We start from the raw sequence: 52,944 nt of genomic DNA, 5'->3' as shown, positions 1-52,944 counted from the left end.
GTCGTACACGGGAACAAGGTTTTTCGGGTTATGTAAAGCTTAAAGGTATTCGTTTGGCTGTCGAGGCGGCCCGACGGATTCCCGTGATTGGCAATGGTGACATTACGACTCCCGAGGCAGCGAAAAGAATGATTGATGAGACCGGATGTGCAGCCGTTTCCATCGGCCGTGGTGCATTCTACAATCCCTGGATATTTAATCATACTGATCATTTCTTGAAAACGGGTGAATTATTACCGGAGCCACTCTTTGCAGAAAGAATCATCGTCATGTCGAGGCATTTACAGAGGATGATTGAAGTATTTGGAGAGGTGCATGGCTGCCGTATGTTCCGAAAGGTAGGGCCGTGGTATTCCAAACGTTTTGGTCCGGCAAATTTTTTTAATAAGAGGGTAGTGACCCTTTCGACAAAGCTTGAATATGACCAATTGATCATAGATTACTCGAAATGGCGTGAACAATTCCTTGATGGATCAGGTCATTTACTCGCACAATACAGGTCTCAAGATCCTCAAGCCCTTTATCATGAGGATGTCGGGGATCAACCATCCGTCGCTAACCGCCAATCCATCCCTGTCCCCGGTGGTCCTGTAGATTTATGGTGACAGAAGAGATTGCTCTTGTCATTCCATTCAAAATACAAGTAGTATTGGTATCTCGTTTCCGTAGAAAGGGAACGTGGATTGGATATTGATCCTTCGAGAGTATACGAGGGGGTAAAAGAATTCCACTATTTGCAAATCATGGATGTCGGATTTCCTGAAAAATTAGGGTTTTTATGGCTGACCAGCTCAAACTTGATGAATTACTAAATTTAGAAATCCTCCCGGATTGGACAAAGTCCGAATCGGGTGGTACCACCCCCACATATAATGAGGATGAAATAGTCGCGCCTTCTCGTCGTGAAGGACAAGGTGGTCGACCCCGCCGTGATAGTTTTACTCCTGGGAACCGCCAAGGTGTTGCTGCCCGTGGAGGGCGTGATTCTTCTCCAAGGGGCCGTTCAGAAGGTCGCCCTGGGGATCGCCCCCGCAATGACCGTGACCGTGGCCCCCAAAGGGATTCGCGCGGACCCCGTTTTAGCCGTGAAGAACGTGAACCGGTAGTAGCACCCCAACCCGTTATTTTGCCGAATGTTGAAATAGGATATCTTCCGATTGAAGGAGGATTATCCACAGTGGCTAAACAGATTAAAGGTTCATTTAAAGCTTTCCCAGTTTTTGATATTGCCCGCCTCTTCCTTGATAAGCCTGAAAGACAAGATGTGAAGTTCCAATCTAAAGAAGAAGGTTTGGAGCTTTTCCAAGATTTGCCTACAGGCCTCCTTTTTACCAAACAGAGTGAATTAGTGACTTTTGTCCTAAAAAATCGTATGGAAGAATATTTCACTGTCCACAAGAACCAAACCGAAGCTCCAAAAGGTAATTTTAGCGGTGTGGCTAAATGTAAACTCGGTGGGGAATTACTCGGACCACCAAATCACCATGCTTATCTGGCACGGCAAAAAGAGCTTTTTCTTGGCAAATACTCTAAGAAGATGTCTTTCGACCAATTCCGCACAAAAATTGAAATTATCAAAGACGAAGAGAATTTAAATAAATGGAAAGAGCTCGAAAGCTGGAAGATCGAGTACCAGCCAAAAGACCAAGCGGATGATGTGCCGAAGCTCGGTAGTCTGGATGAGGTCGAAAAATATTTTAAGGAAAATATCCTTCCTAAAATTTGCAAAAAAGACCGCCAATTCACGGTGAGTGGTACAACCGCACGAAAGCTCCTTGATACAGGCCTGCGCCAGGCGGCGTTTCAGGCTTGGGAAGCTGAAGTGAAATTCCCGATTAAATTCGTCAATGAAATCCGCCCGGGCCTTGTGCATGTGGGATTACACATTTTCAAAAACCGGAAAAATGTCACGGTGGTGAATTCTGCAAAACCAAAATTCTTTGATATCGATTTGGCGACGGTTTCATCAAATATCTCCCATATTATCGCGACTGTCCGCGAGCAGTCCGGCATCAAACTCAAAAACCTTGTTCAACACATTCCATTCACTCCGCCCGATAAAAATAAGGCTTTGGCAGAATCAGCAACGGTTTATTTTGATCCTTTTGAGGGTCTCCGGAGTAATCCTGCATTACAGGAATCGGCGACAGTCTATTTTTTACCTGAGAAACGTAATGCCCGCCAATCCCGTGCTACTCAGGCTTATCATGAGAACTCGGTACTGGCTGATTTATTATGGCTGGTGCATGAGGGATATGTGATTGAGTTTTTTGATGGGAGCCTCGAAATCGGAAAGAAAAATCCGCCGCAGCTTCAGGAAAAGAAAGAAGCTCTCCCCGTTAAAGCGGAAGCCGATGTTATATCTATTCCTACTGCCGCTCCAATCGAAGAGGTTATTGAACCAACTCAGGCTACTGTGCCCGAGCCTCAAGCCTCTCCGTCTACGCCGGTGGGATAATTTATCTTCAATTGCCTTAATCTATCCTGTTTCTCTGAGAATAGCAGATTTTCTATTAGTTATCTATACGTTGGCGAGGTAATAAAAGTGATACTTTGTGGACAATATTCAAAAGGCGATTAATTTACAGATAAGGTTAATCGAAGGGGGGAAAGAGACTATGAATATTTTTAATGATGAGGAGCTCTCGGTCGGACTACTCGAACATAGTGGTTACGGAATTGTCGTGACGGATACTCAAGGAAAGGTCGAGTGGGTTAACGACCTTTTTGTCTCCATGTGTGGATATTCCATTGATGAAATCATCGGGAAAAAGCCGGGGGCACTCTTGCAGGGACCATTGACTGACAGTGCAGTGGTTAAGCGGATGAGGAAAGCGATTCAAGAAAAAAACTCGTGTTCGGTCGAGATCCTGAATTATCATAAGGATGGTGATGCCTACTGGGTGGCTATCGATTTGATTCCGCTCCGGGATAAGGCAGGAAAATTCAAAAACTTTGTCGCCCTTGAAAAAGAGATTACGAGCAGAAAGATTGCCGAGCTTGAAAAAGAGAAGACGATTGTTGAGCTTTATTCTGCCCTTTTACACCATGCAAATTTCGAGGATGAGGTTAGCGTGAAATAGGGATCTTCGGACTTTCGACGGCAAATGACTCAAAGATTTTTTCAGGCTCGTAAGTTTCGTTTAGAGGCAATGTAATCACTTGCTTTTTCCAGGCGGAGATATAGGCGGCATTAATGGCCTCCACAGATTTTAATCCATCATTTCCGGTGCAGAGGGCTGGTTGTTTTTCGGAAATCATCGCTTCACAGAAATGGCGTAGGGAACCCAAATACATCCAGGTGGATTTCACGTATTCATCCAGATCCCAGCTCCAAGGAATGTCAATCGCGATGGGTTGTTCTTGGTTCTGGACATATTTCCTGATCACAAAGGGTTCAGGGGAAATAAAGCTCCATTTACCCACGCACTCGATTGTCACCGTAGCCTTGCTGCCTTCGATCAGGTAGGCCTCACGGAGGGGGCGATGGGTCATGCGTGAATTATAATGGGTGCTGATAGCCCCACTTTGATGTTTGTAAATGGCCTGGGTGAAATCCTCGACTTCCCGGCCTTCGAGCAAAATGCGCACATCGGCATAAGCGGTTTCTATCTCACCGAGCCACCAACGGCAAAGGTCGATTGTATGGCTGCCGTGATCAAAAAAGAGTCCACCGAGGTTTTCACGTTTATCGCGCCAACCGCTGAGGGCATATTGTGGCCAGCTCCAGTCGACAGAGACATGAAAGACTTCACCCAGCTCCCCAGAGTCGATCATGGTTTTGATTTTCAGGAACCATGGGCTGAAACGTTTCATGAATCCGATCATCAGGATCTTCCCTCGCCCCTCGACAGCTTCGATCATCTGCCGGCATTCATCGACAGTTCGTCCCATGGGTTTTTCACAAAGGACATGTTTTCCTGCCTTGGCCGCTGCATCTGCTTGGGTGAGGTGTAGCCAAGGGGGGGAAACAATGACCACGGCATCCAGTCCGGGACATTTGAGGAACTCATCATAATCGGTAAAAGCCTTCCCCCCGTACCGTGTGGAGGCATCTTGGGCTTTTTGCAGCTCGACATCCACCCAAGCGACGGCTTGGCCTTCATCCAGGTATCGCAGAGCAGGTCCATACATGGATTGACTGGCCCCACAACCGACAAATCCGATTCCGATTTTTTTCATCATATTTTTCAGGAGTGATTTTGAGTGTATTGCCCATCGACGAGCCTGAAAATCTTCCGGGGATTTAAATCACGGAGGGTTTCGGGCAATAGGGTGTCGGGGAGATTTTGGTAACACACCGGGCGTGCGAAACGGCGGATAGCACCGGTACCGACAGAGGTGAATCCGGAGTGACTAGTCGCGGGATACGGCCCACCATGGACCATGGCATGGCAGACTTCTACCCCGGTCGGATAACCATTACTGATTACGCGCCCTGCAATTTGCGCCGCTTGAGAAAAGGCTGCGGCCACTTCCACGGTATCGTCAGCTGCGTCATGGTGGATGGTCGCTGTGAGGGTGCCTTTCACCAAGGTAAAGAGGGAGGAGAGATCATGAATAGAATCAAACCTTACGATCAGTCCTGACGGGCCAAAGGCCTCTTCCTGCAAGGCAGGGGAGGTAAGAAAAGTTTTTACATCGGTTTCTAAGAGGAAAGCTCCTGTGCCCGCAGCACCTGACTTTTCAGGGGCGACATGGACTTTGACACTATTGATTGTAGCAAATTGCTCCACAATGGAATTAAAATGGTCACGGATCCCAGGGGTGAGCATGCAGAATTTCTGGCCGGCTAGCTTTTGGGCAATTTGCGTGATGAGCGAATCTGTGGCGGCGCAATTTGCTGCGAAAATCAGGCCGGGGCGTGTGCAGAATTGGCCTGCTCCCAGGGTGAGTGCCCCGGCAAGACCTTCCGCAATTTGTGTGGTTTTATTTTCAATAGCCTTAGGGAGGATGACAAGAGGATTGAGACTGCCCATTTCGGCATAAACAGGAATCGGGTCTGGACGTTTGGCAGCAAGGTCAAAGAGTGCGCGGCCTCCGGAGAGTGAACCGGTGAATCCGACAGCTTTTATCCGGGGATCAATCACGAGGGCTGAGCCGACGGTTGATCCGCTCCCTTGCAGGAGTTGGAAAAAGCTTGCGGGCAAATTGCATTTTTCTAGGGCTTTTTGTACGGCCTGGGTAACGAGCTCATTAGTACCCGGATGGGCGGTGTGTCCTTTGATAATAACAGGATTTCCTGCTGCGAGTGCGGATGCGGTATCACCACCACATGCTCCGAAAGCCAAGGGGAAATTACTCGCATCGAATACGACGACAGGGCCGATGGCTTCGAGGGCGCTGCGGACATCGGGCTTTGGAAGTGGGGTGCGCGCGGGATCAGGGCGGTCGATGCGGGCATCGACCCAGTCACCCTCTTTGACGAGGGCAGCAAAAAGGCGAAGCTGTCCACAGGTGCGGGCACGCTCTCCCATCAAGCGTGGTTGCACGGGTAATCCACTTTCATGGGATGCCATTTGGAGGAGCTCATCCCCGGCGGCTTCGATCTCGGTGGCGATTTGCTCTAGGAGCTGCGCAATTTGCGTGGGAGGGAGCTGGCGGGTTTTTGAAAAAGCAATTTGCGCGGATTCACAGGCCTGCGCAATTTGCTCGGGATTAGCCCCATGAAAAACCGTGGGGAGTTTTTCCCCAGTTTGGGGGTTGATGGACTGGAAGGGTTTTCCCTCGGAGGTCATCCATTGACCGTTGATAAAATGTCCGCCGCAGAGTGTGGTGCTCATAAATAAGTGATCCAAATCATTTAATCAGACCGTGGGGTCCCTCTCACGGCCATTGGCAATAATCATGCGGGAGGAGACCCCGCGTTCCTGATTTTGGAATATTCCGGTTTTTTTAGAATTCAAAATCCATGGCCATCACTTCGGCATCCTTACGGAGCTCTGTAGCCACAGCCATGTGCTCGGGGTGATCGGCGTAAATGGGTAAAGCAGCTTTATTCTCGAGGGTGACGACGAGGCCATGGGTAAAGCCTTTGGCACGATCAGTAAAGTTTTTACCGAGTCGCAAGGAAATAATCCCGGGGACTGTATTCACGAGGGCGCTCAGGCCATTGAGATGATGTTGAATGCGATCTTCCGAGACGCCTTCATTCCATTTAAACCAAACAATATGTTCTACTTTCATGATATTTATCTTTCTTGAATCAGGTTAATTATTTTTCCGGAACGAATGCCACAGCGCGAACCCACGAACCGTCACCCTCACGGACATTAAGAGGCAGACACATCAGATACACCTCTTTCCCGACGACTTTATCGAGGTTAGTCATGAGTTCGAGTAGAATCGGGAAATGTTCCTGGCGCTCGAAAATCTTTGGATGATCCACGAGGGAAGGGTCTGTCGAAGGTGTGTCCATCCCGACGAGCTCGATTTTATTATCCAAGAGCCAGTAGATGCCGTCCTCAGAAAAATGGGGGTGGTCGAGGTTAAAATATGTTTCATCGAAGGGGTTCAAGTAACGATCCCATCCTGTGCAGAGCAAAATGCGTTCGCCTGTTTTCACCCCATGTTTGACCATGTCTTCAGCGGTAAAATGATCCCCCAGTTTTTTATCACGAAAATCCAGTACGCGTGTCCAGCCCTTGTACCGGGAGAGGGGAATCTGGTCGAGCTTGACCCCCTCATTATTCATATGGTAAGGAGCGTCTGTGTGAGTGCCCTGATGTCCAGCCATGCAGAAGTATTTCATATTCAGGGGCTCAGGACGACCGTAACAACGGCCTTTCCGGATCCAGTCATGGACGATACATTGGGGCTCAGCACTCCAGATAGGTGCGTCATGATAGATTGGTAGAGAGAGGTCTACCATGGTCATTCCTTCAAATAAATCGGGTCTCATCGTATTTTCTCCATTTTTATTCGTGCAATAATATTGTATATAGCGCAATGTGAGTCAATAATGCAAATCTAAAATGCAGATGATTGATTAAAAATCCACTGGAGAAAAACGGACTCGAACCCTTAATTGTTTTTATCATGCCTAAAACCGATTTCACAGTCATCCAAGCCCTCGACCGGGGATTGAAACTCTTGCAAAAAATGGCAGACACTCCCCAAAGGAAATATAACTTGGCGGAGCTTGCGGCATTCATGCAAGTCGACCGGAGTTCCGTTCACCGGATGCTTTCAACCCTGATAAAGCACCGTCTTGTATCCCAAGAGAAAGATGAAAGGGTTTATTCACTGGGACTGGGCATTTATAAGCTGGCGACGGCTTTGGAGAAACAATTAAAGCTGACAGAATTGATCAATCCTTTCCTTCGTGAATTAGTGAGATTCAGCGGGGAGACAGCACACACGGTCGTCAGGAGTGGAGTGCAATCGGTTTTTGTTGATTCCGAGACGGCGACGGAAATGGTGTCGATCTACCATCAATTAGGGCATGTGGATGAACTCCACTCCACGGCTGTGGGGAAAAGTTTATTATGTCAAATGTCCTTCAAAGATTTAGAAATGCTTTTTGAGGGAGTGAGGTTAGTATCTCATACACCCACGACGATTATTGATATCGGGAAATTAGCCCTCCACCTGCAGGATGTGCGGAAAATGGGATATTCTACTGATAAGGAAGAGCGTTCCCAAGGGGTCTTATGTATGGCTGTCCCTATTTATGATTTTCGGGATCGCATTGTTTGTGCAGTAGGAATCTCTGGCCCAAAAGAGCGAATGAAGGGGAAATTTGAAAAACTGATCCCCCCAGTCAAGGAGATCGGGCAAAAAATCACCCAGACCATTCAAGGCTTTGAGCTTTAGAGACTAATGACTTATGGATAAATGACAGGATATTATCCCCTCTCATGAGCAGACCATGTGATGGCCGTAGAATGATGTCTGAGTTCGAAGTTTGATGTCTATTCTCCCCCTATTTTCGGGTATAGGACTTCGTAGTATTCAATTAATTATTAGCAATTAAAAAGCAATAATTACCATAATAAAAATTTTATGTAAAAATCCTTTTAAGTATTACAATGCCAAATGAATAGGAAATTTAAAATTTCAATAAAAATGTTTACTACCGCTTGACGATTTGTTACTACCGCTTGTCGAAGATATGTCGCTATTTATCCGGAGGGGATGCAAATTAGGCTTGTAGTTTTGATGTGCCTTTTCCTAAGCCCAAAACATTACCCAATATCAAGATCAAGATCATGTTTCATTATTGTACACCGACTAAAACTTTTCTCATGGGACTATGCCTTTTTGGCCTAGTGACGATGATGGGGGCGCGTGCACAGACATTAGTCGTGAGTGAATCATTCACCAGTAATACAGTGACAGGATGGACTTTGGGTGGGGTGGGTTACACACCTAATTTGACAGCGACCAATGGGGATGCTAACGGGAGTGGTTGGTTAAGGCTTACGGACACAGGCAATAACATCGCATCATACGCGGTTTATAATGATACGATTTTCTCTGCGAATACGGAAATCAAAATCAACTTTGATTTTGCGATTTGGAATACAAATGCTTCCGGTATTGGTGCTGATGGGATTGGTTTTTTCCTCTACGATGGTTCAGTACCCTTTGCGATTGGAGCTAGTGGGGGTTCTCTGGGATATGCCCAAAAAACCGGAATTGATGGACTCGCTGGGGGATATTTAGGGATCGGTATCGATACATGGGGAAATTTTTCCAGTCCAACCGAAGGCAGAATTGGAGGCCCTGGGCCTACTGGGCCTAATACCATTTATACAAACTCCGTGGCTGTCCGCGGCCCAGGCAGTGGTACCAGCGGGTATGAATATTTAGCCGGGACCACAAACCTTTATACGAATGCGACCACTCAATTGAATTTTGAAACTTACCGGCCCACCAATGCAGTGGATAACCGGAACCTTCAAATTTATCTGACCCGCGATAATATCCTGACAGTTTCCATGAAATATGGGACAAATACTTATGTTGACCTTTTCACGACGGATTTGTCAGCTTATACGCGCCCGGACACTTTAGGTTTTGGTTTTTTCGGAGGAACGGGTGGTTCAGTGGATTATCATGATCTGCGTAATGTCACGATTACAAATGTAACGGCTTTCCAGTGGGATAATGACGCAGCCAATGGCCTGTGGACAGTGAGTAATAACTGGGTAGGCCCACGGGTCACCCCTACATTGTGCAGTATCACAAATACGGTTAATACGAATACAACCGGCACGACACCGACTGCCGGAGCGGATATTTTATTTGGTGATACCTATATCGCGAGTAACCAACTCGTAAATCTGGGGGGAGGGACAGTCACTAACCGGGCCATTCAATTTGATGGGGCTTATTCTTATACAATCACGAATGGGACACTTTATATGGATGGCAGGGGGATGCCCGGAGATTTGCAGATCCGCACCAGTAATAATTCAGGTGATGCCGCCCACAATATCTCTGCGAATATCGTGATGTCCACAAATATGGTTTTGGACGCTGATGCTGAAAACTTTTTGACCGTACTCAGTGGCACACTGGATAACGGGGGGTTCTCCCTCCAGAGTACGGGCGTGGGGAATGCCCAAATCAGCGGGAATATTACTAACAATGGATCAGTCTCCCAGACCGGCCCGGGATTACTTGTTTTGAGCGGGAGTAATACTTATAGCGGGGGCACGAGGTTATCCGCAGGGACTTTAGGGATAGGCAGTAGTAATGCACTCGGGACGAGTACCCTGACAGTTCAGGGGAGTGGCGGAAATATTCTCGCTTATAGTGGCTCCCGGGCGATCTCGAATAATATTAATCTCCTTGCCGATTTAAGGATCGGGGGCACAAATGCCCTGACTTTAAACGGAGCCATGACCAATAACGGGGCTAACCGGATTCTTTATGTGACCAATACGGCAAGCACGGTCATGAATGGAGCCATGTTCCTGAGTGAAGGGGCCACGGACAGAACCCAGACCCTCGATGTGGTCGCGACAGCTTCCCCCTTCATTATTAATGGAGTCTTACAAAATGGTACTGGTGGAGGAGTAGGCAGTATCACTAAAGAAGGGGATGGAATTGTTGTATTAGGAGGCTCGAATACTTTTACGGGCACTACAACCATTAATGATGGGATATTACGCATTTCTTCGAGTGACCGGTTATCCGATAATAGTTCGATGAATCTTATCGGAGGAAAATTTGACCTGGCTGGGACAAATTCTGAACGTATCTTGACCTTATCCTTTAATGAAGGGCTCTTGGATTTCGGAACGGCAGGCACCTCAAATTCTTTTATGTTTAGTAATGCCGGAACAGCCGGTGGACCTTTAGTTGTGCGTAATCAATCGGCAGGAGATCGTTTGGCTTTTCTGAGTAGTGCCTCGAATTCCGTTTCGAATGCTGTTATGAACCTGATGTATTTTTCAGGAGAAGGCAGTGGAGCCATTACGTCCGCACCGAACCAAACGATTACCGGTTACGGTTCTACTTGGACTTTCCTTACCGGTCCGACGAATACTTGGAATGTCTGGGACGGGGGCGGGGGTGACAATAATTTAAATACGGCCAATAACTGGGTTTCAAATGTGGCTCCGCCTTCTGCAACTACAACAAGGATATCTTTTGAAGGCACAGTACGGACAAATGGCCCGGTAGTGAATGCAAATAGAAATGTAAATGTGATTCGTTTTAATACGAATGCAGGAACCTTTGTTGTGGGAAGTGGCAGTCAATTACGATTCGGTGGTACATTGCCCAGCATTATCCAGATGTCCACGAATAATCAAACGATCTCGGGGACAATCCGTTTGGATTCTGCGAGTACTATTATGGATGTTTCAGGGACTGGAGATCTCACCCTCTCGGGGGTGATTAGTGAAAATGTGACAGCGGGTTTCTATAAATATGGGGACGGCAGATTGATTTTGAGCGGGGCTAATACATTTAACGGGGCAGTATCTATCCAAGAGGGCGTAGTCAATGTCCGTAGTGCTCAGGCCCTTGGTGATAATGTGAATGCCGTCACGGTTCATACCGGTGCCGGTTTAGAAATACAGGGGGGTATTACACTCGCCAATTATAATCTCTCGATTGAAGGAACCGGTCAAAACGAGAATGGGGCACTCCGGAATATCTCCGGTAATAACACGATTGCTAACAATATAACGTTAACGCGGGACGCCCGTATCCAATCCGATACCAATACCCTGACCCTTTCCGGTAATATTAACGGGACAAATACTACGGTAACGGCGGGTGGGAATGGAAATATCACCTTTTCAGGTATCATCCAAACGGGGTTAGGTAATTTTACGAAGAATGGAACAGGGACAGTGACGTTCAGTGGTACTTCAGCAAATACTTACACCGGCGAAACTGAAGTGGTAGCAGGAAATTTAAATCTGAATAAAACGGCTGGAGTTAATGCCACTGCTGGGCTTCTCCGGATAGGCGGGACAGGAACCGTTAATCTTTTGGCGAATAACCAAATTTCTGATTCATCCGTCGTCCATATTGAAAATTCCGGAACATTAAATCTCTCAAATAGTAGTGAGACATTGGGTTATATTTTGGCCGATGCGGGCACAACGGTTAATTTGAGCTCTGTCACAAGTGTCTTAACGATCAGTAATGCCCTAGGTTCATTAATGAACGGGAATGTGACGGGTACTGGTGCTTTGACAAAACTGGGGAACGGAAAACTGACATTAGGCGCATCAAACTCCTATACGGGTGTTACGACTTTATCGGATGGGGTCCTCCGTGTGAGTGATTCCTATTCACTGGGAGCGACTAACGGGGCGACGACAGTGGCTTCAGGTTCAAGCTTGGAAATCGCCCGTGGAAATACGGATATCAATATCCGTGAAAACCTCACGATTATAGGAACGGGTGTGGCGGTCGAAGGGGCTTTGCGCAATTTGCAAGGGTCAAATACTTGGAGTGGGAATATTACGGTGGGTACCGGCGGAGCTTCCATCAATTCTGACCGGGATGTATTTACGATTGCAGGGACAGTGACCAGTGCCGATCAAAGCCTGACCAATGGCGGTTTCGGGAATACGATTTTTGCCAGTAATATGAACCTCGGCACGGGAAATTTTGTAAAAACCGGTCCCGGTCACACCATCCTCAGTAATATGAATGTGACAGCGACCCAGACCCGTTTGACGGGAGGCAGTATGATCATCAAAGGCATGGTGACCAATAGCGGGGCGATGACGGTAAATTTCGGCACGTCACTGTGTATCGACACGACTGATGTGACCAATGGGAATATCTTCCGGGTGAATGGGAACTTTACTAATGCTGGAACCATAAACCTCAAAAAAGAAAACGGGGGGTCAATGAGTGCGAATACCAATGGTTTCCAAGGGATCGAATTTGCCGGAACGACTTTTACCAATACAGGGACGATTTTATGGAGCTTTGATGCGCCCCCCAGTGGGATTACCAGTACGAATATTTATTACGGTGGCTTTCGTTCATCCAATAATATTTTCGCTGCTTACCAGAACGGTTCGGGATTCTTTACTTCCGGATTCCAAGCCGTGGGCTTAAATGCAGACCAATATTTGAAGACGACCTTTGTGGCCGGTTATTATTATCTGGCGGTCATTCCGGAACCAAGTACGTATGGCTTAATGATTATCGGGATGGCCATGAGTGCATACGGGATTTTCATCGCCCGCCGGAAAAAGGCAGCACTTCGTAATCGGTAGTCCTCCCCCTGATGATGAGGGGATGATCGGGATACCCGCCATACCTGTACTCAAGGCAAATTGTTTTGAGACTTTTACGGATTAGGGAGCATCGCCATTACGGTCATTTGTAGCGGCATTAGCCCCTTTGAGCTTTTCCATCGTGCTGGCTACAGGTGCCACATAAGATGAGGCGGTTTTATCCGAGGGAGGCAGGTTTTCAATGGCCCTCTTCCCTTGACCCTGTTCTTTTACCTCGCGGTCAAATTCTTGTGCCTGTTTTGCCGTACTTCCGTCGATATCGATTTTATTCAGATATTTCCAACCGAAATAAACCCCTGCCGCGATGACGACGAGAATAAAGAATGTTTTCATCATCATTCTATAACATGTTTTTCCGAAAAGGTCGCGCAGAATGTAAAGTTTTTTATTGGCACGCGTTTACCCTGTGGACAATCTTCAGGGTATATCTTAGCCTCATTCTTGGGTGGATTTGATTAATTCTTCAGCAGCTTCTACCGTAGGCATTTGCTCACAGATATGAAGGTAGAAGCTGTTGAATTTTGGGCCGAACTCCATTTTCATTGCGGCCAATTGTTTGGCATCCATCACGTGGATATAGACCCTTTTACCTGCATCAATGATTTTGTGGTAGTAAGGCCACCACTGTTTATCGGTAGTGGGCCCGACACTGCCTTCGCCCGGGGTCCACTGCACCATTTTTAAGGATTTAATGGATAAAATATGGTCTGCATGCGGCAGGGCTTGGGGGCCGTCCCAGTGGTACATGCAGTAACTCACCCGTTCACACATTTCATTGAGGATGGGAAGCATAAATTCCTTAAACATCCGTGGCGAGATCATCGCGGAGAAGTCGCATTGGAATTTAGCCATCCGCCCAGGAGCCCAAGCCCAGAAAATGCTTCCTCCGACCTCGTCTTTGGTCTTTTCATAGAGCACGTCATAATACCGGAAATAAAGGTCAGTGATTTTCCGGAGACATTCATGGACCCAATCAGGATTTTCAATCATGTCCATGAGGAGGGGCTGGGCGCCGCGCATGGCCGCCAGAGTGTCTAATCCTTCGATGAGGTCTGGAAAAGCCTGGAGGAATTTTCCTTTGCCGACCAGATCGAGGCGGCGATTGAGTGCAAGGCAGAATTTCCAATAAAAATTATCGGCATTGTATTCGAATTTTGCCTCATCGGGTGAACTCATACAGGGTTCACACCAGACCGTGCCATCACCTTCCACACCATGGCAACCGAGGAAGAGAGCCAGGCAATTTGGGGCGAGATCGGGTGCAGTATTCGGGACGGCTTCCGCATGGTGATTTGCACGGGCAGCATCAGTGAATCCTTGGTATACCCGGTATTCCATGTCTTTGGTGGAGTACCATGTCGGCCAATCGTCAGGTTTCTCCATAAAAGCAATTTGCTCCCATGGTTCTTTCCGTGCGGAACAAAGGGCGATGGCAGGGCGTCCGAGGTCGCCTCCATTCCAGAACGTGGTGAGGCGATGGCGGACTTCGTCCATATCAGGGCGGAAAACGAGTGATGACATAAAAACAGAATTTCCTTTCGGATTGAGTTCATCAAAAATCAGAGGTGGAGCAAATTGCTCTGACGGGGGAGGAGAGATAAAAGAGGACTAATTTTTTCCGGAATCGATGGACTTGGTGAGATAATCCCGACCGTGACTCAAAAAGCCGGCCTTGTGATAGGTGGCTAGGGCGCGGTGATTGGCGTGGTGGACTTCGAGTCGCAAGTGGGAACAGCCCGTTTTTTCACAGAGACTTTCTGTAAATTGCACCACCTTTTTGCCGACTCCTTTTCCTCGGAATTCTTCCAAAAGGAAGAGTTCATCCAGTAAAAGAAAGCGGCCCCCAAACTCCATACTAAAGCATGATGTCACCAAAAGGTATCCGGCTGTTTTCCCGTCCTGCTCGATAAAATAAAGGAAGCCCGGGGGATGAGGAGCGGCTAATTCCTCTAATACCGAGAAAATGATTTTCTCATCAAAAACAACTTGCTCGTGAGCATAAAACATTTTCACTAACGGCAGCAGGCGATCCCGTGCCGAGGAAGTGTAAGCAGTGAAAACCGGTTCGCTCATGCTTTATTTGGATACATTAAAGCGGAACTCCATGACATCACCGTCTTTAACGGTGTATTCCTTGCCTTCGAGGCGGAGTTTGCCGGCTTCCTTGGCCTTGGTGAATGAGCCCAGTGAGAGCAAATCACTACATGCCGTGCATTCGGCAGCGATGTAGCCACGTTCAAAATCGGTATGGATGACGCCAGCGGCTTCCGGTGCTTTAGCCCCGACGCGGATGGTCCAGGCATGTGTTTCTTTTGGCCCGAGAGTGAAGTATGTCTGGAGGCCGAGTAATTTGTATGCAGCACGGATCAAGGCGCCGACGCCGGACTCTTCCACCCCGAGGTCTTTGAGGTAAGCGGCGGCTTCTTCAGGGCTGAGGTCGATGAGTTCGCTTTCGATCTGGGCGCTGATGACGACGGCTTCCGTGTCGAGATGGGTTTTGACGTATTCACGGACTTTCTGGACGTAAGGATTCTCGTCTCCCTTTGCGAGGTCTCCTTCGGCCACGTTACAGGCAAAGATGGTCGGTTTACCGCTGAGGAGGAAAAATGATTTCATGATGATTTTCTCATCATCGGAGAGCTGGATGGTATGGGCGGGTTTACCCGAGTCGAGGTAAGGCTCAAGTTTTTCCAGGACAGCGAGCTCTGCAATTGCTTCCTTATTATTTCCACGGGCGAGCTTGATTGTTTTTTCCCTCCGCTTTTGGATACCGGCAAGGTCGGAGAGGATGAGCTCGGTATTAATCACCTCGATATCGCGGACCGGGTCGACAGAACCGTTGACATGGTGGATATTTTCATCATCGAAACAGCGCACGACCTGGGTAATGGCATGGACTTCTCGGATGGCGGCGAGGAATTGGTTGCCCAGCCCTTCGCCTTGGGCCGCCCCTTTGACCAAACCGGCGATATCGACAAATTCAATGGCCGCGGGGACAATCTTTTGAGAGTTCTCGATTTTAGCAAGTTGCTCCAGACGGGGATCGGGCACTGTGACGACCCCGACATTCGGGTCGATCGTGCAAAAAGGGTAATTGGCCGACTCAGCTTTACGCGAGCGGGTGAGGGCATTAAATAATGTGGATTTTCCCACATTCGGCAAACCAACGATTCCAGCTGATAACATAGGCCGATTATTCACACGCAAATTGCCCCATTCGCCAAGCCTGAATTTTAAATATTAATGACCGAAGCGGATGCCCTCATTAGATGGGGCCTTAATATCCAGGTGAGTCGGGTGGGGAAATTACTCTTCGATGACGATATATCTGGTTGTGCCATCGTTCCACAAGACAACCACGGAGGATTTATCTTTGACATTTTGTTTAGCTTGATAAGCGGATGTGGCGTCACTGATTTTAACCCGATTGATCTCTTGGATGATATCCCCGGGATGGAGCCCGGCTTCTGCTGCGGCACTTTCCGGATCGACATTGGTGACGAAGGCCCCGGATAAATTACCCGGGAGATTGAACTGGGTACGGAGTGGGGCGTCAATATTTCCGATTTCCACTCCTTCAAAAAGGTTTTTCTTGGGGATTTCAGCCGGATTGATCCCGGATCCGTCGGTTTTTTTGTCGGGTAAAATCTTGAGTGATACCGAAAAGATACGGGGTTTGCCGTCGCGAATGGCTTTGATCGAGACTTTTTTCCCGGGGGCATTTTGGGAAACAAGGAGCTGTAACTCTTTGGAATCTTTTATTTTCCGGCCATCGAGCTCGATAATGACGTCACCGCGTTTAATCCCGGCAGCTTCTGCCCCGCTGCCACTCGTGACATCCCCCACCAGTGCTCCGGTGCTATCAGGGAGTTTAAAGAACTCGGCGATTTTCGGTGTCACCGGTTGAATGACGACTCCTAAGTATCCCCGGGTGACTTTACCGTCTTTGATCAGCAGCTCCATGATGTTTTTGGCCATATTCACAGGGACGGCAAATCCGATCCCGATATTTCCGCCGCTCTGGCTGAAAATGGCATTATTGATCCCGATGAGTTCGCCAGAGGTATTTACGAGGGCTCCGCCGCTATTACCTTGATTGATGGAGGCATCCGTCTGGATGAAATTCTCGAGGTCGGATACCCCGATGCCGCTGCGCCCGGTAGCACTAATAATACCCATGGTGACTGTCTGCCCCAAACCAAAGGGATTTCCGATCGCCAGGACGATATCACCGACTCGGAGGAGGTCGCTATTACCGAACTCAATGGAAGGAAGGTCTTTGGCATCGATTTTCAAGAGGGCAATATCAGTCTTTGGATCGGTCCCAATGAGTTTTGCCTTGTACTCAGTCTTATCATCTTTGAGGGTGATTTTGATTTCGTCGGCCCCGTCAATGACATGATTATTCGTCAGGATATAACCTTCCGGCGAAACAATAATACCCGATCCGAGGCTGTGGATCCGTCGCCCTTCCGGTTTGTCCAGTGGGCTATTTGGCTTGTTAAAAAAGCGTTTCATAAACTCGTCATCCAACGAGGGATGTTTTTTGACCGGGGATTTTTTTTTGCCGGTTGAGAGCGTCTGGATATTGACCACACTTTTACCCGCTAAATCCACGACACCGGAGAAGCTTGTTCCTAACTGTTGTTTTCCACCTTCGGGTGTGGAGGATAGTGGTGTCATCGACTCTGTAATAGCCGGGGGCGCTTGTTTTTTGGGAGGGTTCGCCTTTTCAGAAGAATCCGGGAAGGGCCAAATGGCCTGGGCAGGAAGGCTCAAGAGCAGGGTAATCGAAAAAATCAGGAACAATTTGTTTTGAAAAGATGGGGGGATAAAAGAAATCATAAAAGGGGGTTTTGTCTATAACTACAGTACAAACAGCCTGGGGGCAAAAAGTTTTTGGGAAAACTGTCTCGATGGAGCGGGTCTTTTTGTGATCGTCAGAAAAAAAGCCGGTGCAATTTGCACTAGCTGAAGTTTTTATTCTGTTTCAAGAGCCTTGAATCAACTGACTTTGACTTCCTTCTCCCCAGGGATGGAAAGGATACCGTTTTCAATGGGTGACCTACACGTCGTCTTCGGCAATGTCTGCCAGAGGCGAGCTAATGCGTATTATTATTTTCCCCGCTATTGCTTCTGCAAGAAACGGTCGACTTCGGAGTTGAGTCTCTCGACCGAAGAAGCCGTCGAGTTAAGTCTGTAATGCGACGATGAAATTAATCATTTTTTGTTGCATGTCAGTATTGTTCTCGGAGGCGTAGATATTGACGAGGTTATGGATCATCCGCATGAGAATGGCCTTTGAAGGGGTGACGGAAAGAAAACCTTCCTGGAATGAAATACCCATGTCTTCGAGCATCCGGATACAATCATCCTTGGAGAGGATTTGTCCTTTATTGAATGGGTCGAAAAGGACATTATCCCAAGCGCAGATAAAGCGTCCGGGCAGGCCGATCCCGTGAATAGGCAGGTCCAGCCGTTTTCCAAGGAAAAGATAGATCAGGGAAAGGGTAATGGGGATGCCTGTCCTCGTCTCAATAACACGGTTGATAAAACTATTTTCCGTGTCGTAATAGGTCGAGTCGTTTGGATGGAATCCAAGTTCATAAGTAACAAAAGCGGCAATATCATTAATGCCTTTAATCGCATTGTCCGGGTTCGTCAGGCGCAAGCGTAACTTCTCGGCCCACTCATCCAATGTCCTTTTCCCGGCTTCATAATTTACCCTCGGATAACAGACTGCGGCCAAGCGCCAAGCGGCCTCCTCCATGTCGCCGTCTTCGCTGAATGAATGACAATACAGGAGGAAATCCTGTTCGTTTTGCTCGATTAATACCTCGTCGAGCACCTCTTGGATATGACGGGATACCACAGCATCATCACAGTGGAGGAGTTTCTCCAGAGACTCAATGTCGTTTGTCCCTAGTTCATAGAGCTGCTGGCGCATTAAGGTGACGATTGCCGGGTCTTCGTCCCTCAATAATGTCGAGAGATTGGATTTTGTCAGTTGTCCCATGATTGTAGTATAAAGCAGTTTTGATGCCTGCGCTAACCCGAAAATAATATTTTTTCTACGGAATTCAAAAACCACCGCCAGCAAAGAAGGCGGGATTAAAAACCGAAAATGAGACATAAATCACAGGTAAGTGTATCGTGAAAATGTTGCCGCTTGGCCGAGGAATTCTCCATCATCGGGGCACACAAGATTCCACACTGTGGCCTCTTCAATCCTGAACCGGCGTTTGTTTTTTGAAATGCGGATGCCTTGGTAGTCGCTGATATAACCTTCGACTCGAACTTTTTCTAAAAATCGGGCCCTTTCATCTCGATGGAGGGGTTCAGCCGTCAGTCGGGAGGGGGTACGGGTAATCTCCGTCCATTCCATTTCCCAAAGCTGCAAGGCTTTGAGATTCGCGTAATTAAGTATTTGATCTGATTCATTACCCCCGGACAGGATCGCAAATGGAGCGAAAAAAACAGCCTGGGCAATTTGTGTAGGACTCGCAGTTTCTTCAATCTCGATCAAGTGATGCCCCGTGAGCTTTTTGTAGCAGTCTAAAAGAAAGCGACTCTGGGATTCGATCAAACATTTCTGGGCGTCGTATTTGACAACGTATTCACTGATATCGGGCATAGGTATCCTGTGTCAAAAAGAAAATAATTCCCGTTACCGGGAGTGCCGGTCAAAATGGAATAACCATCGAGGGGGGGGATTAACCCCGTTCTTCTATTGGCAGGAAATGGTTCAGCTCCTTGCCGATGTAAATCTGTCTCGGCCGTGCGATCCGGTTGCTCAGGTCGTCAGAGATTTCCTTGTATTGGGCGATCCAACCAGGCATGCGCCCGATGGAGAACATAACCGTAAACATTTGGGTGGGAATCCCGAGGGCTCGGAGGATAATCCCGCTGTAGAAATCGACATTAGGATAAAGTTTCCGCTCAACAAAGTAGGGATCATGAATGGCGACTTCTTCAAGCTTGCGGGCAATGTCCAAAAGGGGATCAGAGATTCCCATCTTTTTGAGTAAATTATCGCAAGCTCTTTTAATGATTTTGGCGCGGGGATCGTAATTCCGGTAAACCCGGTGGCCAAAACCCATTAAACGGCGGCCGCTATTTTTATCTTTTGCGGCATTAATAAACTTCGAGCCGTCATCACCTTCCTTGTGGATTTGCTCGAGCATTTCCAAGACAGCTTGGTTAGCTCCGCCATGACGGGAACCCCAGAGGGCGCAAACCCCGGCGGCTGTACTGGCATAGATATTGGCACGGCTGGAGGCCACCATCCGGACTGTGGATGTGGAGCAATTTTGCTCGTGGTCGGCATGCAGTAAAAGGAGCATGTCCAGTGCATGGGCGGCTTCGGGCTCAGGAACGTATTCCTTGTGGGGCATGGAAAACATCATATGCAGGAAATTGGCCGCGTACTTGAATGCCGGATTTGGATAATTAAAGGGTAGTCCTCGGGATTTTCGGTAGGAGCACGCGGCAATTGTACAGACTTTTGCCAAAAGGGCGGCTGTGGCACGTTCAAATTGTTTGGCGTCAAGGACTTCACCGACCGGTTCAAAGCAGCCCATGGCATTAATCATCGCTGAAAGGATGGCCATGGGATGAGCTGTGGAGGGGAATCCCTCGAAAAGAAATTTCATATTTTCATGGATCATTGACTCATCCATGAGGTGGTTTGAAAAGCCGCGTAATTCCTCACGTGAAGGGAGATGGCCCCAGATTAAGAGGTAGGCAGTTTCAATAAATGAGGAATTTTCAGCCATTTCCTCGATGGGAATGCCTCTGTATCGTAAAATCCCCTTGTCACCATCAATAAAGGTGATTTCACTCTTACAAGAGGCTGTGTTACCAAACCCTTCGTCCAGACAAACCAGTCCTGTTTGGGCGCGGAGTTGGCTAACATCGACCCCGAGCTCTTTCTCGGTACCTTCGATCACTGATAATTCTTGAATTTTGCCATCGTATTCAAGTTTTGCGATTTTGCTCATGGAATCTCCTCTCGCTGAAATTTAGACGATTGAATACACCTGCAATTTCTTGCCCCGTCAAGGGCTTTCTACTCAGCCGAGGGAAACTGAATAATGAGTTTTATCGCTTATCCATTTTAATCTTGGTTTGTCCGGAGAAATTTGTCAAATTATGGGCATGGATACGATCTGGAGTGTTTTTAAAACCGAAATTGTATTACTCGGCCTCTACGGTTTAGCTTTTTATTTAAAAAAGAAATCTCTGATATCACAGGACAATGAGAAATGTTTGACGGACATACTCATGAAAGTGGCTCTTCCTGTATCTGTCTTTCTGGGTTTATTGATTTCGCCGGTGATCTTGAATCTTATGTTTGCCCCTCTTTTGGTTTATGCCACCGCCATTTTCGGGGGGATGATTGCTTATCTGGTGGCGGAAAAAGTGTTAAAACTCAATGCTGCCAGCACGGGGTCCCTGATTCTGTGTTCCGGGGGTGGGGCGGCCTCGATTACTGGATTCGCTCTTGTCTCAAGTCTTTACTCAGGGCAATGGAGTGCCTTTACGGAGGCGATTATCAGTATGGGGTTGGGTATTTCTATTGTGGTTCTGGTGTTAAGTATTCCCGTTGCGATTGTTTTTGGAAACCAGAAACAAGGTAAAAAAGTTGTTTTTAATGAACTCCTCAAATTCCTTTATTCCCCCATCTTTCTCGCATTCCTTCTGGGTGGACTGGCCCAATTAGCCGGTTTACCACAAAAAATAGTGCCGGTTTCAGGAATGATTAATTGTTTCTATCTATTCTGGACGGTCATTACAGCGATTGCTGCTGCTATGCTTGCAGGATTTGTCTTTTCTCCAGTGAATAGGAAAATCATCGCAGGTGCGGCCATTGTTGTTGTCTTGATCAAAGTGCTTCTCCAGCCCTTGTTCATACGTCAGACAGGGATGTTTTTGGCGGTTGATCCCATGTGGTGCGGTGTTTTAGTGATGGTAGCGGCTATGCCTTCTTCCCTTTTTATGGTAGTTTTTGCGCGTAAATACGGGTGTGATGCCCCGCTCGCATCGGCATTGGTATTGGTTACCACCTTGTTCTCATTGATTTCTCTGCCTATCATTTACTCTTTTACCTTATCAAGATTTTAGGGGCTATTCCGGTAGATCCAGGGATGGGATCATGCTCTTGGATGTGATAGGGGAATAAAAAAAGCTTACCATAAGATTACTATGGTAAGCTTTGAGATTGGTTTCTTCCTTAATTAAAAAATCAAGAAAAAGACTGACTATTTCGAGCCGCTCATTTCGTGAACGACTGTGTTATTACTCGAGGTTGTTTTCGGTGTGGAAGAGCAACCGACGAATAATACTGCCAAAGAGGCAACAACTGTTAATGCGATGAATTTCATATCGACCTTAGGCTATCAGTTGTCAACAGGCAGGCAATCCCTTTTTGCGAATGTTTTTTAGCTTCTTTTGGGGCGACGGAGTAATAGAATGCCCAATCCTGCTAGAACGCAGAAAAGAGAATAGAATTGGCCGCGGCTCAATCCAAGGATTAAATCGGCATCCGGCTCCCTGAAAATCTCGACAAAAATACGGATGACACCGTAAGCAACCAGGAAAAAACCACTTAAACGTCCATCAGGAATTGAATATTTGGTGAATCGTAAAAGCCAAAGGATGGTAAAAAGAAGCAGGCCTTCACCTGCCGCTTCATAGAGTTGCGAGGGATGGCGTGGATCGGTCAAAGACCCGTTGGCATCCTTGAAAATGACCGCCCAAGGGATATTAGTGATTTTGCCGTAAAGCTCACCGTTAATAAAATTCGCCAGTCTTCCGAAAAATAACCCCACAGGGACAACACAGGCCATATTATCGGCAATATTCCAAAAGGATAACTTGTGTTTACGCGCAAACCAGATCATCACCAGGATCACTCCCGCCATCCCCCCGTGACTGGACATTCCCCCATGCCATATCTCTAAAAGCATCACCGGGTGATGGATAAAATAATTAAAATCATAAAGCAGAATATAACCGATCCGGCCCCCCGCCATGACTCCTAAAAAGGCGGCCCACATGATGAAATCTGCTAGGATTTTCTCTGGCATGTGAAGCTTATTTTTCCGGATGAGGTATTTAAGGAGGAAAAATGCAGTGATAAATCCACTCAGATAGGCCAATCCATACCAACGAACTGCCGCAGGACCATAGATATGGAAAATCACAGGATTTAAATCGTGAATATAATAGGCTAGAAAAATCATAGATATCATCAAGGAATGGTTTAGTATGACAAATTTTTTTGAATCCTGCGATTTTATTTTGTAATATCATCAAAGGAACACACCCTGCCCTCACTATTTTAAGAATTTAAGGGAGGTCTTTTCTTTTGGTATTAAGAGAAACCCTCTGTTTTTAGGTGGCAAAGAGGCTTAAAAAATTAGAAAAAAACCACTTGCATAAGTCGGTACGACTTCTATATATAGTAGGTCGTTATCCCTGCAGACACAATTAGCAGGGTATTTTTTACGAAAAACACATAAAAACCAAACGTCAATTTTTAATTTTAAAACTTTAAAAAGTCTAGAGACATAAAAACAATCGTTAAACATTAAAACAGAGGTAGAAATAAAATGTCCGTCCCTCCAGCAACTCTTGATACTCCTGCAAAAGGAACCAAAAAACAGGCCTCTTCCAAAGAATCAGAGGTTATAGAACCCACCGAATCAAAACAAGATGAGCCTTCCGTAAAAAGCGTCGAGGCTGAGTTGCTTTTAAGAGATGGACAGAAGATATTATTGCCTCCCCGCAAAAAAGTAGGCGGAGGACTTAATATTGGCCGTTATTTCAGTAATAATGAACTCCATCCTTATCTTGCTATCCAATGGAGGAAAACAAACCTGGAGATTAAGGATTTTGAGACCGGTAAAGTGCGTTTTAAACGCGATAATGTGGAATGTCCCGCCCATTGGGACCAAAATGCAGTTTTGATCACATCGGATAAATATCTTTATGGAAGTAAGCCCGGCACAGCGGAATATGAGGAAAGCCTTCGCCAACCTTTTGACCGGATCGCCAATACGTATACCGTGTGGGCATGGAGTGAAGGGTATTTGGCGACTTTGAAGGATGCCGAGATTTTTAATGATGAACTCAAAGCGATGTTGGTAAAACAAATTTGGGCTCCAAACTCCCCGGTATGGTTCAATATCGGTCATTACGAGCAATGGCGTTGGGGTCGTGCAGACCTTCGTGAAAAAGCCCAAAGGGGAGCCAAGGCTTACTTTTCGGTTGAACGTCCCGTTGGAGGAAAAGTCGAGATCTCTGCTGCCGAGACCAATACCATGGCGCACCCACAATGCAGTGCCTGTTTCTTGTTAGAAGTCAAAGACAATATGGAAAGTATCCTTGAGCATTTGAAGACTGAAGGTCGCGTATTTGCCTCCGGTTCAGGTATCGGGGTGAATGTCTCCACCTTGCGCAGTTCTGTCGAGCCCATCACTGGCAAAGGGCATTCCTCCGGTCCAGTTTCATTTGATAAAGGCTGGGATCGTATGGCTGGAGCCATCAAAAGCGGTGGGAAAACACGCCGTGCCGCCCGCATGGTCCTTCTTTTCGGTGATCATCCTGATATTTTTCGTTTTATCCGTGTGAAAAATGACCAGGAGGAATTTGCTAAAATCGTCTTGCGTGAACATAATGTCACTGTCGGGCTGCGTAAACTAGCCGCGCAGAACCGTGATCATAGTGCCGCCTCGAAACTCGTGGATAAAATGCTTGCCGCCGTGCCGGTGACCAATCAAATCGAGTATTCCAAACACATGGACGGTTTATTGTATGGTGAGACCCTTGCCCATCAAAATGCCAATCACTCCGTTTCCTTGAAAGGGGATTTCTGGCGCGCCTTTTACGCGGATGAGAATTACCACACCCGCTGGGTGAGCAAACCCGACCATATCCACGAGACATTCCCTGCGCGCAAATTGCTCCGTGAAATGGCCGAAAATGTCTGGGGTAACGGGGAGCCCGGACAGCATAATAATGACTGGATCAATCTCTGGAACCCAGTCAAGGAACACGGGGACATTACCACAAGCAATCCTTGCTCCGAATATCTCCATCTCAATAATACCTCCTGTAACCTGGCGAGCTTTAATGTTTTCCGTTTCATCGATATGGATACCCATACCTTTGATGCCAAAGGTCTCGCCCACGCTTCTCGGTTGGCGATGATTTGTGCGGACTTGAATATCCAGTGTGGCGGATTCCCGATTCCTGAAATCGCTGTGGGCACACGCCATTACCGCACGACGGGTCTTGGATTTGCTAATACCGGGGGACTCCTCATGGCCATGGGGATTCCTTATGATAGTGATGAGGGGCGTTGGATTTGTTCGCAGCTCACCAGCCTCCTGACGTCAACAAGCTTTAAAGTCAGTGCCGAGCTCGGTGCTGAACTCGGTGGCTACATCGCCTTTGACGAGACACAAGGCAGCCTGCGCCAAGTCCTTAACCTCCATCGTGTCGTTCAGGAATTATCTACCGACCTGCCGGGTAAAGAAGATGATTTCTTGAATGCCAAGATCCACGATTTGTATAACCGTTCCCAAGCCCTTCTCCCGACGGTGCAAGGGTTAAATGGGTTAGATGCATTAAATGCCTTCCGCCGCGTTTTTGTGGATCCGTCGAAAATCAACCAGTCCCTGATCGCAGGATTCTCTACCGTCCGTGACATGGCGCACCAAACTTGGCGCGAGGTCTGTGTGCCCGGACAGGTCTTCCGTAATAGCTTTACTACGGTCATGGCCCCGACAGGGACCATCTCGGCACCATTGGGTTGTTATGATGAAGGGACCACCTCGATCGAGCCTGATTATACACTGGTTAAATTCAAACAATTAAGTGGTGGCGGACATATCAAGATGTTTAACCGCTTGGCCCTTGAAGGACTTCACCAGCTTGGTTACTCTGAGTTCCAAGTCCGTGAAGCGGCCTTTGAATGTGCCGGGCTCGATGGATTGCTTACTGCCTGTACTAATGACGAGACCGAAGCCCTCGCCCACTTGTCCACCACGAAAGTCGGCCACGCCGGCCCAGTGAGGATTGCACTCCAGAGCCTGCTCTTAAAAAGTGATTCAGGACTCAATGATGATCCAATGAGCGAGACACATTCCGTCGATTATGTGAAAAAAGTCGCATGGAAACTCCGCCAGAATCCTTACGACCCGGATATCACTGATGAGCAAAAACTCGTCCTTAATGGAAAGAGCCATCTTGAGGATGTGCCTTGGCTCGCCCCCGAGCACTTGGCCACTTTCGATTGTTCCGCCACGAATGGTGATGGGCAACGTTATATCTCAGTCGAAGGCCACTTGCGGATGCTCGGGGCTGTCCAGCCCTTTATCAGTGGTGCCAGCTCAAAGACATGCAATTTGCCGAACAGTGCCACGGTTGATGATATCGAACGCAGTTTCATCATCTGCCATAATATGGGTATCAAATGTATCGCCCTTTTCCGTGCGGAATCCAAAGCTAATAGCGTTTATCAAGTCGACACTCCGGAAGGCCGGCGCCACGACCCGCAGACCGTTTATAAACAATTGCTCATTTCCGCCGAGAGTATCCTGGATATTGAACGCCAAAAATTCGCCGGGCCGATCCGCCGCAAATTACCGGGTCGTCGTATGGGGCAAACAATTAAATTCAGCCTTGCCGGTGCACACAAAGGCTATATCAGTGTCGGGGTCTATCCTGATGGGCGGTGCGGTGAGATTTTTGGACGTATCGGACAGCAAGGGACCTATGCGAATGGTGTCTTGGATGCTTTTTGTAAAGCCATCTCGATCCAGCTTCAATATGGGATCGCACTGGATGATGTCTTGCATGACTTCCGGTATATGACATTCGAGCCCAGTGGGTTTGTCGTTGTCGAGGATGACAGTGAGGATGGGCGTGCCGCGATTAACTCGTGCTCCAGCGTCATCGACTTGATCATGAAAATAATGGATTACCTCTTCCCGGGTCCGGACCGCTGCCTGCGTCCGCTTAATAACCAGCTGGAGCTCCCTTCCGTTGCGATGCCTCCGCGGACCCTCAAAGAGCAAATTGATGTAAACGAATCTCTTGCACTCGGGGTTGAGACCATTGTGAATAAAACAAAGTTGCCTGGGGCTGGTGGGAGTGGTGGGCGTATGAATTTCCGTACCGCTGGATCAGCCAATATCTGCCCGAAATGCAGCCAACTGACCTTTATCAGCGACGGTAAATGTAAACGTTGTGTTAATCCCGGTTGCCTGTATAAAGACGGCGGTTGCGGGGAATAAAATCCCTCCAATAAGCAATCTGATAAACCAGTTTAATCCGGCTATTACTAAAAAATAGCCGGATTTTTTATTGCCTGATATAGGGGGCGATCTTTTCTGAAATATTACGAATATCGATTCCCAGGCTGATCCGCGTGTCTTCCGCTCCGCCCATAAGAATGCCAATGACTTCACCAAATTCATTAAATATAGGACCCCCACTATTTCCGTGATCAGCAGGTATGCCGGCCACGAGGATGAGGGTATTTTTAAAACCTTCAATTCCCGTTTGCCTGCTTGATAATGTTCCTTCTGTAATGACGTTTGTTGTCAACAAAGGGTTACCAATGGTGAATACCTTATCGCCAATCTCGACAGCATCGGAGTTACCAAATCTTAAGGGTTCACCCTGTAGTCCATCCACTTTGAGAAGGGCAATATCGTGTTCTTTGGAGGAACCTTCTGGAATCAATGTTGCCTTAAATTGTTGCTGGTCCTTATCAATGATGACCGAGATCTTTTTGCCTCCGTCAATGACATGCCAGTTTGTCAGGATATATCCGTTGGCCGAGATCATGAAGCCTGTTCCCATTTTTGCTGCGCCGGTGGTTTCATTAGTGACCGTAGAGATTTTTAGAATGCTTTTTTTGTACCTATCCAAGAGGGACTTCGCATCGAATTTCGAGCTTTCCTTGGCCACCAAATCACGGGCACGGTTAATCATGTAAGTATCCTCACTGAGCTCGTAATATTTCATGGCCAGTTCATATTTTTTTTGTTTTTCGAGCTCCCGTCCGACAGTCACGCCCACTTCTTTTTTCTGTACGACAGGAGCCCATTTTTTAATACCGGGCAGGACTTCGGCAAAACGACCTTGATCCAGCAGGATGGCAATTGCCTTAACCTGATCGATTTGTTCATGGGATATACTTTCATATTCTTTGTGTTTTTTGATGAATTCAGAGGATTGTGAGGAGGGGGTGGTGGAGAGTTCCTTATAGAGACTGCATGCCCCCGCATAATCATTTTTATTTAAGCAGTCTTTGATCTGGGCTTCAATTTCCTGAAAGGCTCGGAGTTGTTGCCCCCATTGATTAAGGAGATCGTTTGCTTGGGCATTTTGTTTTGAGAGTTTTAATGCTTCTGATGCCATCTGGGCAGCGTCGATGGTGAACCCCTTATTCTGTGCCTCTAGAGCTTTTTGAACGAGAGAGTCCGCTGATTTGAGATTTTTATTCGATAAAGCGATAAGTCCGGCGGCCTCTGTTACAAAAGAATCGGTTCCGGGGGTTTTAGTGCTTTCGGCTTTCATTTTTTCCAATAAGGAGGGTAATACGGCATAATTCTGGTCATTGTAGGCTTGTTGCATTTCATTCAGGATATTTTGGGCGGTCGCTGTTGAACTGAAGAGTTTTTCCCGCCAAGCCATGATTTCTGGTGAATTAGGATTGATCTGTTCGGCTTGCTCAATAAGGGAACGCATGAGCCCGAGATTTCCAGATTTTTGAGCCCCGGCGATCTGGGGGATCAGGGCTTTTGAGGAGGCGATTCTTTTACTCGAATCCGCAGCCGCACGGCTGAGATCGGCGGGTAAAGATTGTTCAGGATAACGTGTTGTCAGTATTTTATAAATGCCTGAGGTGATGTCGTATTGGCCCGCCCGGTAACAATACCAGAAAAGCCCTTGGAGCCTTGAGGGAATGATGGATTTTTTGGATTCAGACTGGAGTTTGAGGGCTTCCTCCAGATATCCAGACATCCGGTGTGCGACAAGGGCTTGATCGTCTGTTGTCTGTGAAGCAATTTGCTCGAAGTCCTGGTAAGTTTGTTGGTTGAGGATGGTCGCTGATTTATTGAACTGGTCGATGATCTTTTGTTGGAGTACGGCTGAGCCGAAAAGCTCAGTCACGGTGAGTGATAGAAATAGACAAAGAACAAGAATGCTCCTTGGACATACACATCGTTGATTATGGGGAATCATTGCTGGTGGGGAGTGGTAGGAGGGCTTTCAGGGCTGGCTCCTACGGGTTCGGCTGGTTTGACAGATGCTGGATTTTGGGCGAGGACATTAAAATACCAAGTGCCGGTCTGTTTTTGGCCGGTCTGGTCGTTTTTAGCTGTCACTTTAAGGATGACTTTGTCTTTGAGTCCCGGGGGTAGATTAGTCAGGGTGAGTGTCTGGGTCGCAGGATCGTAGTTGAATCCGTTAATATTATTTCCCCCGATGGTCATCGAGATATTGGTGGCATTTGTCGTATATCCACTGGGCAGCGTGGCCGATATGATTTGGGGGGCAGTGGGTAGATGACTCCCCAAGGAGGGTTCAAGATTGGCCAATGGCAAGGCTAAGTTTTTATCAGCGGCATTTAATGCCTGGGTGATCGAATAACCTTTAGTCATCACAAAACGGTTCAGCTCCATCGGGTCAGAATGGGTGAAATTATTGGCGTGGACGACAGTCACGATGCCTTCATAACCGGCTTGGATGGTTTTTGCGCGCACATATTTGTCAAAGGCCCCGTAGGGATAAGCAAATGTTTGGACCGGCACCCCGGTTTTTTCCTCGATGACTTTCCGGGATTGGACGATTTCGGCATCCAACCATGCGTCGTATTGCTCTTGGTTTTTGCCTCCTTTTTTAGGTAAGAAAGGGTGGCTTTTCGAGTGGCTGCCGAGTTCCATACCGTTTTTTGACATTTCCTTGAGTTGCTCCCAAGTGACAGAGCCAGCTCCACTATTCACAAAATCGGAATAAATATAAAAAACCCAAGGAAATCCGTACTCTTTTAAGAGGGGATAAGCATGCAGGTAAACAGAGCGGTAGCCGTCATCAATCGTGATGACCAAGGATTTTTCAGGGAGTTGATCCCTTTTGCCATGATAGTATTCAACCACGTGGGACATAGGAATAACCGTAAATCCCCGGGCTTTGATCTCCTGTAGGTTTTGGCGGAATTCCTCGGTTTTCATCGAGTAGGGTCCGGCACTGTCAAATTGATGGTAGCAGAGGATGGTGATCGTGGGCTTTGCATCACTACGGGCTTTCATCGTTTCGGAGATTGAAGTCTCGCCTTGAGTGGCCATTTTTGGAATCATCGCCAGTGTCATGTCCGGGTTTTTCATTTTCTCAAGGAGTTCTTTTTCCTGATCCTCGGCTGTTTTTGCCCCAGAGGTTCCTGCCGGGGTCTTGATCTCCTCTTTCGGGATTGAGGGGTTCATTCTATTGGTTTGTTCGATAACCAGTGATTCGGCTTGTTCAATGGAGGCCCCTTTTGCCCACATGTCCCTGAACTTCTCGATTTTAATATTTGGGCTGGAGGTAATGGTGCTGGCAAAACGATTTGTGATAAATACGGGTGCACCCGAAATATCATTAGGGGGGATGTCAGGTTGCCAGCGATCCATGAGGTGGAATGTGTTATTTGTCGAAACGCTATTTGTAACCGCAGGTGCAGAGAGTTTTTCCTCTACCGAGGAATCGGCCACATTATTCGTCGCAATTTGCTCGAAAGTATTTGTGGGTGACCCAGATGGAATCGAGGAGGATTCGTTCACGGCTGGTTTTTCCGGATTTTGAACCGTTCCGGGCTCAGTCTTTTTTGAACAAGCCGTCCATAAAAGTACGCTGGCCAAGACTGGAATGAATAAAAAAAGCGACTTACGCATAATGGCTTTCGACGTGCTCAAGGATGCAGTGGAGGATAAATGTGTGGGCTTCTTGTATTCGAGCTGTGTTTTGGCTCGGAATAATGATCTCAATATCGGCCAAACCTTTTGATTTACCGCCGTTTTTTCCAGAAAGGTTTATCGTTATGACACCGAGCTCCTTGGCTGCATTTAAGGCACGGATGACATTTTCTGAATTCCCGCTCGTACTGAAAGCCACCAAGATATCCCCTTTGCGCCCGAGGCCGCGGACCTGGCGGGAGAAAATTTCTTCCCAGCCAAAATCATTAGCGATACAAGTAATCGCCTGAGTATCGGCAGTCAAAGCCACAGCCGGCAGGGGAATGCGGTTTGAGCGGTAACGCCCGATGAATTCCTCGGTCAGGTGTTGGGCATCAGCGGCACTGCCCCCATTGCCACAGGACAGGATTTTCCCGCCGCCCAAGAGGCAGGAGAGTACTGTTTCAGAGGCTTTTTGGATGACGGGGAGCAAATTGCTCAGGGAGCTTTGGACTTCGATACTTTCGTTCAACTGGGATTCAAGGGATGGACTCATAGTTTTAAGAATACAAATTACAACAGAAAATCCGGTTCTGTCAGTTTCTTTTTAACGTTGTCGGAAAGGACTAAATCAGGTTGTATGCTTTCCTGTCGATGAATTATGGATCATAACAACGAGCATAGAGATATCGGGGAGGATGTCCCGGAGGCCCTTTCCAGAGGGGAGTCCGGACAATCGGCCTCGAAGATTGACCGGTGGTTACACTTAAAACCTGATTCCAGCCGGAAAGCTTGGGTTTATTGGCGGCCCCAGATATTGGATTTTCACGTATTACGCGAGTTCTGCATGAGTTGGTTGATGGTTTTAGCGGCCATGATCTTTATGTTCACCATTCAGATACTGATGAGTGAGCTCGAGGATATTGTCAAAATCGGTCTGACTTTTGGCCAGACGGTGTCATACCTATTCTTGAATCTTCCCTATCTTCTCATGTATATGGTGCCGGTTTCCCTGCTGGTTTCCCTGATTTACACTTTAGTCACGCTGGCAAAAAATAATGAGATTGTGGCCATGCGTGCTTGCGGGATAGCCATGGAGCGGATTGCCGCCCCGATGATCCTGATGACTTTAGCAGCTTCTGGGTTATTACTTTTGATGAACCGGAATACGACGGCGGATTATACCGACCGGAGTCGGCAGATGCTGATCCAAGGGGAGAGGAATGACGCCGGGGACCTGATCCGGCGCAAGGTCCAATATTTCCAAGGTAGCCAGTTCCGTTTCTGGTATATCAAAATGTTTAATGTCACCCGGACCACAGCCGAGGACGTGGAAATCACCGAGCAGGACGCGGAAGGCCGTGATATCCGCAAAATTTACGCCCGTAAGGCGGCTTATGTGAATAATGAATGGCAGCTTTATGATATCCGGGAGATTTATTTCGATGAGCAAAAAGGGGAGGCCCGTGCCGAGAATATCCCTGCCCGAAATTACTCGGAATTTATCGAGACCCCCCGCCAGATGCTCGCCAGTAACAACAAGGATATCGAAGGCATGACCTCAAATGAAATCCGGGATTATATCGCTCAGAATAAAAGCTACCGTTCATCCCGTTTGGCTCCCTATTTCACGATGCTTTATTACCGTTATGCTATGCCATTTTGGTGTTTGGCCATCGCCTTATTTACGATTCCTTTTGCTGCCAGTGTGACCAAACGTGATCCGATCGCTGGCATCGCCTATCCTTTTATCCTCTTTATTTCCTTCTTTTTTGTGACGAATTTCTCCCTCGCCCTCGGCAAAGGCAGTCGTATTTTCCCCTCCGTGGGCGCTTGGGCAGCAGTGGTGATCTTTTCTGTCATAGGCATTTATTGTATCATTAAGAAACGCTAAAATGGGCGTGCATAGGGGATCACCACTAAGGAATCGGCTCGGACGATGTGGTGGGCAGGTGCCTATTGGCTCTATCTATTGAGGCATCCTCGGCCCCTGGAAATCGCGTTTTAGTTTCAATCCACGCGCCCCGTGTGGGGCGCGACAAGAGGCAGGCGCTTTGCTCAAGCTGAGAGTGCAGTTTCAATCCACGCGCCCCGTGTGGGGCGCGACGACGATTTTGCCCTTAACAATAGCCATTCCCGCGTTTCAATCCACGCGCCCCGTGTGGGGCGCGACTAGCCGAGCGTCAGTGGGAACTTATGAAAAAAGTTTCAATCCACGCGCCCCGTGTGGGGCGCGACTAGAGGCAGGCGCTTTGCTCAAGATGAGAGTGCAGTTTCAATCCACGCGCCCCGTGTGGGGCGCGACTTGCGCAGATACGTGTAGTCCTGTGTAACGCTGCGTTTCAATCCACGCGCCCCGTGTGGGGCGCGACTATTCACTCCTAACAAGCTAGGAGTCGTTAGAAAGTTTCAATCCACGCGCCCCGTGTGGGGCGCGACCGGAGGCCCCTACGGCCTGGAGTAGTCAGCAAGAGGTTTCAATCCACGCGCCCCGTGTGGGGCGCGACACGTCCATTGGTCTTAGTGGAAAACTATAAAATAGTTTCAATCCACGCGCCCCGTGTGGGGCGCGACGGACTTAATCTCGGACAGGCTGGGAAATCTACTGTTTCAATCCACGCGCCCCGTGTGGGGCGCGACTCAACCTAGAGGGTGTTTCTAAAGGAAAAAAATGGTTTCAATCCACGCGCCCCGTGTGGGGCGCGACCCCGAAAGTTGCTTAGACTCCCTGCGCAACGGCGTTTCAATCCACGCGCCCCGTGTGGGGCGCGACCTCATCACGGAGCTCCCCGATGTGCAACCTGATGTTTCAATCCACGCGCCCCGTGTGGGGCGCGACTAAACCAAACAAAAGGAAAATATGCAATTAAGTGTTTCAATCCACGCGCCCCGTGTGGGGCGCGACAGCCGTTGCATTATTGGCATCGGCGACTTGCGCGTTTCAATCCACGCGCCCCGTGTGGGGCGCGACTGCATCTATGGGTGGGGGAAACTGGGTAGGGGAGTTTCAATCCACGCGCCCCGTGTGGGGCGCGACATCTCCAAGTTTAGCGCAATATTTAGCTGCATAGTTTCAATCCACGCGCCCCGTGTGGGGCGCGACGCCCGGGATAACTAGTCTAGTCTATCTCATTGCCGTTTCAATCCACGCGCCCCGTGTGGGGCGCGACTGACAGCCGGAGTTTTTTACCTAGCAGCATTGAGTTTCAATCCACGCGCCCCGTGTGGGGCGCGACGGTCAGAAACTAACTCACTTAATAACAACAGTAAAGAAGGGTTATTCCGCGAACCTGACATTATGGGCTAGGCAATATCTTAAAATACCCTTGATAAAGTTTTCAAAGAACTGATAGAAAATGCTTTATACCTAGCGCGAACCTTTAGGGGAACATATCCATCGTTAGGGGTTCGCGGAAAAGATTTAAAGGATTAACGGGCCATTAATATTATAGGATTGTTTTGCTCCGATGTGGTCGATTCTTTGTTCCCAGTTATTGCCGAGGTGATAGAAGCGCAGGCTATCCTTTTTATCATTTATTTCGGATGTCAGACGACTTTTAAGTTCAATAAACTTGGCGGGGTCAAGTTTACATTCAAAAACTGAATTTTGAACACGCTGACCGTAATCAAGGCAAATTTTAGCGACACGGCGTAATCGGCGAGCACCTCCCTCATCGGAGGTGGCGACATCATAAGTGACCAAAATATACATAAATGATTATTTCCAGATATAAGGTGGATAAGCATCCAAGTCACCCCTGATATGACGGGCAAGTAGACGGGCTTGTAAGAGAAGAAGTAGACCCACTGTTACCTTTTCATTGAGAAATGGGTGGTGAACCTCATCCCGCTTCCTTTCTTGGTAAGCAGCAAGAATAGCTTTCCGTGTTTCATCAGACATTTCCACTGCACCCGACTCCCTTGTTTTGAAGTCTGTGCGTTTGATTTGTTGCCGATTAATCAAAGACAGCACTAACCGATCTGCCAAAACAGGTCTGAACTCCTCCATGAGATCCAAAGCCAAAGAAGGGCGCCCAGGACGATCCCGGTGGAGAAATCCTACAGATGAATCCAACCCTACAGATTCGCAAGCCGAACGAGCATCATGCGCTAAAATCGTGTAAAGATAGGATAGCAGTGCATTAACCGGATCCAGTGGTGGACGACGGTTCCTGTCTTTAAAAACAAAAGACGGTTCATCGGAGCGAATAAGCCGGGGAAAAGCTTGGAAATAAGAAGAAGCCGCATCCCCCTCGATTCCTCTCAACGCATCCAGAGAGTTGGTTCTCCGGGCTTCATCCACAGATCGGGCTAAAGCCAGACTTTTTTGTTCCAATAGATCATCGGCTCCATGGTCGCGTATTGCTCGAAGCAGGACAGTTCTACCGTTGGCAATTTTTGCGGCAATATTCTCCTTGGCAATCAATAGACAAGCCTCTTCGTCATCCGCTTTTCTATATTGCTGACGTCTCAGCAGGACATTTCCCTTTGTCGGCCCGTGCACTGACGCCATAAACTTCCCGTTCGGAGACAGAAATGAGACCGTTATACCCGCTTCAGCACAAGCACCCATTAGTTGGGGACTCATCCCGATGTCATAACCCAAACATACAATGCTTTCGAGATTATGGAGAGGAACCCTTAATTTTGATTGTTTTTCATGACGTATATCCACTGCTTGACCATCTTTGGTTAACCACGATCCTTCCAATGTCACATAAAGGCTATTGAGATGTGTTTTCATGATGGATCATTCTCATTTAAATGGTCAAAAAGCCGGTTGTTGTATTCCCTGACACTCTGGTATCTCATAGCCTCCGGCAAACAAAGGTCTATCAGAGAGCAACTATCACATTTCGGCTCACGTACCGCCTTGGGAGTTACCCCGGATTTAAGCATTGCCCTCAAATCTGCTGCAATTTGCTCCGTGTGTTCCCGGAGTGTGCCATCCAAAGAAACCTCCTCCCTTCTCCGGTTCTGGCCATAAAAGAGAAAACCCAAAGGAATTTCTACCGAGAGCATTTCCTCGAGGCAAAATGCTTGGGCACAGAGCTGTATCCGGTCTGCGTCATGCTCCTTCGGTTTACCCCGCTTATATTCCACAGGAACCACCCTCCCATCCGGATGGAACTCCACCACATCAGCAACACCGTAAAGCCCTAGCCGGGTTGAAGACAGGGATAATCCCCTCGCCAATCGAACGCCTTTACCATCCGTTCCTGAAGCAGAAGGGTCATGGGCTGTCTCGTGTAAAACCCTTCCCTCCATCGTAAAACGGTTCTCCTGCCAGAGCCGCTCCAGATGGATTAACGCAGACTGCCTCGGACAAAAAAGATGATGCTGGAGTGCCGAAAGGGGAATAGATTGTTCTTGTTCCATGACTTTAAGCACTTCTAATCCTATTTAGATGGACTCAATGGTAATACCAGATGGGAGTCCCTGCTCATCTACTGAACAGTCATAATCATCAAAGGAACGGGCCGGTTTTTCTAAATCTTTCTTTTTCAAGCTTACCCTTTTGAAAAGTTCGTGCGCAGGCGCATTCCCAAGGGCTGTATCATGTTTAAAAACAACCAATTTCTGCATCGACATTGTCCCTCGTGCCGCCGAGCGGTCGTGTTCAAACATGTTTTTCAGTGCTTCCCATAAAAGATTAAGATCATCTTCCGTAAATCCGGTTTGTGCCGCAAGATGAGCCGAGATGAACCCATGGCCGACATAGACACCATAAGGAACGGTGTTTTTGCGTCCCATTGTCCGGTTGTCACCACCTTGTTTCTCAGCCTCCGCTTCGGTCGCGACAGCCATACGAGTGATCGAATGCTCCAAAGTGACAATCGGATCGACTGATCGTGCAAATGTAAGCTGGACTGGACCGCGGACTTGACCAGCATTTTTTCCTGTGCTCAAGACTGCACCAAAGGTGCGGATGTCAAAATATTTTGAACACATCCATTTTCTTGCCTCTTCTGTTTTTTCACCCTTTTCTTTAGATTTTACACTTTCTTGCTCATGGGCTTCATCTATGAGTTTATTCAACACAGCCTTCTCTTTTACAAATATATCGAATGGTGAAGAGAGTCCTTTGGTGATTTGAACATAGTTCCTGATCTTTCGCTTCAGGCAGACATCCGTGACCAGACCACAACCTGTTTCGGGGTCGAGCCGGGGTAAGTTGCCTGCATCTGGATCGCCATTGGGATTACCGTCTAGGACGTCAAAAATAAGTACAAAGTCATATCGGTTTTTAATCGGATTCATCATGGATTCTTTCGTTGATGTTTAATTTTTTTTGTTCTTCAGTTTTCTTTGTGTAAAACGATTGCATCTGGTGGTAGTAACCAATTGAAAATCGCCCTTGGTCACCAATAGGCAAATGAGCAGGGAAATCGCCGATCTCATCCATAATTTCGCCGAGGAGACGTTCCAAATTTACTCTTCTTCCCTGGTTTTCAAGTTTGGCAAGGTGATGGTTTTTTAATCGCATTAAATTGCCGAAAACGGTAACAGGGGAACCCGATGCCGCCCCATAAAATTTATCGCGGATCGTGGCGTTGATACCCGGACTGGCTTCTTGCTGGATTTTCTCAAGGGTAGCAAAAAGCCGCCCTAGACGGTAACCGATGTTTGTATTTTTAATATCGAGACTCACTTTGATCTCCTCTGGTTCATGTGGATTGTTAAATCTTGTTTTTCGATTGATACAGGCTTTGATGATGGCAGCACGGATGTGAGTGACTTCCCTTTCAGCTCGAATCCTTCGAGTAACCCCGTGGAGGAGGGTTTCAGGATAAGGAAGCCCTTGTAAAATAGCTCTCATTACATCGCCGCTGAGGTTCGGGGAAATATTTTCCGATTTACCCGAGGAAGCTGTCGAGACGAGCAATCTAAAAAGAGAGAAATACGGTCTATCCTTGGGTCCGTGGTCAATTTCCAAATCTTTAAAATGGGAGGCTATTTTTCCGGCCATTTCCCCAGCCGTTCCAACAATCCAAAACCGGACAGAGATCCTTGCGGCATTCGGTGCCAACCCGAGAACATAAAAGCGTGTCTGTGATTCACTTGCCGCATAGGCCCCATTATTGATTGCCTTGAAAAGCCCTTCAACAGCCTTCACGCCAGCATCAGGATTATCTTTGGCAGCTTCACCAAAAATGTCCACAAAATGGGATTCCAAATCGGTTTCTTTCTCCGCCCAAAAAACAGTCGAGGCATCTCCGACTTGCATGCGCTGTTTGGAGTCCTTATGGAGCAATCCATTCAAAGCGGTCGTGTAGGCAAAGACAGCTTGTTTGCCCACAGGTGAGTTTCCAGCCTGCTCTTTACCGAAGGAACGAAATGCCGATTGATTGAAAGAGACAATATTGGCACCGGACGTCTGCGCACCCCATACCCCTTTGATGGCTGGGTGTGTTTCCTGAAAATCATCAACATCTCCTGTAACCATGCAACACACCTTAGAGGTTCCAGATACTGAGGCCGATTTTTGAATGAATGCCCGGACTTTGGGGCTATCTGAAATCAATCCCATCTCGCCAGCTAATCTGAATGAGACATTGGATCCTTCTTCGATTAATTGTTTAGCTACTTCATCAAACCTCTCAATGACCACCTTTTTGTCTGGTTGGTCCAAAAACGTCAGAAGAGCCGTGACGCCATCATCTCCAATGGTCTCCATTTCTTTGATTCGAGCAACAAACGCCTTATGTCGCAAAACCACTCGATCCGGCTTTCCTTTCAGATCAATGCCAAGTGCATATTCAGGATTATCCCAAAGAAAGTTTCCCGCGACACCCGCGGTTCGTTTAACTGTCTGAGCCACCAGAAATCGTTTTGCCCTTCTTTGCTTACCCGTCCCTTCGTATGTACAGGCCAGCGAGACCGATTTTCCAGTCGAATCAATCACGACAATGTAGGGAATTTCCTTCCACTCAAACCCTATCGGGGCGATCTCACTGTCTGGGTCGGCGGCTTTCCTGTCATAATATTCCTTCAGGGCTTGGAGAATCATGGTTTTACCTCGTTGTTAGAAATAGGGACGTCAGGGGTATGATGCTGTTCCCAGACAACACGGTCTGTTTCGATGAGTTGTTGAAGCTTTTGAGGATCAGGAAGGGCGACCAGATACCGAGAGACAAAAAGCTGATGGTCAAGCCCTCCAGTAGAATATTCGACCTTGGTCTGGTCACGAGCTGTACAGAGCAAGAGTCCAACCGGAGGTCCATCTCCCTCTCCCATCATCTGATCTTTCCAATAGTTGAGATAGAAATTCATCTGTCCTGCATCACCGTGTTCAAATGGCCTGGTTTTCAGGTCAATAAGTAGGTGGCAACGGAGAATCCTGTGGTAAAATACCATATCCAGATAGTCATGACTGTTACCCACAGTGATCCGTTTCTGGCGGGCCTCAAAACAGAAACCCGTGCCTAGTTCCAAGAGAAAAGTTTGAAGATGTTCGAGGAGGGCTTTCTCCAGATCCTTTTCAAGATAGTGGGATCTTTCCGAAAGACCGGTGAATTCCAAAACATAGGGATCTCGGATCAGATCGGCTACTTGAGTAGGGGCTTGTGCAGCCTGATTTCTGGCATGTTCAATCAAGGACTGTTTGCCCGAGGAAAGCCCCGTCCGCTCGTAAAGAAGTGATCCAATCTGGCGTTGAAGTTGGCGTTTCGACCAATTTCCTTTGAGGCATTCGTTCTCGTAGAATGCCCTCTCCCATGAATCATCGACTCCAAGAAGCTCGACAAGATGCGTCCAAGATAATTTAAGAACCATCTCAGGTGGTAGGGGTGAGGGGTGCCTATCGGATGGGGAACCGGTTTTGCTCACCGGTGGACAGCTAATTTGCAACCCTTTGTATACAAGCGGGTTATTAAAAATGCTCACCGACGGTGAGGATATCGTTTTTGAGACTTGAGGATACGCAACATAGAACAACCGCATCCGTTCCAACATTTGGCGACTACACCCATTTACAGATCTGATTTTTAAATCCTGAGCAACATGCTGAAGCAATTGAACTCCATATCGCGCCCGGTCTTCCCCCTTCTGCTCATATTCAACTAGATAAGCACCAATCAGCCAGTTGCGGATAATGAGATGAGAGTTAACCGCACCCGCCGCACCGACCTGGGCCTGTTGATGTACATGTGCAATTTGATCAAGCAGTGCCGGATAGGATGTGTGCAGTTCGCTCACGATCTAACCTCCACATGATCGAGATCGATCACACCGTTCTTGAGTTCTGCCCGAAAAAAACGGGGCTTGGGGTCAATCGGATCAGAATAATCCAAATCATAAAGCATCCACCCTAAATCGCGTGTTTCAGAAATAGGCTGAGATGCTTCCCTACCCGGTTCAACCAAACGGAAGGAAGCTGAGAACTCACGGCATCCGAGATAGGGCTGATTGAAACACTGGCCTTTCCTCGCCCGCCGCTCAAACATGGATGCATACTTGTCCGGGGTTTCATCTTGGCGAATAATCTTATTCTCTTCGATGTCTCCTTGAAGAAATTCGGGAACGGGATTTAATCCTTTTCCCCTCTTATCTGGAGGGATAAATTCAAATTCAGCAAACAACCGGTATTTGACATCACGAAGGAACAGTCCAGCTCTTTGCTGACGGTCTTCTTCAATAAAGATACCTACTTTTGAACGAGTTGACATCACGCTACCAACCTCATTACGACGCACTGAAATCCATCGTATGGGAGCCAATACATCAATGCGTTGTATCCTCCAGCGAATGGCAGGTTTCCACAGAATCGCTTCAAAAATAGCCCTAGCAGATGAAGGGGTAATTACATCATAACTCACCCGTTCCACCTTCATCTCCGGACGGGTAAAACAGGCGTAGTCGCCCCATACTTCCAGACAAAAACCTTTCATGATTCCTCCGTGGTTATTGAGTTAAACAATACAATCTTCATCACTAGGTCCCTCCTCGTAAATATCAGCTCCTGTAACCTCATCATACCATCCTTCCCAAATAAAAAAACCTTCATTAACTTCAGAAATCCTGCCTGCCGCTTTGAATCTGTCAAACAACTTGACGGGAAGATTGATCGTAAAGCGTTGTAATTTTCTGAGAAGTTGATGATATGGACCAGTAATCTTAAGTTCATGGATCAACTCTTTGCCATTACCGTAGGGGACGAGCACAGTACGTTGAGCACTATCATCTATTAAACGGAACTTCGTCGCTATACTTCTGAAAGGGATGGCAAGTTCATCGTTATCGGGGATTAGATCTTTAAGGATACCCTGCCCAGTGTCATTGAGTGACGAATAATATAACTTAAAATAACGTTCGTATGAATCAGGGGCAAGTGCATCAATATTACCCATGGAGTAGAGTTCCCGTGTCACATTTTCCCCCTTAAGAAGTAATCCGGGGGGTGAGCTTTTAGGAGGGATAAAGACATGAACATGCCCTAGCGACCCTTGATCATTGAGTTTGCCTTCGCGATTACAACGCCCAGCAGCCTGCGCAATGGAATCCAATCCTGCCAGAGCCCGGTAAACTACCGGAAAATCAATGTCCACACCCGCCTCAACTAATTGAGTGCTGATGACACGAATGGATTGACCAGTCTTGAGATTTTCCTTAATTTTCCGAATCGTGAACGAACGATGTTCACCACACATCAACGTAGAAAGATGTACGGTTCCCTTGGGCATGAGTCCATGGAGTGTCCTACAATCCTTCCTTGTATTAACAATACAGAGCACTTGGATTTTTTTTCTCAGTTCCCCAGCAATTTGATCCCAAGAACTGCACGTGTTCATATCTTGAGGAAAAACAATCTCCGTTCTCTTCAACTCCTCATAAATACTAACGGAGTCCTGAATAATCTCACGGACATGACTTATTCCCGGTAATGCTGGTTGTGTCGCCGTAGCAAAAAGTACTGTGGCTTGATAGTTTTCGGTCAATTCATTCAAGGCATCCACACAGGGGCCAAGTAAGTCAGGAGGAAGTAATTGAGCCTCGTCAAGTATCACAATACTATTTTGTAAATTATGTAGTTTCCTACAACGGCTTGGCCTGGCGGCATAAAGAGACTCGAAGAATTGGACATTCGTCGTTACAATAATTGGGGCATCCCAGTTCTCTGATGCTAGTTTACTCTGCTGGGTTTCCTTATCTGAATTAATATTACTGTGATGTTCAATTACATTCTCGGATCCGAATATTTCTCCTAGGATAGCAGCTGTCTGTTCAATAATACTTGTGTAGGGAATAACGTATATGATCCTGTTGTTCTGGTGGACTGTCGCGTGTTCCAAGGCAAATGCCATCGACGAAAGTGTCTTCCCCCCTCCTGTCGGCACAGTCAGGGAAAACAGCCCCGCTTTTTGTGAACCTGCGGCACGACAAGAATCTAATACTGTTTTGCGGATTTGATTAACTTTTGTTTGTGGAGCATACTTCGTTTTTTGTCTCATGAAACCATCAAACTTATCTTTAAGTTCATTAAGCCCCACGGAACTACGCCTTTCTGCTGAACGTTCTGGCGACATGAATGCTTCTGTTCGTAAAAAATCTGCATCAACCAAACATGAAAACATCATGCGAATCCAAAAATGCAGATTTTTACGGGTGATATGACAAGGAAGCGAATTGACAGGTTTTAGCTCCTTGTCAACAAATCCTATCAAGTGACGAACCGCATCAATATTCTTTTTCCCCTCATTAGACAGCCTGACTAAAAGTGCTGCATTTGCTGAATCAGATGGATGCCAATCCGGTAAACCGGCATGATGCCCTGCAATGATATAGGAAAGAATCCTTCCATAAAGCCGTTGACCAGAATTAAACTTTTCCTCTGCAAATGCTGCTCCTGCACTTGAGTGGTTAATCCTTCCGCCCACACTATCATCGGTCTCCGAGGGATCGAACCCGTTTTCTCGGAGTAAATAGTTCTGAAACTCTGGAGCCACCTTCCCTAAATCATGTAACCAGCCAGCATTATGAAGCCAACTAGATGATCCTATCTTTTCCGCAAATTGTACCGCCAAGGATGCTACTTCATCCAGATGAATCTCCAGCTTTTCCCAGTAATCGGGAGAAGTATTTGGAAGGCTGTGTGAGTATAAATTCATTTTTATTATTTGTAATACCCCTTTAATTTACTACTACCCCTAGGACATCTACAGACCTATCCTAAAAGATTAATTTTAAAATATTCCCGCAATCCGACACTTAAACTGAAAGATCATCATAAAAATAACTAAAGAGCTTGAACAGAAGATATTGCACTATAATCTGCGAATTTAATCTTACGTTAAACAATCTAATTACCGTGATAAATCATTATATATAAATGATATTCTAAAGTTAAATTAAGGTAATTCCTTTGAAAGTTATCTCCTAGTTCTCCATTAAGAATTCGGACAATCATTAACAATGTATCAAACTAGGGGAAACTGGCGGTAGTATTCCTCCAGCAAATAGGAAAGGGCGGAAGCATCCACTCCCGAGAGTCGCTCATCTTCGAAATTCAGAAAAACAAGCGTTTCACGTTTCGCTCCGGCGGCGATCCCACTTTCCTTTCTCTTTGCCATCACGGGGATGGTACAAACGAAAATATCGGGAAATCTCATGAGCTTGGGCGCAGTCGATTTTGGGCTGATTATAGATGGAGCGGTAGTCATGGTGGAGAATATCATCCGTCATCTCGCCCATCGGCAGCGTGAGCTCGGGCGTGTCCTGAGTGTCAAAGAGCGTTGCCATGAGGTTCTCATCGCTGCCAAAGAGGTGGGTAGCCCGATGTTTTTTGGGATGCTCATCGTGACGGTGGTGTACATACCCATACTCGCTCTGACGGGTATCGAGGGGAAAATGTTCAAGCCCATGGCTATTACCGTCATGATGGCATTAGTCGGTGCGCTTGTGCTGGCCCTGACCTTGATGCCTGTTTTGTGTTCTTACTTTCTCGGCGGGAAGATCGAGGAAAGGGATAGTCGTCTGGTCACATTTTTTAAAAACATATACACTCCACTATTGCTCAGAGCGCTCCGTCGCCGGTGGATATTTGTCAGTGGAGCCCTCATTTTATTTATTGCATCTTTATTCATTTTGAACCGAATGGGCAAGGAATTCATTCCCCAGCTCGATGAAGGATCTTTCGCCACACACATGATCCGCACTACAAGCATCGGCCTGGATAAATCGGTGGAAATGCAAATAGCCTCAGAAAAAGTGCTGCTCAAAAAGTTCCCGGAGGTCACCTATACCTTTAGCCGCATTGGGACCGCGGAGGTGGCGACAGACCCCATGGGGGTGAATGTTTCTGATAGCTACATTTTCTATAAGCCACAGAACGAGTGGACTACAGCCCGGAGCAAAGAGGAGTTGGCTGGTCTGATGAGCAAAGAACTCGGGATTCAGGTTCCCGGGCAGGCTTACCTTTTTTCCCAGCCCATCGAAATGAGGTTTAATGAAATTCTGGAGGGTACGCGTGCGGATATCGCCGTGAAAGTTTTTGGGGATCAGTATGATGAAATCGAGAGGATCGCCACAGAGGTCCGCGAAATTCTTGAGAAAGTGCCAGGGTCTGCCGAGGTGGAGTTCGACGCACTGGGTAAAGCTCCCCTGTTGGAAATATCTCCCGACCGTGAAGCGATGAAACGTTATAACGTCCACGTTTCCGAAATCAATGAGGCCGTTTCCACCGCACTGGCAGGGATGGAAAGTGGTGTGGTCATCGACGGGAATCGGCGTTATCCGGTGGTCGTCCGGTTACCTGAGGATATCCGCAATGACATGCAGGTGATGAAATCGCTGCCGGTGAGGACCTCTGAGGGAGGACTCTTAACCCTCGGACAGGTCGCTGAGTTTACAGTCGGGGAAAAGGTGAACTCAATTTCCCGTGAGCTAGGTCAGAGACGGGCGGCAATCATGGTCAACCTACGGGGCCGGGATGTGACAAGCTGGGTCGAGGAGGCCCGTGAAAAAACCGATCAGATCAAGCTCCCCCCAGGTTATCGCATCGAGTACGGAGGCCAGTTTAAAAACTATATTGAGGCATCGAGACGATTGATGGTTATCGTTCCTCTGTCCCTGGCACTGATCTTCATTCTGCTATTCTTTAGTTTCGGTTCTCTGCGTCAGGCGGCGCTCGTCTTTCTCTGCATTCCTTTGGCTGTGACGGGAGGTGTCCTCTCTATCTGGTTACGCGGTATGCCCTTTACCATTTCGGCGGCGATTGGATTTATCGCACTCTCTGGTATCGCCGTACTTAATGGTGTGATGCTTGTTTCTTTCATTAACCAGCTACGCGAACAGGGCAAATCCATCCGTGACGCCGTGGTAGAAGGGACGCTGACCCGTTTACGCCCAAAGCTAATGACCGCGATGGTCGCCGCGCTGGGCTTTCTGCCGATGGCCTTTGCAAGCGGGGCAGGTGCTGAGGTGCAGCAGCCTCTGGCCACGGTAGTGATCGGAGGAATCATTACCTCCACATTTTTGACATTAATCATTCTCCCCATCCTCTATGACTGGATGGAGACGCTTATCGAGAGAAAAAGTCTTTGAACCGTAATGTGCCAAAAAATATTTTTAAAAAAATAACCCAGAGAAAGAGCAGAAGTTTATGAAATACTTATTCACCTTATTGATCGCCATTCTCATGACTACGATGACCGCCTGGACGGCAGGTGATCATCATAATGTCGCCGGACCCAGTGGCGGCAAGATTCTCGAAACGAATTTAGGATATATTGAGTTCTACGTCCAACCGGATCGAAAAATCCGTATGACCCTCCTCGACGAGCAAATGAAAGCTGTTCCCGCCGGAGCACTGGTAGTCAGCGCGAGTGCCGAGACAAAGACCGGCAAGGTGGCCCTCGAGTTTGAGCGATCGGGAGATTTTATAATCTCAAAAACCGCGCTTCCCGAAGGCAACGGATATCGCATCGTTCTTCAAATCCGTAAGGATGCCTCTGCTAAACCGCAGAATTTGCGTATCGATTTTAATTCGGAGATATGCGGGGGTTGTAAACTGGCTGAGTACGCCTGCATTTGCGACCATGCCGGGTCAGGACACAGCGGACATTAAGGTCACAGTATCAATGAGTTAGTCTTCTGGGAGTGGTTGATTGATGTTCTTTTTTTAGTTTGCTCACCTTTCTGCCCACGGGGTTTCGGGAGCAAATTGCTCATGGGGCTACGGCGGCGAAAAAATCTTTTTGATTGCGTGGAATCCGTCATTTCGCATACTCGTCGCCAATTATGAGTAAAACGTATTGTCTTTTATTTGCCGGGCAGGGTGCGCAATCAGTGGGAATGGGCCGTGATCTCGCGGAACAATTTGCTGAGGCCCGGGATGTGTTTGAAAAGGCTGATACCATCCTGGCGCGCAAACTCTCCAGGATTTGTTTCGACGGCCCGGAGGGGGAACTGACCAAGACATCGAATTGCCAGCCCGGGATTTTCACCCACAGCATGGCTGCCCTTGCTATACTCAGGAAAAATAAGCCGGATTTACAAATCGGGGCCTGTGCAGGTTTGTCCTTGGGAGAATTCACCGCTCACACGGCTGCCGGGACTTTTTCTTTCGAGGAAGGTCTCAAGCTTGTGGAGCAACGCGGGACATTCATGCAACAAGCCTGTGACGCCACCAAAGGAGCTATGGCATCCCTGATCGGTGCTGATGAGGCGACGGCCGTGCAAATTGCGCAAGAGGCCGATGTGGATGTGGCTAATTTTAATAGCCCAGGGCAAATTGTCCTTTCCGGGGAAGCTTCGAATATTGCAAAGGCTGTGGAAGTGGCAAAAGCCAAGGGGGTGAAAAAAGTGATTCCCCTGACGGTGGCCGGGGCCTACCATTCCCGCCTTATGAAATCCGCTCAGGAAAAGCTGGGGGCTGTTTTAGCTGGAATGACTGTGGGCAAACCCGTCGAACCAGTCGTCGCAAATGTCTCTGCGCAATTTGCCCTGGAGCAAGGCGAAATCCGCCACACCCTCACCGAGCAAGTGTGTGGATCGGTCCGCTGGGACCAGTCCATGCAATATTTAATCGGGAAAGGTTACACTGATTTTATCGAGCTCGGCCCCGGTAATGTCCTCTCGGGACTCATGCGCCGGATCAATAAAGAAGCGGTTGTTTACACGATGAGTGACGTAAAATCACTCGAGGAAACCCTGTCAAAAATTTAATCGGAAGATAGGGAATCTAAGCCAAGCCGGTTTTGTAAAGATATTAATTTTTTAAAAAAAGGATTGGCAAAAGGCAACGGACACATTAACAGGGAAGCCATTCTTACAACTCATGGAAAAATCTCTAACAGGTAAAATCGCTCTCGTCACTGGTGCCGGTCGCGGCATCGGCAAAGGAATCGCACTCAAGCTTGCCCGTGAAGGGGCAAAGGTTATTGCCGTGAGCCAATCCGAGAGTTCCTTCAAGATGGTTGAGGAAATGCGGGCGGAAGGCCTGGAGGCCGAGGCCGGCCAGCTTAACGTCGCGGATTTCGCCGCCGTTCAGGAATTTGCGGAGAAACTCTGGGGTGTCCATGGCCGTCTGGATATTATTGTGAATAATGCCGGGGTCACCCGAGATACACTCATGATGCGCATGAGTGAAGAAGACTGGGATACGGTTTTGGATATTAATCTCAAGGGCGCTTTTAATATTTGTAAAGCTTTCACGCGCAATTTGCTCAAGCAGAAAAGTGGCAAAATCATCAATATTTCCAGTATTGTGGGATTGATCGGTAATGCCGGTCAGGCAAATTACGCAGCCTCCAAAGCAGGGCTGATCGGCCTGAGTAAATCCCTTGCCCGTGAGTACGCTTCACGCGGGATTCAAGTTAATGTGATCTGCCCAGGATTCATCGAAACGGACATGACCGGAAAATTAAACGATGAAATTCGTCAAAATTTACTTGCAAAGATCCCCCTGAGCCGTTTTGGTGGCACCGAAGATATTGCAAATGCCGTTTGGTTCCTGTCCAGTGACATGAGTAATTATATGACAGGACAAGTAATGACAGTGGATGGGGGAATGGTTATTTGAACAATTTTTTGAAACACTAATCGTAGGAGAAAATATATGGCAGACAAAAGCACTGAAGATCGCGTGAGAGAAATCATTGTGGAACAACTCGGGGTTACTCCCGAACAAGTGAAGCCTGAAGCTTCCTTTATCGAGGACCTCAATGCGGACTCCCTGGATACAGTAGAGCTCGTCATGGCTTTTGAAGAGGAATTCGGCGTCGAAGTCCCTGATGAAGACGCTGAAAAGCTCCAGTCGGTGGGCGACGTTATTCGCTACATCGAAGAGAAGCAAGACAAGTAATACCTCACATGTTTTGATTTTCCGGCATGGGGGAAGGGAATTTCCTTCCCCCGTGCTTTCTGGAAAATTCCCGAAAAGGTTTTTCACCTCCCCCAGCAAGATTTAATATTTTTTAAAGTGCGGGCTTGCTACATCGGCAAGTTCGCGTTTTTGTAATTAATTATGAGTGAACGTCGAGTCGTCGTAACCGGTATAGGTATTGTCTCTCCCCTCGGGATGGACTTGGACACCCTGTGGGGCAATTTGCTCGCGGGGAAAAGTGGTGTCAGCCGCATTGAATGTTTTGATGTGTCCGGCTTTGATTGTCAGATTGCCGGGCAAATCAAGGATTTCGATGGTTCAAAGTATTTTAAGAATCCCAAGGATGCCCGCCGTAATGACCGTTATTGTCAGCTCAGTGTGGCTGCTTCCGGGAAAGCTGTGGCAGACGCTGGTCTTGATTTTAGTAAAATTGATTGCACCCGTGTGGGGGTTTATGTCGGCTCAGGTGTCGGCGGGATTCTCTCCCTTGAAGAAGGGTATCGGATCCTCCGTGAAAAGGGTCCTTCCCGTGTGTCCCCCTTTATTATTCCCCAGCTCATTAGTAATATCGCTGGTGGGGTCATCGGCATCGAGCACGGTCTCCAAGGCCCGAGTTTTTCAATCGTCTCCGCTTGTGCGACCGCCGCCCATTGTATCGGCGAGGCTTATAAAGAGATCAAATGTGGTGGGGCTGACATTTTCTTGGCCGGTGGTGCGGAAGCAGCCATTGGCTCCCTCGGGATCGGCGGGTTTGCCGCTATGCGTGCCTTGAGCACCCGCAATGATGATCCGACAAAGGCTTCTCGTCCTTTTGATAAAGACCGCGATGGATTCGTCATGAGTGAAGGTTCAGCTGTTTTAATTATGGAGGAGCTCTCCTGCGCAAAGGCTCGTGGTGCGAAAATCTACGGTGAGATCATCGGGTATGCAAATACCACGGATGCTTACCACATTACCTCTCCCGCCCCTGAAGGTGCCGGTGCCGCTCGTTGCCTGAAGCTCGCCCTCGCCGGGGCCAAGCTAAATACCACGGATGTGGAGTATATAAATGCCCACGGCACATCGACCCAGACCGGGGATATTTGCGAAACCCAGGCGATTAAGACTGTTTTTGCCGATCACGCCAAAGTCCTTTCTGTCAGCTCCACAAAGTCCATGACCGGTCACTTGCTCGGCGCTGCCGGGGCGATCGAAATGGCTGTCTGTATCAAGGCGGTCCAAGAGAATATAATCCCGCCGACTATTAATCTCGATAATCCCGATCCTGAATGTGATCTGGACTACACGGCCCATACGCCCAAGGAGCGCACGGTCAATATCGCCGTAAATGACTCCTTCGGCTTCGGCGGCCACAACGCCGTCGTCATCGCCAAAAAATTCCTCGGATAATTTCAAAGGGCTATTTACGGCGTAGAGGACAATCCTTTCGACCTGCGGGGTGTAGGTCACTGGGCAGGCTTTCACTTTTTTTTCTCTCTCTATAACCTATTCGATGGGGAGATGAATTCAGGATTCTTCTGGCAAAAAAATGTGTTCGCCGTTTTGATGGGGGTTTATGACGAATCGGGACTTACCCATTTACCAGATTGAAGAAGACTTCCTCGCCGCGCTGGGCGTGTCGAAACGGGTGATTGTCCACGCACCGACGGGGTCAGGTAAATCGACACAGGTGCCCCAGATGCTGCTGGAACGGGGGTTGGCCGACAATGGACAGGTCATGATTCTTCAGCCTCGCCGTTTGGCCACGCGGATGTTAGCTGCGCGGGTCGCGTCCGAGCGCCGTGTGCGTGTGGGTGACGAGGTGGGTTACCAGATCCGTTTCGAGGATTATTCAGGATCCCAGACTCGGATTAAATTTGTGACGGAAGGCATTTTGTTGCGCCAAATGCTATCGAATCCCCGACTCGACGGGATCGGGACGGTTATCTTTGATGAGTTCCATGAACGTCATCTTTACGGGGATATCACGCTAGCCAGGGCTTTACAGATCCAGGAAAGTATCCGCCCGGATTTACAGATTATCGTGATGTCCGCGACGCTGGCGGTCGAAGAGCTCCGTGAATACCTCGGAGCTAGTACAAAGGTTATTTCCAGTGAAGGACGCACGTTCCCGGTGGAAGTGAGCTATTTGCGCAAGGCCGACGAGTCTCCGGTATGGGACCAGGCCTGTGAGGAGTTCGAGCGTTTGGTTGCCTCCGGGGTGGAGGGGGACTTCCTTGTTTTTATGCCGGGAGCATACGAGATTAATCGCACGGTGCAAATGATCCAGGCCAGCCGTTCAGCCAAAGGTTTTTTGGTCCTGCCTTTGCACGGAGAGCTCCAGCCGCGTGACCAAGATGCCGCCGTAGCCCGTTATGAGGCGAGGAAAGTGGTTGTATCGACTAATGTCGCCGAGACTTCCCTGACGATTGACGGGGTCCGTGTCGTTATTGATGGTGGTCTCGCCCGCATTCCGAAATATGATCCGCAACGGGGGATAAATACTTTATTGATCGAAAAAATCTCCCGTGCCTCCGCCGACCAAAGGACAGGGCGCGCCGGGCGTACAGCCCCGGGCATTTGTCTGCGTTTATGGACCGAGGCTGATCATAGGTCACGCCCCGAGCAGGAGATTCCCGAGATTAACCGGCTCGATTTGTCGGAAGTCATCCTTACTTTAAAAGCCGCTGATATCGAGGATATCCGCACTTTCCGCTGGCTGGAATCGCCCAAACCCCAGCTCCTCGACCGGGCCGAAACCTTGCTCAAGGACCTCGGGGCATTAGAGAGTGCTACCGGGCATATTACTCCGCTGGGGCGGCGCATGCTTTCATTCCCCGTGCATCCGCGTTATGCTCGTATGTTGCTTGCGGCGCAGGATTACCACTGTGTTTATCCCGTGGCCTTGATTGCGGCCTTGACCCAGGGCCGGAATATCCTGCTCCGGGGGGGAGGCAAGGAAATGAGGGAGAACCGCGAGGATATCCTGGGGGGCAGTGCGGAGTCAGACTTTTTTATGCTCATGCGCGCTTGGACCTTTGCGGATAAACGTGGATATCATATTGATACCTGTCGCAAACTCGGCATCCATGCCCAGTCCGCCCGTCAGGTGCGCCCTCTTTTCGAGCATTTCCTGCGTATTGCAAAGGAGGAAGGTCTCGACACGGAGCCGGGCCCCACCAATGACGAGGTGATCCAGAAATGTATCCTGACCGGGTTCATCGACCATCTGGCCATCCGTCTGGATGCGAGTTCGCACCGTTGCCAGATCGTTCACGGGCGTAAGGGGAATTTATCCCGCGACTCGATCGTCACCCACAGTCCCCTGGTAGTGGCCGCGGAAGTCCAGGAAATCGAGGGCCGTGACCGGGAACTCAATGTGTCCTTGGAGATCATCACGGCCGTCAAAGAGGAATGGTTACGCGAGATTTTCCCGCAGGATTTCTCCGAGGACATGGAAACAATCTTTGACGCGATCCAACGCCGGGTCACTAGTGTCCGACGCAAACTCTTTAAAGACCTGCCCCTGTCACTAAAAAAAACCGATGAAGTCGACAAGGACGGTGCCGCCCGCATTCTCGCCCTCGAGGTACTAAAGAAGAACCTGATCCTCCATGAATGGACTGATGAGGTGAATCAATGGTTTATCCGTGTGAATTTCCTCGCGAAAAATTGTCCAGAACTGGGCATTGCCGCTCTGGCCAAAGAAGATATCGCGGCATTAATCGAGCAGTTTTGTTATGGAGCGGTCTCTTATAAAGAGATCAAGGATAAACCCCTCTGGCCCATACTCCGCAGTTGGCTCAATAGCAGCCAGCTCCCGCTCATCGATAAATATGCGCCGGAAAGATTAGAGCTGCCCAGTGGGAAACGCGGGAAGATCGAGTATTTCGGTGATGGCACGACCCCGAAACTCAGCACCACAATCCAGAATCTTTTTGGCCTCAAGGCCACGCCTTCCATTGCCATGGGCAGGGTCCCTCTCCTCGTCGAAATCCTCGCCCCGAACCAACGCCCCGTCCAAGTCACCCAGGACCTCGCCGGCTTCTGGACCGAGCATTACCCAAAGCTCAAGGCTGAACTCTCCCGGCGTTACCCCCGCCACGAATGGCAGTAAAAAATCCTGGACTCTGAGGGAAATCCCTTGCAAAGAGTGTGCTCTCTATTATACGGTTTACCCCCTATGAGACTCCTGCTTGTTGATGGCCATTATTACGCTTACCGTTCATTTTATGCGGTTACGGCACTGACGAATTCCCAAGGTGAGCCTACTAATGCGGTGTATGGCTTCGCTAAAGCCTTGCGTCGGATGCTCTCCGACTTGAAGCCTGATTTGGCGGTCGTGGTCTTTGACGGAGGATTACCCGCCGAGAGGATGGAGCTACTGCCCCAATACAAGCAGAACCGCTCTGAGATGCCCGCGGACATGTCCTGCCAGCTACCGGTCATTGACGGGATCACTGAGTTACTCGGGTTCCCCCGGATCGTAGTCGAGGATCAAGAGGCTGATGATGTCATCGCTAGTTACGCCGTGGCGGCAAAGGCCGCTGGCTGGGAAACGGTCATCGCCACGAATGATAAGGATATCATGCAGCTTGTGGACGGGAGCTTGACGATTTATTCCCCCGGTAAAGACGGGCAATTTTCCCTGATCGGTATCGAGGGAGTGCGAGAAAAATGGGGTGTGTCCCCCGCGCAAATTGGGGACGTGCTTTCCCTGACCGGGGACAGCGCCGACAATATCCCGGGCATTCGAGGTATCGGACCGAAAACCGCCGCTGCTTTGATCAACCAATTCGGCACGATCGAAGCCTTGCTGGAAAACCCCGCGCAAATTGCCAAAGACAAATTGCGCGAGAGTATTCTGGCCGGTGTCGACCAGATTAAAATCAACCGGCGGATGGTGGAGCTGAATACCAGGCTCCCGTTGCCGCGGGCCATGCAGGAATTTCAAGTCGTCCCGCGTTACCCG

General features: G+C 48.2%; 41 protein-coding genes and 1 CRISPR repeat array. Of the genes, 16 read left to right on the top strand and 25 right to left on the bottom strand.

Annotated features, from left to right (window positions below):
* The 3 genes from SGI98_09095 to SGI98_09085 form a co-directional block, all read left to right on the top strand.
* On the top strand, nt 1-605 hold a 605-nt coding region (locus tag SGI98_09095), incomplete at its 5' end, for a tRNA-dihydrouridine synthase (protein ID MDZ4743557.1).
* Between the two features lie 173 nt (nt 606-778).
* Nucleotides 779-2,458, top strand: a complete 1,680-nt coding sequence (locus SGI98_09090) for a hypothetical protein (GenBank protein MDZ4743556.1) — start codon at nt 779-781, stop codon at nt 2,456-2,458.
* A gap of 97 nt (nt 2,459-2,555) precedes the next feature.
* The gene (locus tag SGI98_09085) at nt 2,556-3,083 is read left to right on the top strand and encodes a PAS domain S-box protein (protein MDZ4743555.1); all 528 of its coding nucleotides are present in this window, start codon (nt 2,556-2,558) and stop codon (nt 3,081-3,083) included.
* Here the strand turns inward: SGI98_09085 and SGI98_09080 are convergent.
* From SGI98_09080 to SGI98_09065, 4 genes are all read right to left on the bottom strand, one after another.
* Entirely contained in the window at nt 3,070-4,185 is a 1,116-nt protein-coding gene (locus SGI98_09080; protein MDZ4743554.1) for a Gfo/Idh/MocA family oxidoreductase, read from the bottom strand. The two genes, SGI98_09085 and SGI98_09080, sit on opposite strands and share 14 nt — an antisense overlap.
* 5 nt (nt 4,186-4,190) lie before the next feature.
* Nucleotides 4,191-5,783, bottom strand: a complete 1,593-nt coding sequence (locus SGI98_09075) for an aldehyde dehydrogenase (NADP(+)) (GenBank protein ID MDZ4743553.1) — start codon at nt 5,781-5,783, stop codon at nt 4,191-4,193.
* Nucleotides 5,784-5,895: 112 nt separating this feature from the next.
* The gene (locus tag SGI98_09070) at nt 5,896-6,186 is read right to left on the bottom strand and encodes a Dabb family protein (protein ID MDZ4743552.1); all 291 of its coding nucleotides are present in this window, start codon (nt 6,184-6,186) and stop codon (nt 5,896-5,898) included.
* A gap of 28 nt (nt 6,187-6,214) precedes the next feature.
* Nucleotides 6,215-6,901 carry a cyclase family protein gene (locus SGI98_09065; GenBank protein MDZ4743551.1) on the bottom strand — a complete coding sequence of 229 codons (687 nt, stop codon included), beginning with the start codon at nt 6,899-6,901 and terminating at the stop codon, nt 6,215-6,217.
* An 83-nt stretch (nt 6,902-6,984) separates the two neighbouring features.
* Between SGI98_09065 and SGI98_09060 the strand changes: the two genes are divergently transcribed.
* Together SGI98_09060 and SGI98_09055 are read left to right on the top strand one after the other, a co-directional pair.
* The gene (locus SGI98_09060) at nt 6,985-7,815 is read left to right on the top strand and encodes an IclR family transcriptional regulator (GenBank protein MDZ4743550.1); all 831 of its coding nucleotides are present in this window, start codon (nt 6,985-6,987) and stop codon (nt 7,813-7,815) included.
* A 395-nt stretch (nt 7,816-8,210) separates the two neighbouring features.
* Nucleotides 8,211-12,701 carry an autotransporter-associated beta strand repeat-containing protein gene (locus SGI98_09055; protein MDZ4743549.1) on the top strand — a complete coding sequence of 1,497 codons (4,491 nt, stop codon included), beginning with the start codon at nt 8,211-8,213 and terminating at the stop codon, nt 12,699-12,701.
* A gap of 81 nt (nt 12,702-12,782) precedes the next feature.
* Here the strand turns inward: SGI98_09055 and SGI98_09050 are convergent, their stop codons facing one another.
* The 8 genes from SGI98_09050 to SGI98_09015 all read right to left on the bottom strand — a co-directional run bounded on the left by SGI98_09050 (nt 12,783) and on the right by SGI98_09015 (nt 20,722).
* Complete coding sequence (locus SGI98_09050) at nt 12,783-13,058, bottom strand: hypothetical protein (GenBank protein MDZ4743548.1); 276 nt, start codon at nt 13,056-13,058, stop codon at nt 12,783-12,785.
* Between the two features lie 99 nt (nt 13,059-13,157).
* A complete protein-coding gene (locus tag SGI98_09045; protein ID MDZ4743547.1) occupies nt 13,158-14,243 on the bottom strand; it encodes a uroporphyrinogen decarboxylase family protein in 1,086 nt (361 codons plus the stop codon).
* Nucleotides 14,244-14,330: 87 nt separating this feature from the next.
* Nucleotides 14,331-14,795 carry a GNAT family N-acetyltransferase gene (locus SGI98_09040; GenBank protein ID MDZ4743546.1) on the bottom strand — a complete coding sequence of 155 codons (465 nt, stop codon included), beginning with the start codon at nt 14,793-14,795 and terminating at the stop codon, nt 14,331-14,333.
* Between the two features lie 3 nt (nt 14,796-14,798).
* A complete protein-coding gene (gene ychF / locus SGI98_09035; protein MDZ4743545.1) occupies nt 14,799-15,908 on the bottom strand; it encodes a redox-regulated ATPase YchF in 1,110 nt (369 codons plus the stop codon).
* A gap of 120 nt (nt 15,909-16,028) precedes the next feature.
* On the bottom strand, nt 16,029-17,531 hold the full coding sequence (locus SGI98_09030) for a DegQ family serine endoprotease (protein MDZ4743544.1): 1,503 nt from the start codon (nt 17,529-17,531) through the stop codon (nt 16,029-16,031).
* Between the two features lie 382 nt (nt 17,532-17,913).
* Nucleotides 17,914-18,855, bottom strand: coding sequence for a transglutaminase-like domain-containing protein (locus SGI98_09025; protein MDZ4743543.1), 942 nt, complete (start codon nt 18,853-18,855; stop codon nt 17,914-17,916).
* 3 nt (nt 18,856-18,858) lie between these two features.
* Nucleotides 18,859-19,356 (bottom strand): MEKHLA domain-containing protein, encoded by a 498-nt coding sequence (locus SGI98_09020; GenBank protein ID MDZ4743542.1) that lies wholly within the window; start codon nt 19,354-19,356, stop codon nt 18,859-18,861.
* A gap of 79 nt (nt 19,357-19,435) precedes the next feature.
* Nucleotides 19,436-20,722 carry a citrate synthase gene (locus SGI98_09015; GenBank protein ID MDZ4743541.1) on the bottom strand — a complete coding sequence of 429 codons (1,287 nt, stop codon included), beginning with the start codon at nt 20,720-20,722 and terminating at the stop codon, nt 19,436-19,438.
* A gap of 157 nt (nt 20,723-20,879) precedes the next feature.
* Here SGI98_09015 and SGI98_09010 point away from each other — a divergent pair, with 157 nt between their 5' ends.
* Complete coding sequence (locus SGI98_09010) at nt 20,880-21,845, top strand: AEC family transporter (GenBank protein ID MDZ4743540.1); 966 nt, start codon at nt 20,880-20,882, stop codon at nt 21,843-21,845.
* A gap of 317 nt (nt 21,846-22,162) precedes the next feature.
* On the opposite strand, the gene lgt is transcribed toward SGI98_09010, so the two are convergent.
* Nucleotides 22,163-22,975: a prolipoprotein diacylglyceryl transferase gene (gene lgt / locus SGI98_09005; protein ID MDZ4743539.1), complete on the bottom strand. Its 813-nt coding sequence runs from the start codon at nt 22,973-22,975 to the stop codon at nt 22,163-22,165.
* 360 nt (nt 22,976-23,335) lie between these two features.
* Between lgt and SGI98_09000 the strand changes: the two genes are divergently transcribed.
* Complete coding sequence (locus SGI98_09000) at nt 23,336-27,025, top strand: ribonucleoside-diphosphate reductase, adenosylcobalamin-dependent (protein ID MDZ4743538.1); 3,690 nt, start codon at nt 23,336-23,338, stop codon at nt 27,023-27,025.
* 67 nt (nt 27,026-27,092) lie between these two features.
* On the opposite strand, the gene SGI98_08995 is transcribed toward SGI98_09000, so the two are convergent.
* From SGI98_08995 to SGI98_08985, 3 genes are all read right to left on the bottom strand, one after another.
* Nucleotides 27,093-28,913 (bottom strand): serine protease, encoded by a 1,821-nt coding sequence (locus SGI98_08995; protein ID MDZ4743537.1) that lies wholly within the window; start codon nt 28,911-28,913, stop codon nt 27,093-27,095.
* 68 nt (nt 28,914-28,981) lie between these two features.
* Entirely contained in the window at nt 28,982-30,691 is a 1,710-nt protein-coding gene (locus tag SGI98_08990) for a polysaccharide deacetylase family protein (protein MDZ4743536.1), read from the bottom strand.
* Nucleotides 30,663-31,226, bottom strand: a complete 564-nt coding sequence (locus SGI98_08985) for an SIS domain-containing protein (protein MDZ4743535.1) — start codon at nt 31,224-31,226, stop codon at nt 30,663-30,665. Before SGI98_08985 ends, SGI98_08990 begins: the two co-directional genes overlap by 29 nt.
* Nucleotides 31,227-31,331: 105 nt before the next feature.
* On the opposite strand from SGI98_08985, the gene SGI98_08980 reads away from it, so the two are divergent.
* Nucleotides 31,332-32,564, top strand: a complete 1,233-nt coding sequence (locus tag SGI98_08980) for an LptF/LptG family permease (GenBank protein ID MDZ4743534.1) — start codon at nt 31,332-31,334, stop codon at nt 32,562-32,564.
* Between the two features lie 113 nt (nt 32,565-32,677).
* Nucleotides 32,678-33,906: a CRISPR direct-repeat array (repeat unit 33 nt; unit sequence GTTTCAATCCACGCGCCCCGTGTGGGGCGCGAC).
* Between the two features lie 185 nt (nt 33,907-34,091).
* On the opposite strand, the gene cas2 is transcribed toward SGI98_08980, so the two are convergent.
* The 9 genes from cas2 to SGI98_08935 form a co-directional block, all read right to left on the bottom strand.
* Entirely contained in the window at nt 34,092-34,382 is a 291-nt protein-coding gene (cas2, locus tag SGI98_08975; GenBank protein ID MDZ4743533.1) for a CRISPR-associated endonuclease Cas2, read from the bottom strand.
* Between the two features lie 6 nt (nt 34,383-34,388).
* Entirely contained in the window at nt 34,389-35,414 is a 1,026-nt protein-coding gene (gene cas1c, locus SGI98_08970; protein MDZ4743532.1) for a type I-C CRISPR-associated endonuclease Cas1c, read from the bottom strand.
* The gene (gene cas4, locus SGI98_08965) at nt 35,411-36,049 is read right to left on the bottom strand and encodes a CRISPR-associated protein Cas4 (protein MDZ4743531.1); all 639 of its coding nucleotides are present in this window, start codon (nt 36,047-36,049) and stop codon (nt 35,411-35,413) included. The genes cas1c and cas4 overlap by 4 nt, the downstream gene beginning before the upstream one ends.
* Nucleotides 36,050-36,073: 24 nt before the next feature.
* The gene (gene cas7c, locus SGI98_08960) at nt 36,074-36,931 is read right to left on the bottom strand and encodes a type I-C CRISPR-associated protein Cas7/Csd2 (GenBank protein ID MDZ4743530.1); all 858 of its coding nucleotides are present in this window, start codon (nt 36,929-36,931) and stop codon (nt 36,074-36,076) included.
* Nucleotides 36,918-38,681, bottom strand: coding sequence for a type I-C CRISPR-associated protein Cas8c/Csd1 (gene cas8c / locus SGI98_08955; protein MDZ4743529.1), 1,764 nt, complete (start codon nt 38,679-38,681; stop codon nt 36,918-36,920). The genes cas7c and cas8c overlap by 14 nt, the downstream gene beginning before the upstream one ends.
* A complete protein-coding gene (locus SGI98_08950) occupies nt 38,678-39,868 on the bottom strand; it encodes a PDDEXK nuclease domain-containing protein (GenBank protein ID MDZ4743528.1) in 1,191 nt (396 codons plus the stop codon). The genes cas8c and SGI98_08950 overlap by 4 nt, the downstream gene beginning before the upstream one ends.
* Nucleotides 39,865-40,560 carry a type I-C CRISPR-associated protein Cas5c gene (gene cas5c / locus SGI98_08945; protein MDZ4743527.1) on the bottom strand — a complete coding sequence of 232 codons (696 nt, stop codon included), beginning with the start codon at nt 40,558-40,560 and terminating at the stop codon, nt 39,865-39,867. Before cas5c ends, SGI98_08950 begins: the two co-directional genes overlap by 4 nt.
* Before the next feature lie 21 nt (nt 40,561-40,581).
* Nucleotides 40,582-42,777, bottom strand: coding sequence for a CRISPR-associated helicase Cas3' (gene cas3, locus SGI98_08940; GenBank protein ID MDZ4743526.1), 2,196 nt, complete (start codon nt 42,775-42,777; stop codon nt 40,582-40,584).
* A gap of 309 nt (nt 42,778-43,086) precedes the next feature.
* Nucleotides 43,087-43,239: a hypothetical protein gene (locus SGI98_08935; protein ID MDZ4743525.1), complete on the bottom strand. Its 153-nt coding sequence runs from the start codon at nt 43,237-43,239 to the stop codon at nt 43,087-43,089.
* A 7-nt stretch (nt 43,240-43,246) separates the two neighbouring features.
* On the opposite strand from SGI98_08935, the gene SGI98_08930 reads away from it, so the two are divergent.
* The 8 genes from SGI98_08930 to SGI98_08895 form a co-directional block, all read left to right on the top strand.
* The gene (locus SGI98_08930) at nt 43,247-45,211 is read left to right on the top strand and encodes a CusA/CzcA family heavy metal efflux RND transporter (protein ID MDZ4743524.1); all 1,965 of its coding nucleotides are present in this window, start codon (nt 43,247-43,249) and stop codon (nt 45,209-45,211) included.
* Between the two features lie 58 nt (nt 45,212-45,269).
* Nucleotides 45,270-45,734, top strand: a complete 465-nt coding sequence (locus tag SGI98_08925; GenBank protein ID MDZ4743523.1) for a hypothetical protein — start codon at nt 45,270-45,272, stop codon at nt 45,732-45,734.
* 173 nt (nt 45,735-45,907) lie between these two features.
* The gene (gene fabD, locus SGI98_08920) at nt 45,908-46,834 is read left to right on the top strand and encodes an ACP S-malonyltransferase (GenBank protein MDZ4743522.1); all 927 of its coding nucleotides are present in this window, start codon (nt 45,908-45,910) and stop codon (nt 46,832-46,834) included.
* A 112-nt stretch (nt 46,835-46,946) separates the two neighbouring features.
* Nucleotides 46,947-47,690 (top strand): 3-oxoacyl-[acyl-carrier-protein] reductase, encoded by a 744-nt coding sequence (gene fabG, locus SGI98_08915; GenBank protein ID MDZ4743521.1) that lies wholly within the window; start codon nt 46,947-46,949, stop codon nt 47,688-47,690.
* 36 nt (nt 47,691-47,726) lie between these two features.
* Nucleotides 47,727-47,972: an acyl carrier protein gene (gene acpP, locus SGI98_08910; GenBank protein ID MDZ4743520.1), complete on the top strand. Its 246-nt coding sequence runs from the start codon at nt 47,727-47,729 to the stop codon at nt 47,970-47,972.
* Between the two features lie 162 nt (nt 47,973-48,134).
* Nucleotides 48,135-49,382, top strand: coding sequence for a beta-ketoacyl-ACP synthase II (gene fabF, locus SGI98_08905; protein ID MDZ4743519.1), 1,248 nt, complete (start codon nt 48,135-48,137; stop codon nt 49,380-49,382).
* A 166-nt stretch (nt 49,383-49,548) separates the two neighbouring features.
* Entirely contained in the window at nt 49,549-52,089 is a 2,541-nt protein-coding gene (gene hrpB, locus SGI98_08900; GenBank protein ID MDZ4743518.1) for an ATP-dependent helicase HrpB, read from the top strand.
* Nucleotides 52,090-52,155: 66 nt separating this feature from the next.
* On the top strand, nt 52,156-52,944 hold a 789-nt coding region (locus SGI98_08895), incomplete at its 3' end, for a 5'-3' exonuclease H3TH domain-containing protein (GenBank protein MDZ4743517.1).

It is taken from the genome of Verrucomicrobiota bacterium (assembly GCA_034440155.1).
Taxonomy (GTDB): domain Bacteria; phylum Verrucomicrobiota; class Verrucomicrobiia; order JAWXBN01; family JAWXBN01; genus JAWXBN01.
Note: the sequence above shows the minus strand (reverse complement) of the source record. Positions and strands in the feature narration are given on the sequence as shown.

Coding starts and splice junctions, on each gene's coding strand:
- SGI98_09090 (MDZ4743556.1), top strand. CDS start 779: ATGGCTGACCAGCTCAAACTTGATGAATTACTAAATTTAGAAATCCTC.
- SGI98_09080 (MDZ4743554.1), bottom strand. CDS start 4,185: ATGATGAAAAAAATCGGAATCGGATTTGTCGGTTGTGGGGCCAGTCAA.
- SGI98_09075 (MDZ4743553.1), bottom strand. CDS start 5,783: ATGAGCACCACACTCTGCGGCGGACATTTTATCAACGGTCAATGGATG.
- SGI98_09070 (MDZ4743552.1), bottom strand. CDS start 6,186: ATGAAAGTAGAACATATTGTTTGGTTTAAATGGAATGAAGGCGTCTCG.
- SGI98_09065 (MDZ4743551.1), bottom strand. CDS start 6,901: ATGAGACCCGATTTATTTGAAGGAATGACCATGGTAGACCTCTCTCTA.
- SGI98_09055 (MDZ4743549.1), top strand. CDS start 8,211: ATGTTTCATTATTGTACACCGACTAAAACTTTTCTCATGGGACTATGC.
- SGI98_09050 (MDZ4743548.1), bottom strand. CDS start 13,058: ATGATGAAAACATTCTTTATTCTCGTCGTCATCGCGGCAGGGGTTTAT.
- SGI98_09045 (MDZ4743547.1), bottom strand. CDS start 14,243: ATGTCATCACTCGTTTTCCGCCCTGATATGGACGAAGTCCGCCATCGC.
- SGI98_09040 (MDZ4743546.1), bottom strand. CDS start 14,795: ATGAGCGAACCGGTTTTCACTGCTTACACTTCCTCGGCACGGGATCGC.
- ychF (MDZ4743545.1), bottom strand. CDS start 15,908: ATGTTATCAGCTGGAATCGTTGGTTTGCCGAATGTGGGAAAATCCACA.
- SGI98_09025 (MDZ4743543.1), bottom strand. CDS start 18,855: ATGTCTCATTTTCGGTTTTTAATCCCGCCTTCTTTGCTGGCGGTGGTT.
- SGI98_09020 (MDZ4743542.1), bottom strand. CDS start 19,356: ATGCCCGATATCAGTGAATACGTTGTCAAATACGACGCCCAGAAATGT.
- SGI98_09015 (MDZ4743541.1), bottom strand. CDS start 20,722: ATGAGCAAAATCGCAAAACTTGAATACGATGGCAAAATTCAAGAATTA.
- SGI98_09010 (MDZ4743540.1), top strand. CDS start 20,880: ATGGATACGATCTGGAGTGTTTTTAAAACCGAAATTGTATTACTCGGC.
- lgt (MDZ4743539.1), bottom strand. CDS start 22,975: ATGATATCTATGATTTTTCTAGCCTATTATATTCACGATTTAAATCCT.
- SGI98_09000 (MDZ4743538.1), top strand. CDS start 23,336: ATGTCCGTCCCTCCAGCAACTCTTGATACTCCTGCAAAAGGAACCAAA.
- SGI98_08985 (MDZ4743535.1), bottom strand. CDS start 31,226: ATGAGTCCATCCCTTGAATCCCAGTTGAACGAAAGTATCGAAGTCCAA.
- SGI98_08980 (MDZ4743534.1), top strand. CDS start 31,332: ATGGATCATAACAACGAGCATAGAGATATCGGGGAGGATGTCCCGGAG.
- cas2 (MDZ4743533.1), bottom strand. CDS start 34,382: ATGTATATTTTGGTCACTTATGATGTCGCCACCTCCGATGAGGGAGGT.
- cas1c (MDZ4743532.1), bottom strand. CDS start 35,414: ATGAAAACACATCTCAATAGCCTTTATGTGACATTGGAAGGATCGTGG.
- cas4 (MDZ4743531.1), bottom strand. CDS start 36,049: ATGGAACAAGAACAATCTATTCCCCTTTCGGCACTCCAGCATCATCTT.
- cas7c (MDZ4743530.1), bottom strand. CDS start 36,931: ATGAATCCGATTAAAAACCGATATGACTTTGTACTTATTTTTGACGTC.
- cas8c (MDZ4743529.1), bottom strand. CDS start 38,681: ATGATTCTCCAAGCCCTGAAGGAATATTATGACAGGAAAGCCGCCGAC.
- cas5c (MDZ4743527.1), bottom strand. CDS start 40,560: ATGAAAGGTTTTTGTCTGGAAGTATGGGGCGACTACGCCTGTTTTACC.
- cas3 (MDZ4743526.1), bottom strand. CDS start 42,777: ATGAATTTATACTCACACAGCCTTCCAAATACTTCTCCCGATTACTGG.
- SGI98_08935 (MDZ4743525.1), bottom strand. CDS start 43,239: ATGGCAAAGAGAAAGGAAAGTGGGATCGCCGCCGGAGCGAAACGTGAA.
- SGI98_08930 (MDZ4743524.1), top strand. CDS start 43,247: ATGGTACAAACGAAAATATCGGGAAATCTCATGAGCTTGGGCGCAGTC.
- SGI98_08925 (MDZ4743523.1), top strand. CDS start 45,270: ATGAAATACTTATTCACCTTATTGATCGCCATTCTCATGACTACGATG.
- fabD (MDZ4743522.1), top strand. CDS start 45,908: ATGAGTAAAACGTATTGTCTTTTATTTGCCGGGCAGGGTGCGCAATCA.
- fabG (MDZ4743521.1), top strand. CDS start 46,947: ATGGAAAAATCTCTAACAGGTAAAATCGCTCTCGTCACTGGTGCCGGT.
- acpP (MDZ4743520.1), top strand. CDS start 47,727: ATGGCAGACAAAAGCACTGAAGATCGCGTGAGAGAAATCATTGTGGAA.
- fabF (MDZ4743519.1), top strand. CDS start 48,135: ATGAGTGAACGTCGAGTCGTCGTAACCGGTATAGGTATTGTCTCTCCC.
- hrpB (MDZ4743518.1), top strand. CDS start 49,549: ATGACGAATCGGGACTTACCCATTTACCAGATTGAAGAAGACTTCCTC.